This is a genomic window from Janthinobacterium lividum, assembly GCF_034424625.1.
GTDB lineage: Bacteria > Pseudomonadota > Gammaproteobacteria > Burkholderiales > Burkholderiaceae_D > Janthinobacterium > Janthinobacterium lividum.
This window is the reverse complement of record NZ_CP139976.1, coordinates 2,226,057-2,283,727: the sequence shown is the minus strand read 5'-3', so window position 1 is coordinate 2,283,727 and position 57,671 is coordinate 2,226,057. Positions and strand designations below refer to the sequence as shown.

Genomic DNA, 57,671 nt, shown 5'->3' with positions numbered 1-57,671 from the left:
ACATAGTGATCCGTATCCATCAGCAACTGGCACGCCTTGTTGATGCGCAGGCGGCTGATGAAATCCGTGAAGCTGTTACCCGTCGCCTTGCGGAAGAAGCGCGAGAACTTACTCAGCGACATGCCCACCTGATCGGCCAGCATTTCCGCCGAAATCGGCTCGCGGTAATTGTCCGTGATGTAGTTGAGGACGGAGTTGACCTTGGCCAGGGTGGCGTCATCGTCGTACGAGCGCAGGGAGGCGGTCGACAGCAAACGGTAATTGGCCGTGCGCGCCAGCTTGCTCATCATCTGGACGAATTCGGCGAAGCGTTCGGCGCCATGCGTGGCGCGGATACGCGCCAGGTGCTGCTCGGCCTCGTGGCCCATGTCGAAAAACTCCACGCCATAGCTGGAGCGCTCGAGCAGCGGCAACAGTTCGCGCAGTTCGGGAATGACACGCGCGGCACCGGCCAGCGGCGCATGGGCAAATTGCACGATCATGTCGCGCAAGGCCACGCCGCCTTCGGGCATCACGTTGGAAATCCAGTTGTGCGGCAATCGCGGGCCCGTCAGCACCAGGTGGCCAGGCGAGAATTCGCCGATATAGTCGCCCACGAACAATCGTCCGCTGGTGGCGACGATCAGGTGCAGCTCATATTCCTCGTGACAGTGCCAGCGCACGCGCGAGCTGGGATAGCCGTGTTCAAGGTAATTGATGATGCCATCGTAGCTTTCCCGTTCCAGCTCGGGCGCCTTGCGCTCGCTGTCCTTCTGCCATAAGTGTTCCATGCTTGTCTCTCCCAGGCTGTCCCCGCCTGTGCCATCCAATGTACCTCAAAAAGCCTCAGGCGCCAAAACGGCCCAGCGCCTGCTGGCGAAACTCCTTCGGCGTCATGCCCTTCAATTCCAGGAAGCGCCGGTTGAAATTGGCCACGTTATTGAATCCCGCCTCGTAGCAGATGTTGCTGACATAGCGCTCCGTCTCCATCAACAGCTGGCACGCCTTGTTGATGCGCAGGCGGTTGACGAAGTCCGTGAAGCTGTTGCCCGTGGCGCTGCGAAAAAAACGCGAAAACGTCCGCTCGGGCATGTCCACCTGCTCGGCCAGCTGTTTCAGCGAAAACTGGCTGCTGTAATTGTGCACGATGAAGTTGATGGCCGAACTGATGCGCGCCAGCGCCACGTCGTCGTCGCTCGACTGCATCGGCACCGTCGACAGCAGCTGGTAATCGCTGGTCTGCGCCAGTTCGCCCAGCAAGGTCAGGAACTCGATGAAGCGCGGCAGGCCATTGCTGTCGCGGATGCGCTGGAAACGCCGCAGCGACTGTTCGCTGACGCCAAAAAATTCCACGCCGTGCAAGGCACGCTGCAGCAGCGGAAAAATATCCTTCAATTCGGGAATGGCGGTGGCCATCGACGCCAGCGGCGCATGCGAAAACTGGACCACCATGTCGCGCAAGGCCACACCTTCCGGCGGCGTGTCGAGCGAGACCCAGTTGTGCGGCACGCGCGGTCCCGTCAGCACCAGGTGGCCGGGCGTGAACTGGCCGATGTAGTCGCCGACAAAGACCTTGCCGCTGCTTTCGACGATCAGGTGCAGTTCATACTCGTCGTGGTAATGCCAGCGCACCAGCGAATTCGGAAAGCCGTGCTCCAGGTAGCGGATGAAGCCAAAACTGCCTTTCGGCTCGAAGCCTGGCGTGGCGTCGCGCTGCTGTTCCAGCTCCATCTGCGGCAGCGAGGCATCGGCTTTGCGTGGCATGGCGCGCCCTCCCCCGTCAGGCGACGATCTGTTCCAGCGCCGCGCGCGCGCCCAGCCCATACAGGCTGGCCAGCGACTGCCCCACCGCCTGCGTAAAGGCTGGCGTGTCGCTCAACTCGCCGAACAACTCGCGCAGCGACAGCAAGGCCTTCGCGTCCGCCCCGCCCTGCAGCGCCAGTGCGCGCAGGCGCGCCGCATACGGGTCGTTCAAGGGCATCTCGCGCCCCTGCTCGTCGTGGCCTTCCAGGTAGCGGAACCAGCACGCCACGGTAAACGCCAGCAGCTTGATGGCGCCGTCACGGGCCAGTGCTTCGCGCACGGATGGCAGCACGAATTTCGGGATGCGCGCCGAACCTTCCGTGCCGATGCGCGCCAGCTGGTCGCGCACGGCCGGATTCGAAAAGCGCTCGATCAGGGTGGCCTTGTACCGCTCTAGGTCAATGCCTTCCACTACATCCAGCAAGGGCGTCACTTCCTCATCCATCATCTGGCGCACGAGCACGCGGATGCCAGGATCGTTCATCGCTTCGTGCGCAAACGTGTAACCGAACTGCATACCGATGTAGCACAGGGCCTGGTGGCTGGCATTCAAGAGGCGCAGCTTCATCTTTTCATATGGCAGCACGTCGTGCGTCATCTGCGCGCCCACCAGCTCCCAGGCCGGCCGCCCCTGCGGGAAGTCGTCTTCGATGACCCACTGGCGGAACGGCTCGCACACGACGGGCCAGGCGTCGATGATGCCAAAGCTGTCGCGCACCAGCGCCCGGTGCTCATCGGTGGTGGCCGGGGTGATGCGGTCGACCATGCTGTTGGGGAAGCTGCCATGCGTGGCCAGCCAGCGCGCCAGCTCCCCGTCGCGCAGGGAGACAAAGGCCAGCAACATCTTGCGCGTCACGTCGCCATTGTTTTGCAGGTTATCGCAGGACATGATGGTAAACGGCGCCAGGCCCCGCTGGTGGCGCACGGCCAGCGCCGCCGCCAGATAGCCGAACGAGCAGCGCGGCGCCTGCGGGTGCGCCAGTTCATACACGATGTCGGCATGACCGGCGTCGAATTCGCCCGTGCCCTGGTTCACATAGTACCCCCCCTCGGTGATGGTCAGCGCGACGATGCGCGTGCCAGGGTCGGCCAGCTTTTCCAGTACGGCTTGCGGCTCGTCGGGCGCATACAGGTATTCGCCGATGCAGCCGATGATGCGCGCGCTGTCGCCGGCGGCGCTGCGCTCGACCACCGTGTACAAGCCATCCTGCGCCCGCATGGCGTCGCGCATGGCCGCGTCATGCGCCAGCAAGCCCACGCCGCAATAGCCCCACTGCGCGTGCTGCTGGCCTTGGCCCTGCAGTCCGAGTAAATCATCGAGGTACACGGCCTGGTGGGCGCGGAAAAAGCCGCCCACGCCGATATGCACGATGCTGGGCACGAGCGCGCCGCGCGCATACGCGGGCACGGCTGCGTCCGCCGGCAGCTTGGCCAGGTTCGCCTGGTTCAATGCGATCGCGTCCATTACAGCGCTCCTTTCGCCGCCGCGTAGGTCTTGCCGGCGCGGTCAAAATAATGGACGAAGCCCGGCTCGAACGTCAAATGCGTCTGCTGGCCCGGCTGCAGGCTGCTGCGCTCCGCCCCGCGCGACACCACCTGCACATTGTTCGGCAAGCGCACATAGGTCAGGGTTTCCACGCCCAAGGACTCCACCAGATCGACCGTGACGGGCACGCTGCCCAGCTGCGCCGCGCCCAGGTGCACGTGTTCGGGGCGGATGCCGACGAAGCCGTCCGCCTGCGCCGCGCTGCCCGCCTGCGCCAGCAACTGCGGCGCCGCATCGGCTGGCACCACGTTCATGCTGGGCGTGCCGATGAATTGCGCGACAAAGCGGTTGGCGGGACGGTCATACAGTTCCAATGGCGAGCCATGCTGCTCGATCTGGCCGTCGCGCAGCACCACCACGCGGTCCGCCAGGGTCATCGCCTCCACCTGGTCATGGGTCACGTAAATCGTGGTGGCGCCCAGTTCGCGGTGCAGCTTGGCGATCTCGATGCGCGTCTGCACGCGCAGCGCCGCATCGAGGTTCGACAGCGGTTCGTCGAACAGGAACACTTTCGGGTCGCGCACGATGGCGCGGCCGATGGCCACCCTCTGGCGCTGCCCGCCAGACAATTCTTTGGGCGTGCGTTCCAGGTAACGCCCAAGGTCGAGGATGGCGGCCGCCTTGTCGACTTTTTCGCGGATGATGGCCGGATCGACGCCGGCCAGTTTCAGCGCGAACGACATGTTCTGGAACACCGTCATGTGCGGATACAGCGCATACGACTGGAACACCATCGCCAGGTCGCGCTTGGACGATGGCAGCGCCGTGATGTCGCGCCCGTCGAGCGACAGCTTGCCGCCGTCGATCGGTTCCAGGCCCGCGATCAGGCGTAGCAAGGTGGATTTTCCGCAACCCGACGGACCCACGAAGACGACGAATTCGCCCTGCCGGATCTCCAGGTCGATGCCCTTGATGGCGCGGTGCTCGCCAAAGAATTTTTCGATATTGCTCAGTTGAAGATAAGCCATGATGTGTGTCTCTATTCTGTAGTTTATTTGACTGCGCCAAAGGTCATACCCTGCACGAGTTGTTTTTGGCAGAACCAGCCCAGCGCCATGATGGGCGCGATGGCCATCAGCGAAGCGGCCGACAATTTCGCCCAGAACAAGCCTTCCGGGCTGGAATACGAGGCGATGAGCCAGGCCAGCGTGCCCGCGTTGGAGGCGCCCAGGTTCAGCGACCAGAACGACTCATTCCACGACCACACCATGCACACGAGCGCCGTGGAAGCGATGCCGCCCACGGACAGGGGCAGCACGACGTGGCGGAATTCGTCCCACACGGTGGCGCCATCCATGCGCGACGCCTCCAGAATTTCGCGCGGCAGCTCCTTCATGCTCGTGTACAGCAGCCAGATCATGATGGGCAGGTTCATCAGCATGAACATGATGGTCAGGCCGATGCGCGTGTCGAGCAGGCCGAAGTACTGATAGCAGATATAGATCGGCATCAGGGCGCCCACGCCGGGCATGTAGCGCGAGCTGAGCATGAATTTCAGCAAGCCGATGGTGCCGCCCGTGGGAAAGAAGGCCATCGAATAGGCGGCCGGGATGGCGATCAACAGGCCGATGGCCGTCGAGAGCACGCTGGTAAACAGCGAGTTCCACGCGTAGCCGAAGTAATTGTCGCGTGCCAGCACTTCGCGGAAGCTGTCGAGCGTGGGCGTGAAAAACAGCAGCGGCGGCGTGGAAATGGCTTGTCCTTCCGTCTTGAAGGCCATCAGGCCCAGCCAGAAGATGGGGAAGAACAGCAGCAGCGCGAACAGCCAGGCGGCGGCCGTGCGGCCATACAGATTGAGTTTGCTATGCATCAAGGTCTCCTTATTTCGACAGATTCTTGCCGATGACGCGCATCAGGAAGAAGGCGGCGATGTTGGCGATGAGCACGGCGAACAGGGCACCGGCCGAGGCCGCTCCCACGTCATAGGACAGCAGTGCCTGCTGGTAAATCATGAAGGTGATGGTGGTCGTATCGAAGCCGGGACCGCCGCCCGTGGTGGTAAAGATTTCCGCAAAGATCGAAAGCAAAAAAATCATCTCGATCATCAGCACCACCGAGACGGCGCGGCCCAGGTGGGGAATGTAGAGGTAGCGCAGCTGCTGCAGATAGGTGGCGCCATCCATGCGCGCCGCTTCCAGCTGTTCGCGGTCCATCGACTGCAGGGCCGTCATGAAGATCAGGCAGGCGAACGGCAGCCATTGCCACGAGACCATCATGATGATGGAAAACAGGGGATGGGCCGACAGCCAGTCGACGGGCGTGGCGCCAAAGAAAATGCTGATTTGCGCGAACAGGCCGTAGATCGGATTGAGCAGCATGTTCTTCCACATCAGGGCATTCACGGCCGGCATGATGAGAAAAGGCGAAATCAGGAGCACGCGCACGATGGCGCGTCCCGGGAACGCTTCATTGATCAGCAAGCCCAGCGCCGTGCCCAGCACCACCGTGACCAGCATGACGGAAAACAGCAGGGTAAACGTGTTCTGCAATGCCGGCAGGAACGAGGCATCCGTAAAGAAAAAGTGGAAATTGGCCAGGCCATGGAAAGGATGGCCGCTCGGATCGAGCATGGAATAGCGCACGAACGAGTAATACAGGGTGATCAATAACGGGATCACGGAAATGACGGAGACGGCGACCACGGCCGGCGTCAGCAAAGTCCGGGGGATAATGCGTTTCATAGGATACTCTTGGGACGTGAGGGAGTGACGGCCCGCTGAACAGCAAGGCCGATCACATCACCTGTTGACAAAGCAAATGGCACAGCAAGACCGGAGACGTCTTATTTGTAGTACCCGCCTTTACGCATTTCTCTTTCCGCCGTCTGCTGCGACAACTCCAGCGCCTGGTCCACCGTCACCTTGCCCAGCAGCGCTGCCGCCATCTGCTGGCCGGCTGCCACGCCGATCACCTGGAATTCGGGAATCGAGGCAAATTGCACGCCCACGTAAGGCGACGGCGGCAAGGTGCTTTGCACGGCGCGCGTGGTGGCCAGGGCCTTGCCTTCGGCGGCGGCAAATTTCGCCACTTTCTGGAACTCGGGGCTGGCATAGGTCGACTTGCGCGTGCCGGTCGGCACGTTGGCCCAGCTCGTTTCCTTGGCTACCAGTTTCACGTAGTCGGGCGACGTGGCCCAGTTGATGAAGCGCTGTGCTTCATTCGGGTGCTTGGAACTCGCGGGGATGGCGAGCGACCAGATCCACAGCCAGTTCGCGCCCCGCTCCGTCACGCCGATAGGCGACTGGGCAAACGCCACCTTGTCGGCCACCTTGCTTTGCTTGGGGTCCGTGATGAAGGAGGCGGCAATCGTCGCATCGATCCAGATGCCGCATTTGCCCTGGTTAAACAGCGCCAGGTTTTCATTGAAGCTGTTGGCGGCCGCGCCCGGCGGGCCGTATTTCTTCATCAGGTCGACATACATGGTGACCGCGTCCTTCCATGGCTTGCTGGTAAATTGCGGCTTCCATTTCATGTCGAACAGCTGGCCGCCATAGGAATTGGCCATGGTGGTGATGAGTGCCATGTTGTCGCCCCAGCCCGGCTTGCCGCGCAGGCAGATGCCGTACACGCCGTTGGCCGGATCGTGCAACTTGGCCGCCACGTCGCGCAACTGGTTCCAGGACGGACGGTCCTCGATCGTCACGCCCGCCTTTTTGACCAGGTCGCTGCGGTACATGATCATCGAGCTTTCGCCATAGAACGGCGACGCATACAGCTTGCCGTCGCCGGAGAGCCCTTCGCGGATGGCCGGCAGCAAGTCGTCGATATCGTATTTGGCGTCCGGCTTGATGGGGATCAGCCAGTTTTTCTTGCCCCAGATGGGCGTTTCATACAGGCCGATGGTCATCACGTCGAACTGGCCGCCCTTGGTGGCGATATCGGTGGTCATGCGCTGGCGCAAGACGCCCTCTTCCAGGGTCACCCATTTGAGCTTGATGTCAGGATTGGCTTGCTCGAAGAACTTGCTGAGCTTTTGCATTTCGATCATGTGGCCGTTGTTGACAGTCGCGATGACCAGGTCGGTGGCGGCAAAAGCGGACGAGCTGAGGCAGCCGGCGAACAGCGCGGCGATGGCGTAACGTTTCATTGTATGTCTCCAGTGTTTTTGTCGTTGGCAATGCTCAGGTACTTGGCACCACGACCACAATGTAGCACCGGACTTTGATACTTTCTGATACTCCAAAACCGCAATTCGATACTCTTTTGCAAGCCCGCTATGCGCAAGAGTATCGATATGTAGCAAAAACAACACTCTGAAAGAAAGTATCAGCACTTGCACGTTTTGTATCAGGGTGGTTAAAAAAGCGCTGCTAGACTTGGTTTTCGGCATTAGACCGCGTGCGGTGGTCGCCTTCAGGGGCGCCACCGCTACCACTTACATTCTTCTGGAGACCGCATGAACCGTACTGCATTGAAAACTTTACCTGCCCTGATCCTGTCCATCGCCAGCGCTTCCGCCATGGCCGACCCCATGTACCCAAGCGACGCCGAAGGCTTCCACGGCTACCTGCGCGCTGGCGCCGGCAGCAATACGTCGGGCGACGGCGGTTCGCAAGGCTGCTTCGGCCTGGGTGGCAATACCATGAAATATCGTCTGGGCAATGAGTGCGACGCCTACACGGAATTCGGCTACACCAAGTCTGTTGCCAAGTCCGGCGGCGTGAACTACCTGGCCACCATCTGGGTCAACGCCTACGCGCCAAACTCGGATTTCGGCGACAACAAGCTGGGCATCGTCAAGGCCTATGTCGAAGCGCAGGGACTCGATTTCCTGAACGGCGGCACGGCCTGGATCGGTAAACGCTTCTACTACCGTCCTGACATCCACATGCTGGATCTGCAATACATCAACATGAACGGCACGGGTGCCGGTCTGGACCGTATTCCTGCGGGCCCGGGCAAGTTCTCGTATGCCTTCTTCAAGGACAACGACATCAACACCGTGTCGCCGACCGGTGTCGTCAGCACCAAGTCTGCCGTGCGCCAGAACTTCATCTACGGCGAAATTCCCGTCAATGAAAACGGCACGCTGGACCTGGCCGCGACCTACATCATCGGTGAAGGCAAGGACAACGATGCGAATGGCCAGAAGCACAATGGCTGGCAGCTGTCGGCATTCCACCGTCAAGGCAAAGTCTTCGGCGGCGGCAATACCTTCGGCGTGCAGTACGGCGTCGGTCCCGGCACGGGCAAGGGCGCGCAGTTCGGCGCTTCGGGCGACACCGGTTTCGGTTCGGACGTGAAACGCACGCGCGTGTTCAATGACATGGCGATCCAGCCGTTGCCGAACTTTGGCATGGAATTCGTCGCCCTGTGGCAAAAAGACGAGTCGAAAGCCACCGGTTCCTCGACCTGGACCTCGGTTGGCGTGCGCCCTGTGTACGCATTCACCGACAACTTCAAGCTGGTGGGCGAACTGGGCACGGACCGCGTGACGCAGTCGGGCGGCCAGCCAGCCAAGCGCTTGACCAAGCTGACCATCGCGCCGACGATCTCGGCCGGTCCTGGCCTGTGGTCGCGTCCTGAACTGCGCGCTTTCGTGACGTACGGCAAATGGAACGATGCGGCCACCGCCTCGGTCAATGCGTCGAACAACGGCGGCCCGATCTACAACAACAATACCAGCGGGACTTCTTACGGTTTCCAGGTAGAAACCTGGTTTTAAGCCAGCTTAGCTAACGCCAGAAACTAAAAAGGGCGGAACCACGGTTCCGCCCTTCGCTGTTTACACTACCGGATTCAACTTATGGCAAGGCTACCGGCAATTCCGGATACTCCTGCGTCAGCGCATACTTGGTGCCGCCCACGGTGACGGTGTAGTTGGCCGGTCCCGAGATCGGCAAACGGTAATTCAAGGTCAGCGCCACGGAGCCGCCCGGCGCCAGCGATTGCCAGGCGGGAATCGCGAAGCGGGCCCGGTTGTAGTTCTTCGTGAAGCCGCCGATATTGTTCGGCCCCGTGTAGCCGGCATTGATCACCGTCAAACCAAAGCCTGACTGGTCGCTCATGTCCGATGGTGCCGAGACGGGATAGTCGAACTCCACCACAGTGCCGCCTGGCAGGGTCGACGCCGTATTATTCTTCACCGTCATCACCGGGTTGATGGGAAAGTTGTTGTCGCCCAGCTTCCAGCCGCCCAAAGTGATGCTGACGTTGGCCGCCGTGCCCGGCATGGCGATTTCGGCGCGCTTGTTGCCATACACGCCAGCCGTGCGGAAGGCCTGGTACAGCACGTCCGTCAGGGTGGTGCCCATGAAATACTCGCCCTTGCCGCCGTTGCGCGTGGCATCCCAGGCATAGTCGCCCGCCATTTCCCAGATCATCACGCCGCCGATATTGTTGTTGACGATGTACTGGGCCTTGGCCGCGATCGACTGCGTGGTTTCCGTGGAAATGAACACTTTCTTGGTCGCATTCCACAGCCACGGCGCCACCATGGTGCTGCTGTAATGCGGCACATAGGTGCCCACCAGGGCCTTGTCCGTGACTTTATAGGCGTCCAGGTAGCTCGGCACGATACCGTTCTGCAAGTTCAACGCATGCCAGATCGGGTTGCCGCCGCCTGGCGTGGGTTTACCCTGCGAGTCCAGGTCGTACCAGACGTTGTCGATGCCGGTGGCGCCCGTGCCGCACGTCTTGGTGCCGGCGCAGGTGACCGTGGAACTGATCAGTGGCGTCGTGCCCCACAAGCCATTCGTGCCACCCGTCACATCCTTCCAGCCCCGCGTGTAGAACGGCACGCCGATATTGATGCGCCCCGCCTGCATGGCACCGCGGTAGTAGCGGTAGGCCCAGTCCGTGTTCAGGTAGCCGATGTTCTGGAACTGGTAGGCGTTACCGGCACGCAATTCACCATCGTTGCCATCGTCAAACAGCGCCGCGTTCGGCCCCACATACTGGTTCCACGCGCCGTGCAAGTCGTAGCTCATCAGGCTGGCGTAATCGAGATATTTCAATCCCGACATGTTTTCCTCCCCGCGCAAGACCCAGCCCGAGGCGGAGCCGGCGATGGTGAGCAGATAGTATTTATTGTCCTGCACGGCCGCCTCGTCGAGCTTCTGGCGCAGCACTTTCAGCAGCATGTTGTAGCTCGTCATCAGGCCCGCCAGGCGCGGCTTCGAGACGGCGAAGTCGTTCGGATTGCCCGCTTCATTATTGGTGGTCGGATGTTCGTAATCGACATCGACGCCATCGAAGAAGTTGTACTGGCGCACGAAGGCCACCATGGAATCGGCCAGGGTGTTGATGCCGGCCGTGTTGATGCTGCCGTCCGCATTCGTCGTGGCCGTGTAGAAGCCGCCGCTGCCGGCCCAGCCGCCCACGGAAATCATCAGTTTCACGCCCGGATACTTCTTCTTGTATTGCGACAGCAAGTTGAAGTGCCCCTTGTACGGCAAGGATGGGTCCATGGCGGCGGCTGGCACGTTCGGCCATGTGAGGCCCGTGTCCGGATTGGCCGCGCCGCTGCCGATGGCGATTTTCGAGGTTGCCGGATCGACGGAAGCGAACGCATAGTTCAGGTGGGTGATCTTGTCCCACGGCAGATTGTTTACCAGGTAGGTGGGGCTGCCATCGACACCGGTGCGCCAGCTGGCGAAGTAGCCGACGATGCGCCGGTTCAAGCCATTGCTCAGCACTTCGCGGCCATTCGCGTCATACACCTTGCAATACGGCACATTCGGCACGGCCGAGATCAAGCCGTCCGGGCGGCAAGCCGTGGGCGTGGGCGTCGGGGTTGGCGTTGGGGTCGGGGTCGGGGTCGGGGTCGGTGTCGGTGTCGGTGTCGGTGTCGGTGTCGGTGTCGGCGTTGGCGTTGGTGTCGGGGTTGGCGTAGGGGTCGGTGTCGGTGTCGGCGTATCCGTCACGGCCCATGGGCCCCACTGGTCGGCGGCGCTGGGGACATTGCCCTGCGTCCACCACTTGGCCTTGTAAGTGACGCCCTGGTAGAGCACGCACTGGCCGCCCGTGTAGACGGTGGCGGCGTCCCAGACGGCGCACGCTTCGACGGCGGCGAGCAAGGTGTTCGGGGTGGCGGTCGTACCGTCTTGGCCACCGCCGCCGCAAGCGACGAGTACGCCGCTGAGCAGGGCCATCAATAATGCATTCGATTTCATGTTGTATTGGTCTCCGTTATGGTTGTACAGGTTGTACGTTGTGAGCTGTTGCAGGCCCCTGAAGGGGCTCTTGTCAACTGTTATCCCTGGCCGGCTATTCCTGCATTTACTGCTACTGCAACTTCACATTCCAGTTGGCTTCCACGCATTTCACGTAGTTCCCGGCCTGCAAGGCGCTGTACGGGGTTTGATAGCTGACCAGCTGGCATTGGTTGTCGCCACCGGCGCTCCAGTTCTTTTCCCAATAGATGTTGTAGGAAGCGGAACTGGCCGGGGTGAAGCGTTGCATGTTGGCGCAAGACAATTGTTCGCCGGAATAATCCCAGCCCATGTCGGCGGCAAATTGCTTGTAGTAATCGATGCGGTTTTGCGCGGCCTGCTTTTCCGTGCCCTGCCCGCATTCGGCGTTGATGATCATGATGGTGGTGGCGAAATTATTGCCCGCGCCAGCCGTCGTATCGGCCGCGTTCGGCACCCAAGTGCCGTCGAGCACATGCAGCATCGACGGCTTCGGCGGTTGCGGATAGACAAAGAAAAACGTGGCCGAGGCCAGGTTCAGCCAGGTCGAGGCCACCAGGTCCGGGTTCTTCAGCAGCACGGACTGGTCGCCGTCATGCATGGCTTGCGAAAATGGGCCGTAATTGTAGTTGTACGACAGCTGCTTGGCGCCGCGGCCGAAATACTTCTTGAAGCTGCCATCGGCATTCTTGCCGCAGGTCCAGACCTTGTTGAAGACGGGATCGGCGCACTCGACGTTGTAGCCGCAGCCGGCGCCCGTCTCGTCGCAGCCCAGCTCGCGCAAATACTTCAAGCCCTGGCGCCATTGCGGCAGCGGACTGCTGGCGTTATGGTCGCCCGTTTCCTGCACAAAATGGGCGAACATGGTGGCCAGGCTGTGGCGGCAGATGGCGTCCGCATTGCGCCCGTCGCTGTAGTCGTCGCACACGGCGGGGAACTTGGCTACGGCTTGCAGGAAACGCTGATAGGTATAACTGGTGTCGCGCGCGGCAAAATAGTAATCCCACTTTGCCGCCGGCAGCAGGCGCTCGACTCGCTTGACGTTGAGCGGATTGCTGGCCAGGCCGGGCTGCACGGCCTCGACGGCTGTATTGCCCAGGGTGCGGATCGACGCCTTGACCTTGCGGAAGAAATCGTTGTTCGTCAGCGCCGCCTCGTTGGCCTCGGCCTGGGCCTTGGTGGGGATGCCGGGCGTTGGCGTTGGCGTTGGCGTCGGGGTGGGTGTCGGGGTGGGGGTGGGTGTCGGCGTCGGGGTGGGCGTGGCCGTATCGAGACTCCACGGTCCCCACTGGTCGTTGTTCGGCGCCGTGCCCTGCACCCACCATTTGGCGCGGTAGACCTTGCCGTCATACACAGCGCACTGGCCCGCCGTGTAGACGGCAGCGGCGCTCCAGGCCGCGCACTGATCGCTGGCGGCCGTGGCGGCCAGCAGGGTCGATGGGGGTTCGGTGGTGGAATTGCCGCCGCAAGCGAGCAGCGCGCTGCCCAGCAGGCCAGCCATCAAAGGCGAGGCCAGCCGGCTAATTTGCCGTGTCTTCACAATGTCTCCTGAACGTTATACGAAAACTATCGAAGTAGCTTTTTATGTTGTACGTAAAGAAAGCACAGCGAAGCGTCGGCTTTCTGCAGAGAGAATGCGACGCTCTAAATTGGTAGTCAAGTGGTTTTATATAACGGTGTTTTTTACAATACCAGTGCTGGCGATCGCTGCGTTGGCAAGCGATGCGGTGGCGAATGGGACAAGTAAAAAAAGGCCCGCTGCATGATGGCAGCGGGCAATACCGCGCTGGATGGGTGGCGGCAAGTGGTATTAAGGGTTGCGGCGCGTCCGGGACGAACTTATCTGTTCAGCACATACTTCGCCAGGCTCGCCGCATCCGCTTCGCTCAGCTGGCTGAATGGCGGCATGGGCACGGGGCCCCATTTGCCCGCGCCGCCACTGCGGATGTTGGCCGCCACGGCAGCGACACCGTCCTTGCCCTTGTATCTGGCTGCCACCTCGGTAAAACCGGGGCCGACCACCTTCTGGTCGAGCGCGTGGCAAGCCATGCAGCCATTCGCCGCCAGCAAGGTTTTGACATCCTTGCCGCTGGCGGCCGGGACAGCGGTTGCCACGGGTTTGGCGACGGTCGCGCCCGTTGCTGCCGCGCCCCGCTCCACGCCATAGGTTTTCACCAGGTAATCGACCATGGCCGGCATGTCCGCGTCGTCGAACTGCGCGCCAAACGGCTTCTTCATCTTCTTGACTGTGGCTTCCCAATAGGCGCGCGGAGAGGCCGGCGGCTGGCTCGACGCATACTGGGCCGCGTGGCACGTCATGCAGTTGCGCTGCACCAGCTGGTAGCCGGGCAATTCGCTGGGTTTGTACGTCGCCGTTTCCGGCGGCAAGTGGATCTCCAGCGCGCACGCACCACCCGCCGCCAGTGCCAGCGCGGCAATCAATATTTTCATTCGCATGTGAATCTCCTCAGACTGCCTGGATGCGCGTGGTTTCCACCACGTTGCGCATATAACCCATGGGATTCCACAGGGCTTTCATGGGCTGGCTCTGGCCGATGCGGTTGACGGCGCGCACCATCAGCACGTGCCTGCCCTTGCGCGGCGCCTTCATGACCATCGTCCACTCGCGGAACGAAAAGCGTCCCAGGTCCTTGCCCAGCTTCGCTTCCTGCCACGTCTGGCCGCCGTCAAGCGACACGGTCACCTCGCTGATGCCCTGGCCGCCATCAAAAGCGATGCCGCGCAGGGCCAGGTCGCGCCCCGCCTTCACTTGCGCGCCATCCTGCACGCTGGTGATGAAAGAGCGCACGTTGAGGCGGCTGATCGGCGTCGTCTTGCCCACGGGTGCGCCCGGCTCGATGAAGCCGGAGCCGTTGTCGGGGATACGGTAGCCCGTGCTCATCCAGAAGCCGTCGAATGGCTTGTCCAGCACCGTGATGTCGCTCAAGTGCTTGACCCAGTAGGTGCCGTAATAGCCTGGCACGATCAGGCGCAGCGGGTAGCCGTTGAGGAAAGGAATGTCTTCGCCATTCATGGCCCAGGCCAGCATGACGTCGCCGGCCATGATGTGCTCGACGGACAAGGCCTTTTGAAAGTCCGGGCCGTCGCCCACGGGCGGCGCTTCCAGGCCATTGAAGGCTACTTGCACGGCATTCGCCGCGATACCGGCCTTTTCCAGCACGGTCTTCAGGGGGATGCCCGTCCAGCGGGCATTGCCCATGGCGCCATTGCCCAGCTGCCCGCCATTCGCGCGCGGAGCGAAGAAGCCCCGGCTGTTGCCCGAGCATTGCGTCACGGCCACCACGTCGACCGGCTCGGCCAGCTGCTTCAGTTCCGCCAGCGACAATTCCAGCGGCGTTTTGACGAGGCCGGCTATGCGCAGCCGGTAGCTGTCGCCATCGATGCTGGTAGGCAAGCCACTCCAGTGGTAGCGCACGAAAAACGCATCGTTGGGCGTGATCGCGCCTTCATTGAACACGCTGAACGGCGTTTCCAGCTGGGGCGGACGGCTGGTCAGCAGGATCAGCGGGCGCTTTTGCGGAAAGGCCACCAGTTCGCGCTCGCCATTTTCAAATGGCAGGGTAACGGAGGCGGCCAAGGCCGGCCCCGCCACTGCGGCGGCGCCGAGGGTGGCCGTCGTACGCAGGAAGCGGCGCCGGCCTGCGGGCAACAAGGTCGTGTCAGACATGTTTGAGCTCCACTTTGGCTTCGTTGTCGCCGTTGCGGTCGTCGTTGACGAGCTTCTTGATGTAGTACATGACGCTCATGATGACCACGCTCAACAGACCGAACCAGAACGACACGCGCTGCTCCGTATCGGACGACACGCTCATGGCACCGAGGATCACCAGCATGGCGATGATGGTGAAATACGTCAGGTAAGGGAACAGCCACATGCGCACCTTGATGCGTTCCGGGCATTCGCGCTCCAGGCGGCGGCGCAAACGCAATTGAGATATCGCAATGAGCAGGTACACGAACAGGATCAGGATGCCGTAGGAATTGACGATGAAGGGGAACACCAGGTCGGCCGATACATACGATACGGCAATAGCGAAATAGGCGAACAGGGTGCTGAACAAAATGGCGCGGATGGGCACGCCGTTCTTGCTCAGCTTGACCAGGCCCGTGGGCGCATCGCCGCGGCGCGTCAGCGCAAAGATCATGCGCGACGAAGCGTACAGGCTGGAATTCAAGGCCGACAGCACGGCCGTCAAAATGATGGCGTTCATGATATGGGCCGCGTACGGGATGTTCATGACGGTCAGGGCGCTGACGAATGGCGTGGCGATGGCCGGCGAATCCCAGGGCACGATGCAGACGACGACAAACATGGACCCCACATAGAACATCAGCACGCGCGTGATGACGGAATTGGTGGCGCGGGCGATGGCCTTGGCCGGGTCAGACGTTTCGGCGGCGGCGATGGTGACGATTTCGGCGCCCGAATAGAAGGCCGTGGCGGCGACGGCGCCACTGAGCACGGGCCCCCAGCCGTGCGGCATGAAGCCGCCATTGCTGGTCAAGAAACCCAGGGTCGGGATGCTGTTGGGCAAGCTACCCGTGATGAACAGGGCGCCGACAAACAGGAAGACGATGATGGCGACGACCTTGATCGAGGCGAACCAGAATTCGAATTCGCCGAAGGCCTTGACCGAGAACAGGTTCAGGATGGTCATCGACACGAGCAGCACCAGGCTGATAGCCCACGACGGTACGTCCGGCAGCCAGAAGTTGACCAGCTTGGCGCCGGCGATGGCTTCCAGGGCCACGACGACGACCCAGAAATACCAGTACATCCAGCCGCTCATGAAGCCGAGGAATTTCGAAACCTTCGGCTTGTCGTCGAAGGCCAGGCGCGCATATTCGTAAAAGGAGCCGACCACGGGCAGGGATGAAGCTAGCTCGCCCAGCATGCGCATGATCAGGACGACGAGGCCGCCCGTGAGCAGGAAGGAAAGGATGGCGGCCGGGCCGGCGGCCTTGGCAATGACGCCGCTGCCGACAAAGAGGCCGGCGCCGATCACGCCGCCGATGGCGATCATGCTCATGTGGCGTTGCTTGAGCGAGTGCTGCAAGCCGGTACTGTTATGCGATTCGCTAATCATGTTTTGTCTCCTGAAAATCTCTGAAGCTCGGTGCGCCCTGCCTGCTGCGGCTTGTTCATGCCGCGCGGCTTTGTTTTATTTAGGCAACACCGTCAAGCAGCATCGATACATCGTGTGAATCAGTCTGGTTGGCCGCATTCCATAAGTCAATCTGGAAATGCAGCGGCCCGGCGCGGCGTCCAAGGGGCAAGCGCGCTGGAGAGTAAGTACGGGGTATTGCTGAGTTATTGCTGCTGAAAAAATGGGAGCGGCGGCAACACTTGTGGCGTGCACGCCACTCCCAGGAACGTCTTACACCTTGCCCTTCCATGGCACGAGGGTACGTTCGAGGTAACGCATCATCAAATCAAACAGGAAAGCGAAGAAGCCGATCACGATAATGCCCATGATCACCACATCGCTGGCCAGGAACTCGGAGGCGCTCAGCACCATGTAACCGAGACCGCGCGTGGCCGCCACCATCTCGCCAGCCACCAGGGTGGTCCAGCCCACGCCGATGCCGATACGCATGCCGGTGAGGATTTCCGGAATCGCGGCCCGCAGGATCACGTGCACGATGACCTGGAAACGCGTGGCGCCCATCGAGTACGCCGCGTGGATCTGTTCCAGCGACACGGAGCTGACGCCGGCGCGTGCCGCGATCGCCATCGGCGCGAAGATGGCCAGGAAGATCAGGTAGACCTTCGAAAACTCGCCGATGCCGAACCAGATGATGACCAGTGGCAAGTAGGCGAGCGGCGGCAGCGGACGGTAGAACTCGATCAAGGGATCGAAGATGCCGCGCGCCACGCGGTTCACGCCCATCATCACGCCGATGGGAATGGCGAACAGGCAAGCCAGGCCAAAGGCGCCGAACACACGCACCAGACTGGCGACGGTGTGTTCCCACAGGGTGGCGCCGCCGAAACCGGTGGTGGCCGCCATGATGAATTTTTCATACACGGCTTGCGGCGACGGCAGGAACAGCGGCTTGACCATGCCGCTGGCCGTCACGCCAAACCACAGCAGCAGCACGGCGATGACGGTGACGGTGGCGATGCGGCTGGAATTGCCCTGCCCCGGCGCGCCGAACGCTTCGCCGGGCATGGCGCAACGGGGAGCGAACAGGCGCGAGAAAAAGCCGGCGCGCTTGGCGGTGGTGGGAGGAAATCCCACGACGGATGGGCTATGCATGGGACACCTCCAGCTCTTTATTGACGGCGCGTTCGTCGCCATAAATGATGTTGAGCACTGTTTCGCGCATCTTGATGAAGTCCGGGCTCGATTTCACGGCGCGCGCATCGCGGCACTCGAGGAAGCGCTTGTTGAAATCGAGTTCATACGTGTGCGTGATGCGGCCCGGACGGGGCGACATGACGATCAGCCGGTTCGCCAGGAACAGCGCCTCGTCGACGCTGTGGGTAATGAAGAAGAACATGGTGCTGGACTTGGCCCAGATATCGAGCAGCAATTCCTGGATGGTTTCGCGCGTCAGCGCGTCGAGCGCCGCCATCGGTTCATCCATCAGCAGCATGGCGGGGTTGCTGGTCAGGGCGCGGGCGATGCCCACCCTTTGCTGCATGCCGCCCGACAATTGGTAAATCATATTGTCGTGAAAATCCTTCAAGCCCACCAGCGCCAGGTTCTTGGCCGCCTGTTCGCGCCGCACGGCCTTGGCCACGCCTTGCAGCTTGAGGCCGAATTCCACGTTTTCCATCACGTTCAGCCATGGCAGCAAGGCATGTTTCTGGAACACGACGCCACGGTCGGCACCCGGCCCTTCCACTTTATTGTCGCCGAGCATGATCTCGCCCTTGGATGGGGCGATAAAGCCCGCCATCAGGCTCAGCAAGGTTGTCTTGCCGCAGCCCGAGGCGCCCAGCGCGACGACAAAGTCGCCGCTATTGATGGTCAGGTTGATATTATTTAAGGCATGTACGCGTTCACCGGCCGTCTTGCCCGGATAAATCACGCTGACATCCTTGACGTAGAGATTTTCCATCGTGTGCCCCGCATAGGTGTAGTCACTTCAGTTCAACGCATTCTGTTCAGTCAGCGCGCCCGCAGGCGCGCCATCGCACAACGTTTACTTCAGCAGGCCCGCGGCCTGTGCATACCTGGGTGTCACATATTTGGCGTAATCGGTAGCCAGGGTATCGATCTTGCCTTCGCCCTTCAGGAATTGCGCCGTGGCCAGCAAGGCTTGCGCCACGCCGCCCTTCGCGCCGCCACCGAGCCAGGCGGGCGACGCCTGCTCCTGCAGCGAGGGATAGGCGTACAGGGCCACGGAAGCGGCCACGTCCTTGGCGGCCGCGCCCGAATGCTTGACGTTGGCTTTCACTTGCGGCGAATCGATGGTCCACGCCTTGGGATTGGCGCGGTAGTCGGCGTCGGCGGCGGCCATCACCTTGACGAACTTGGCCATGAAGTCCGCGTTCGCTTCGCCCCAGGCGCGCTCGACGGCCATGCCGTCAAACGTGGCCTTGCCCTTCTTGCTCAGTTCGCCGGACGTGACGAGGACCTTGCCGTTTTGCTTGAGTTTGCTCAAGGCCGGATCCCACACGAAGGCGGCGTCGATGTCGCCCCGCTCCCAGGCGGCAGCGATCTGGTTCGGCTGCATGTTCAGCAATTTCACTTCCGTCGGCTTGATGCCCCACGTTTCCAGCGCGAACATGGTGTGGAAGTGCGTGGTGGACACGAAAGGCACGGCGATCTTCTTGCCGCGCAAATCCGTCGGCTTGGTGATGCCGGCGCCATTGCGGGCCACCATCGCTTCGGCTTCATTGATGTCGTCGATGATCCAGAACAGCTGCAGATCGACGCCGCGGCTGACGGCCGCCGTCAGTGGGCTGGAACCGATGACGCCGATCTGCACGTCGCCGGATGCCATGCCGGTGGCCACCTTGGCGCCCGAATCGAACTTGCGCCAGTTGATTTTATAGCCGGTGGTTTTTTCCACTTCGCCGCTGGCGATGGCCACCAGGAAGGGACCGTTGATTTCCTGGTAGGCAATCGTCACTTCCTTGCTTTGCGCGAAGGCGGTAGCGCTGGAGGCAAGGGTAACGCCCAGTACCAGGGTGCCGAGGACGGCGCGGCGCATCGTTGAAAAAATCGTGTTTTTGCTCGTATTTGTGTTCATGTCTCACTCCAAGATATTGTTATGTGTGAACGTGCGGGCAATCTCATCCCTCGCGGGAGGCGCCGCTGGTCGATCTATGTCAACGCATGCGGCGGCTTAGTACGGCTACTGCTATTTAAAACACTTCATCCTTCAAGTGATACCAGCGGTACAGGAAGCGCTGGCCCAGGCGGCGGAACGGGGCGAACGCTTGCGACTCGACCAGTTCCATCATGTTGGGATACGGCAGTTTCGAATTGAAGATCGGCAAGCCCGTGTCGCTGGCCTTGCCGGCGATACGCTCGGCCATGCGCCGTCCCGCCTGCGCCGAGTACATGACGCCGTTGCCGCCGTAGCCGAGCGAATAGAAGATCGATTGCTTCGGGTCCGGTTGCACGATGCGCGGCATCATGTCGTGGCTGACGTCGACCCAGCCCCACCACGAATAATCGATGCCGATGCCGGTCAGCGCGGGGAACTTGCGGTGCAGATCGTTGATCAAAAACTGTTTGTATTTGTCGTCCGGCGCGTCGGCACCCGTGATGGCGCTGCGGCTGCCGATCTGCACGCGGTTGTCCGGCATCAGGCGGTAGTAGTGGCGCAGGATGCGCGTATCCGTGATCACCTGGTGGGTGCGGAAGTTGCACGCCTCGATTTCCGCCGGGGTCAACGGGCGTGTGACGAGCGAGTTCGACAGAATCGGCAGCAAGCGGTTCTTCACTTGCGGATGCAGATGGGGCGAGGTGTAGCCGCCCGTGGCCACGGCCACGGATCGGGCACGCACGACGCCGCCCGGCGTTTGCAGGTAATGCACGCCATTGCGCGTTTCCCAGCCCATTACGGGGCTGGACGGATGCACCTTGGCGCCCAGCGCGCGCGCCTTGCGCAGGTAGCCGAACGCCAGCTTGCCCGCATGGATGCCGATGCCTTCCGGCTCGTGCAGCGCGCCGGCCGCTTCCTTGTCGTCGACGAATTCGCGCTTGACGGTGTCGGCGTCGAGGATGCGGGCGTCGTACTTGAAGATCTCGCGCATGACCTTGGCTTCTTTTTCCAGCGCGGGCATGGCTTTCGCCTTGTGGGCGATGTACAGGTGGCCGCCCGGCTGCGGGTCGCAATCGATGTCGGCCGTGATCTTCTTGAACGTTTCCATCGCATCGCACACTTCCGCGTGCAGTTTCAGGGCCGTGTCCAGCCCATAGCGGTCTATCCACTGCGAGCGTTTCAGGCGGCCCGTCGTGCATTGCGCCTGGCCGCCGTTGCGCGTGCTGCAGCCCCAGCTGACCCGGTTCGCTTCCAGCACGGTGGCCTTGATGCCGTGTTCCTGGGCCAAAAAGATGGCGCAGGACAAGCCCGTGAAGCCGGAACCGATGATGGCCACGTCAACGTCGATGTCATGCGTGATGGGGCCGTCGTCGGCGGGCGGCTCGCCGGCCGTGCCGATCCAGTAGGTGGGCGCGTAGGCATTGCCGTGGCCAGGGCGCTGGGCCACCAGCGGATCGAAGGCGGGATCGTAGGGCGTGCGGGCGGCGGTACTGTTGTTGCCCATTACGCCAGGCGGGGTGTCGACAGGTTTGTTCATGGTCATTCCTGGTGAACGTGCTGGCTCAGACTGTGACGACGGGTGGGCGATCCTTGCGGAAAGCATTCTTGACGGCGATCTTGCCATCGCGGAAGGTGAAGATATCGACCATGCGCGCTTCGATGCGCGTGCCGTCCGCCTTGGTGCCCGCAAAGGTCGACTCCGTCACGCCGCGCTCGCCGCTGACGAAATGCACGGGGTTGAGCCAGGCGGCGTCGGGGAAGGTTTGCCAGGCCAGCTCGAAGCCGGCGCGCACGGCGTCGCGGCCGATGAAGCTCTTGCCCAGAAGCTCAGGACCGGCGACGGCGTGGAATTCGCAGTCGTCGGCCATGGCGGCCATCAGGGCCTCGATATCGTGGCGGTTCCAGGCATCGCCGAATGCTTGCAGGAAGTCCGTGGTGACGGCGTCAGTGTGCGGTACAGGGTGGTTCATGGTTGTCTCCGTAAATCGTTTTTGATACGCTACGTTCCGTTTTTTGTCTTTTATTGAATTTAAGCCTTAAGCATGGCCTTGTCAAATCAAATAATTCAAAAAACGGGACGCCTTGTATTCTTTAATGAAATTATGATGCTTTCGTGACAATCTGTGAGAATTTGGTCACAGCGCTGTGTCGGATTACGCCGGGCTTTCGCCCGGCTAATCCGACCTACGCCAGCACCACGCGTCAATTGCGTAGGTTGCGTAGGTTGGATTAGCCCGCCAGGGCGTAATCCAACAACACCAGCAAATCAGACGTAGTCTTTATATTTATCCAGGTGACGCACAGGTTTGCTCAGCGCATCGCGGCGGAACGGGTCGCCCAGCTCGCGCGTGCACATGATTTCGATGATGGTCGTCTTGCCTTCATTCATCTGCATGTCGATCGCCTTCTTCAAGGCCGGGCCCACGTCTTCCAGCTTGTCGACCGTGATGCCTTCGGCGCCCATGGCGCGCGCGATTTCCGCGAAGTTCTGGTTGTCGAGCTCACCTGCCACGAAGCGGCGGTTGTAGAAATCGACCTGGTTTTTCTTTTCCGCGCCCCACTGGCGGTTGTGGAAGACCACAGCCGTGACGGGAATGTTGTGGCGCACGCAGGTCATCGTTTCCATCAGGCTCATGCCCCAGGCGCCGTCGCCCGCATACGACACGGCTGGACGGTGCGGTGCGGCAACCTTGGCGCCGATGATGGTCGGGAAGGCATAGCCGCAGTTGCCAAAGCTCATCGCCGCAAAGAAGCTGCGCGGCTTTTCAAAGCGCAAGTAACTATTGGCTACCGAGTTGATGTTGCCGATGTCGGTCGACACCATCACGTCTTCCGGCATGGCTTTTTCCAGCTCGCGCAAGACCTGGCGCGGGTGCAGATAGTTGCCCGGCTCTTTCTTCTGCTCTTCGATCATGTCCAGGCTGTACGCATCCTTCTCGTGCGTCCAGTTCGTCAATTCCTCTTCCCACGCGGCCTTCTCGGCTTGCACGGTGGCATAGCGCTCGTCGCGCGTCGCGTCGCAATCGAGCGTCTTGCCGTCCAGGCGGGCAATAATCGCTTTGGCGGCCGCCTTGGCGTCGCCGCAGATGCCCACCGAAATTTTCTTGACCAAACCGAGCATCTTGTTGTCCGCATCGATCTGGATGATCTTGGCATTCTTCGGCCAGTAATCCATGCCGTGCTGCGGCAAGGTGCCGAACGGTCCCAGGCGCGAACCGAGGGCCACGACGACGTCGGCCTTGGCGATCAGTTTCATCGCCGCCTTGGAACCCTGGTAGCCGAGCGGACCGCACCATAGCGGATGGCTGGCGGGAAACGAGTCGTTATGCAGATAGCTGTTGACGACGGGTGCGCCGAGGCGTTCGGCCAGGGCCTTGCACTCTTCGATGGCTTCGCCCATGACGACGCCGCCGCCCGAGATGATCACGGGGAACTTGGCCTTGGCCAGGAGCTCCGCCGCATCGTTCAGGCTTTGTTCGCCGCCGGCGCCACGGTCCAGGCGGTTCGGTTTCGGGATTTCCGCCTTGATTTCACCATAAAAATAGTCGCGCGGGATGTTCAGCTGGGTCGGGCCCATTTCCGACATGGCGCGGTCAAAGCAGCGGCCCGTGAATTCGGCCATGCGGGCCGGATTGGTGACGTGGCCCTGGTATTTGGTGAATTCCTCGAACATCGGCAGCTGGTTCGCTTCCTGGAAGCCGCCTAGGCCCATGCTCATCGTGCCCGTCTCAGGGGTAATGATCACGACCGGCGTGTGCGCCCAGTAGGCGGCGGCAATGGCGGTCACGCAATTGCTGATGCCGGGGCCGTTCTGGCCGATGACCACGCCATGGCGGCCCGAGACGCGGGCATAGCCGTCGGCCATGTGGCCGGCGCCCTGCTCGTGCACGACGGGGATCAGGCGGATGCCGGCCGGGGCAAAGATATCCATCGGGTCCATGAAGGCCGAGCCCATGATGCCGAACATGTCGGTCACGCCATTGGCGGCCAGGGTTTCCACGAACGCTTCGGAAGGCGTCATCTTTTGCGGTCCGGTGGGGATGGCCGCTGCGGCGGCGGCTTTTTGCTCGGTCATGTCATTCATGGGTGTCTCCTGGTCTGTGGTGATTGAAGCTGTTGAAATTATCAACTCATTTATTAAAAATCGGTATATTTTGTTCCGAAATTTGATATACAATTCAATTTAAGCGTTCAGCAATCAAAAGTCAAACAGATTTTCAAGGAAACGGTACAATTTGAGTTCGAAAATGAAATAAGCTGAAGTAACACTCATAGCTACCCAACCGAGGCCACCATGGACATGATTTCATCCCCAAAACTTGAGCCGGAAAAACTGGAAGGCGACACGCCCACGATGCGTTTGTTTGCCTTGCTGGAAGTGATTGCCGAAAAAGACCAGTTGCTGTCGCTGCAAGCGCTGGTGGAAGAAACGGGCTTGCCCAAGCCGACCCTGCACCGCATGCTGCAACAGCTGGAAAGCGTGGGCGTGTTGCAGCGCGAAAGCGATGGCCGCCACTACAGCACGGGCGTGCGCCTGCGCCGCCTCGCATCGAACCTGCTGATTAACAACACTTTCCATGGCGCCCGCCGCATGGTCTTGCGCCAGCTGGTCGAGGAAGTGGGAGAAAGCTGCAACCTGACGGCCTTCAGCGGCAGCGAAGTGGTGTACCTGGACCGCGTGGAAACGGCGGCCCCGCTGCGCTTCTACCTGCATCCCGGTTCGCGCGTGCCGGCCCACTGCTCGTCCAGCGGCAAGCTGTTTCTGGCGCAAATGACGCCCGTGCAGCGGCGCCGCCTGCTGGGCCACATGGAATTGACGCGCTTTACGGACAAGACGGAAACGGACCCCGTCAAGCTGGAGCGCGAACTGGAATTGGTGCGCCGCAACGGCTATGCGCTGGACGACGAAGAATTCCTGCCCGGCCTGCTGTGCGTGGCCGTGCTGGTGCCGAACCCGAACGGCCGCTCGAACCTGGCCGTGGCCATCCAGGCGCCCATCATCCGTTTAACGCACGACAAGGCTTTACATTTCTTGCCAGCATTGCAACGCGCCGCGCAAGCCCTGGCCGCCATCGAATCGGAAACCATGCCGACGACGGGCGGTGACGACGACGCATTGCAAGCCGGTCACTCATAACCGCCGTAGCGCCCATGCTGCGGTTTCACAGGAGAACAAGGTGCCAGATTCACGCCAACATCCCCCCGCCGCAGCGGCGCAAACCTTGCAGTCCGTGCGCAGCCTGTTCAATATCGACAGCGACCTGCGCGTGCCCGTCTTCACGGAACGCGATCCGCACGTGCCCGACATCGACCCCGCCTACCGCTTCAACCAGGACGTGACCCTGGCGATTCTGGCCGGCTTCACCCACAACCGCCGCGTGATGGTGCAGGGCTTGCACGGCACGGGCAAGTCCACGCATATCGAGCAGGTGGCGGCGCGCCTGAACTGGCCTTGCGTGCGCGTCAACCTGGACGGCCACATCAGCCGCCTGGACCTGGTCGGCAAGGACGCCATCGTGCTGCGCGAACAGCAGCAAGTGACCGAATTCCAGGAAGGTATCGTGCCCTGGTCGCTGCAGCGTCCCGTGGCCCTGATCTTCGACGAGTACGACGCGGGCCGCCCAGACGTGATGTTCGTCATCCAGCGCATCCTCGAGCGCGACGGCAAGTTCACCCTGCTCGACCAGAACCGGGTCATCACGCCGCATCCCCACTTCCGCCTGTTCGCCACGTCGAACACGGTAGGACTCGGCAACCTGAACGGCATGTACCACGGCACGCAAGTGCTCAATCATGCGCAGATCGACCGCTGGAACATCGTTGCCACCCTGAACTATCTGCCGCAGGTGGAGGAAACGGAAATCGTACTGGCCCGTGTTCCCGCCATGAACGACGAGGCGGGCCGCCAGCTGGCAGCCGCCATGGTGGCCGTCGCCAGCCTCACGCGCCACGGTTATGCGGCGGGCGACCTGGCCTGCCTGATGTCGCCGCGCACGGTGATCACCTGGGCCGAGAATTGCCAGATCTTCCGCGACCCGGCCCTGGCCTTCCGCCTGTCCTTCCTCAACAAATGCGACGAGGCCGAGCGGCCCATGGTGGCCGAGTATTACCAGCGCTGTTTCAATGAGGAATTGCTGGCGAGCCAGGCATGAGTACGGAAGCGACCGTGCCTGCCGCCTACACGCGCGAACAGCAGGAAACGGACGAGTTGTGCGCGGGCGCAATCCGCGCGCTGAGCGGCGTTGCCTCCATCCGCTACCGTGGCCGGCGCCTGCACGACGGCCACCGCCCCCTGCCCATCCACGCAGCCCATCTGCAGCCCGATGCCGCGCTGCAGGATTTGCCCTCGCTGCGCGGTGCGGCAGACAGCGTGGCCCTGCGCCTGCTGCACACGGGCGCCGCCCTGCACAAGTCCCTCTGCCCTGCCGAGCCCGTGGCGCGCCTCGTGTTCGAATTGCTGGAACAGTTAAGGGTGGAAACGCTTGCGCCCGAGCACCACGCTGGCGTCATCGGCAACCTGCGCCACCGTTTTACTGCATGGTCGCACGCGTTCTACGATTCCGGCCTGGCCGAAGGCGCCTCGGGCTTGCTGTTGTACACGGTATTCCAGATGTGCTGGTCGCGCCTGACGGCGCGGCCCGTGCTGGAAAAGACGGAAGATTTCATCGAAGCGACGCGCTGGTCCATCTCTTCACAATTGAGCGGCGACCTGGCGGGCTTGCGCCGCCACCGCATGGACCAGGCGGCCTTTGCGCGCCACTCTCTGGCCATCGCCCACGCCGTCGATGCCATGCTGCAAGACGCGCAAACGGCGCGCGACGGCAGCCAGGACGAGGCCGGCGACGCCAAGGCGCAGGCGGCCTTCAAGCTGCTGCTCGATTTTGACAGCGAGAATGACAACGTTCCCGATAGCGCACCGCTGGGCGAGAGCCGCGCCTTCAGCGACGGCGATGGCGCCTACCGGATTTACAGCACGGCGTACGACCGCGAAGAAAAAGCGGGCGAGCTGGTGCGCCGCGCCCTGCTGCTCGAATACCGCGAACGCATGGATGCGCGCATCGCCAGCCTGGGCATCAACACGGCCCGCCTGGCGCGGCGTTTCACGCAACTGCTGGCCATACCCGAGCGCGACGGCTGGTCGTTCGGCGAGGAAGAGGGCACTATCGATGGCCGGCGCCTGGCGCAGCTGATCAGCTCGCCGTCCGAACGCAGGCTGTTCCGCAATGAACAGTTCCTGCCCCAGGCCGATTGCCTCGTCACCTTTCTCGTCGACTGTTCCGGCTCCATGAAAACGCATGCGGAATCCGTGGCCGTGCTGCTCGACATTCTGCTGCGCGCGCTGGACCAGACCGGGATCAGCACGGAGTTGCTGGGCTTTACGACGGGCGCGTGGAACGGGGGACGAGTCAGGCGCGACTGGATGCGCGCCCGTTCGCCCGCCAACCCGGGCCGTCTGAATGAACTCGTGCATATGGTCTTCAAGGATGGCGATACGAGCTGGCGCCGCGCGCGCCCCGACATCGCGGCCCTGCTGAAAGCGGACCTGTACCGCGAAGGCGTCGATGGCGAAGCCGTGGACTGGGCGTGCAGCCGCATGCTGGCGCGCCCGGAACGGCGGCGCATCCTGCTCGTCGTGTCCGACGGTTGCCCGATGGATACGGCCACGAATCTGGCCAACGACGAGTTTTACCTGGCGCAACATCTGAAACAGGTGGTGGCGCGCCGCGAAGCGCAGGGCGCCATTGAGATTTGCGGGCTGGGCCTGGGCCTGGACCTGGGCGCCTACTACAGCCGCAGCCTGGCCACCACCCTGCCCGCCTCGCTGAACAATGAACTGTTCAGCGAAATCGCCCAGCTGCTCGCCGGACGCGGGAAACGCTGATCACACCATGGACTTGCGGCGGCGCGTCATCACGCCGGCCAGCGCCAGGCCTGTCAGCAGCATCACATACGTTTCCGGTTCCGGCACGGCGCTGATGTATTCATACGTCACTGCCACGCGGCCGGAAGCGGCCGTCTGGAATTGGGTCAGCAAATTACCGGAACCGCTGCCCGTCGAGGAACCGACGGCGTTCAGTCCCAGCTGGATCAAGCCACCGCCGGCCGAGGAAAACAGGGCGAAGTCGCTGGCACTGCCGCTCGTGTAGGAGTTGGCGCCCGTGCTGGACCGGGGTCCTGTATTGGCACCCGAGGTGCCGGCAAAGTCGATGCTGCCATCGAAGGCGCTCAGGGCGAACGTCTGCGTGAACAGTGGGTTGGCCACCAGCAAGGTGGAATTGTCGGGACGGTACAAGGTCAGCAGCGACGCCAGGCTCAGGGTCACGTCGGAGGCGCTGGCATCGAGACTTTCCGCCTTGCCACTACCCTGTACGGCGCCTTCCAGGTGGAACTTGATCGAGGTCAAGGTACCCAGGTTGCTGTCAAACTTGCCCAATCCCAGGGTGTCGGCCCAGTTGGTGGCGCCCAGCGCGCGGTCGGCGCTGAAGGTGATGGTCTGGGTGGCCGCCTGGGCGGAAGACATGGCGCCAAAGCCAACCATGGCGGCTGCGGCCAGTGCGATGAGAGATTTGTGCATCGATGACTCCTGTTCATTCAATGAGGGGGACGTGGATCATGCAGTGATTCACACGGGAAACGCGAGGGTAGCCCCTCGCGCCGCAGCCCGGCAATGCGGCTATCCAGGCAATTCATTGTAATAAATGAAAAAGTCGCAATATGCTCACTTTGTTGCAATTTTAAAAATAAATGTTGTTATTTTGATTTCCCCGGAAACGATCAAACAGCCGGCCAAATGAAGCGCCGCACCTTTGCTGGCGCCTCAATCGACGCAGTAACGCACAGCATGCGCTTCCATCGGCAAGGGGATTTCCCAGTTCCACAGCATCGACTGCAGCTTCTTGTTACTGAGCGATGTGTCGCGCTGGCCATTGCGCCGCAATAACTCCTTGCGTGGCTGCTCCAGGTACACGAGTTCCACCTGCGCGTGGTATTTATACAGCAGGTTGAGCGTCTTTTCGCGCATCAGTTTTGACAGATGCGTGGCATTCCACACGAACGGTTCGCCCTTGCGCAGCAGTTCGCGCGCCCGCTCTTCCGCATAGTCGCCGACCTGCCCTTCGTTCTTGCCGTGCTTCAAGCCCAAGGCCATCCGCGCATCGTCGAAGGACACGACGGGCAGGCGCGGATGGTGCTTCTCCACCCACGTATTCTTGCCCGAAGCAGGCAAGCCCGACATCACGATCACGTGCGAACCCGGCTCCTGGAACAGGGAATAATCGGGGTGCGCCTCGGCGCCGCGAAAATATTTGACGCGCGTGTGATCATCGACAAAGGCCTTGCGCTGACCGTAGCAGCCCTCCTCGCGCGCCAGTTCGCGGAACAGCTCGATGGCGTCGAGTATGCGCTGCGGATCGGGACAGATCCGTCCACGGATATCGGCTTCGGCCAGCATGGCCAGCAAGCGGATATCGACCTGCCACGACAGTTCGCGCACGGTAAATTCCGGCGTGACGCCGCGCCGCGACGTTTCCAGTGCAAAGAAGGGCACTTGATGGACGTTAATCAGGCGGCAGATTTCCTCGCGCGCGGCAAACGGCACGTCGCAATCCCACAAGGCGATGCGCGCATCGAGGGCGCCTTTGCGCGAGTGGCCGGGCTGGCCGATGGCGCCCGTCACCGGGTCGATCACCGTGGTGCTGCACTTGGCCACGTCGTGCAGCAAGGCGGCGAGGAACACGATTTCCTGTTCCGCCCGCGTCGCTTGCTGGTAATCGGGCATGGCCAGCAGGGATTCCACCACCATCATCGTATGCGTCCACACATCGCCTTCCGCGTGATACACGGGGTTTTGCGGCGTCGTTTTCGCCAGTTCCAGCTGCGGGAAGGCGGCCAGGCAGGCATTGAAATCGGGCGACTGGCCCGCTTGCGGCACCAGTTGTTGTAACTGCTTCCAGTTCATCTTGTACTCCTTGAGAAGGTTGCCAGTTCATCCAGCGAATGGCAGGTGTGCAAGCCCAGGCTTTCCCACGTCACCAACGGCTGCGGCGCGTACAGGTCCACGCCTTCGGCCAGCTGGTTCGGGATCAAGGGCCGCGTGCTGTGGTGCGAACCGCTGTCGAGGATGGTTTGCGTAAAGTCATGGCGTACCAGCTTGTAGCGGGCCAGCACTTGCTCGTCGTCTTCCACTTTCAGGTACAGGCCTTCCGCGTGGTCAGACTTGTCCGTCTGCTTCCAGCACAGGTCCAGCGGCAGGCGTTCGCGCGCCACCGCGGTTTCAAAAGCGTCGCGCCACAGCTGGGACTTGGCCAGCGAATGGCGCAGCAACTGCCACAACTGTTTGGGCGACGAGGGCATCTTGCCCGCATACAGCACGGGGACGGAGAGCACGGGCGAGCCGGCCAGCATGGCGTGGCGGCGCGCCGTCGACAAAAACATCTGGCTGCGGCGGCAATACACGTCGAACTCGTTGAAGTAATGGGGCAAGCGGTCGTAAAACACGGAATGCTTGCTGTACGACCATTCGCCAAACAGCACAAATTGGTCTTCCAGCAGATGCAGCAAGGCGTGTTCATGCGCGTGCGCCCACGGTTTCAACAGGTTGAACTGGCGTTCGCTGCCGCCGCCCGCCAGGTAATGGCCGCGCGACTGCAGCAGCACCTCGCCCGCATCGCTGAACGACACGGCAGAGTTGGCGCCATCGATTTTTTCCTCGATGACGACGTACTGGCCGGCCAGCTTTTTCAAGGGCATCTGGTCGGAACCGTCGTCGCCGTCCTGCAGGCGCGAGCCTTCCAGGTGCGGCGTGCGCGGGTATTTGAATAAGGGTAAAGATTGTAAAAACATAGCGTCCCACGCCGCGTTCACCGGGGCGTGTCCATACAGGGTCAGGGGTGCTGACGACGTGTTCGGGCGTGGACGATCGAGACCAGCGTCTCGGATACGTGTGCGGAGGGAGCAAAAACAGTGCCGCAGCAATCGGGGGCGTCAACGCGCCGAACGATGCTGCAGAGAGCATTTCGTCAGCGTTAGCAGGTGATGGCGAAGAAGCGAGGCACTTTTGGCTCCAATAAGGAAGAGGTTCGAGAAAGAACCGCGAATATAAAGGCTGTTTGATTATTTTGCAAGTGGCTCCGCGTATCGTGCGCACGCTTGTGCCCACCCTCGCTTTGCAAGCGGCACAAAGTTTGCTAAGCTGGCGGCACTTCCTGTCGCTGCTGCGTGGAAAACAAACATGGCCCTTGCAAAAGGGCCGTGCATTCGTTATTTCCGGAGCAGAATCGTGTTTCCCCCATCCAGATTACAAAAAGCCCTGCGCCGCCAGGGCATCGCTGTCGCCTATGCCGACGGCATTTATATACTCAGCAATCCGCACGCGCAGGCGTCCGTGCTGCTGCCCCACAACTTTCCGCTCGAGGAAAAAGCCGTGCGCCAGCTGATGGAGTTTGCCGCCGTCAGCGTGCCAGGCCAGGATGGCCATGTGTGCAAGGCATGCGCCACGCCCGACTTCCACCCGGGCAGCATCGCCCCCGTGGGCAGCATCGTTGCCACCAGCCCCGACATGGTGATCCCCGCCATTCCCGGCACGGACATCGCCTGCGGCATGCGCCTGATCACGACGGGCCTGAGCCTGGCGCAGTTCGAGGCGCGCAAGCCGCAGCTGCTCGGCAAGCTCAAGCATGTGCTGCTGGAAGACGGCCGCAACGTGCCGCTGCGCTCGAAAGCGTTTGCCGCCCTGTTCGACGTGGGGCCGGAAGCGTTCATCGACAGCCTGCACAATGAGGGCTTGTGGCCCCGCGTCGACAAGCAACGCCTGCTGCGCGAGCTCGACGATTGCATCGCCCTGCGCGAACTGGGCGGCGGCTTGCGCCATGCGCCCGAAGCGCTGGTCGGCACGCGCGAAGTGATACGCGACCCCAGCCTGGGCACCACGGGATCGGGCAACCATTTCGTGGAAATCCAGCTGGTCGATGCCGTCATGGACCGCCATGCCGCGTACCGGCACGGGCTGGTGCCGGGCGAAGTGGTCGTCATGATCCACAGCGGCAGCCGCGACGTGGGCTTTTTCGTCGGCAGCCGCTGGATGGACCGCGCCAAAGAGGCCTGGCCGAAAGGCGTGCGCCACCCGCAGTCCGGCCTGTACGGCTTGACGGGCGAACTGGCCGGCGACTACATGGACGCCATGGGCGTGGCATCGCGCTATGCCTGGGTCAATCGCATGGTCCTGGCCGAGCTGGTGCGGGACAGCCTGTCGCAGGTGTATGCGCACGATACCTCTCGCCTGGTGGTGGACGTGCCCCACAACGTCATCCTGCGCGAGCACGGCATGAACATCCACCGCAAGGGTGCCACGCCGGCGCGCGAGGGCGACCTGGCGCTGATCCCCGGCTCCATGGGCGATTACTCCTATGTGGCAACGGGCATGGGCAATCCGGACTGGCTGTGGTCGTGCTCGCACGGCGCGGGGCGCAGCATCCGCAGGCAAGCCATGCGCGCCATCCGACCCACGGTGGGCGGCGACGAGATGGCGTTCCAGTGCGTGACCCTGCGCGAGGAACGCCGCGTCGAGGAAGCGCCGATGGCGTACAAGAAGATCGGTCCCGTCATCGCCGCGCAGGAGGAAGCGGGCTTGCTGCAATCGGTGGCGCGCTTGAAGCCCCTGCTGACGTTCAAGGCCTGAGCAATTGCGGCACGGCAGCCGCCATCAATGAGATACCGATGGCGGTCAGCACGGCAAACGCGATGCGGCGCATGCCGCGCTGGGCGATCGGTGGCGGATAGCGCTTGCCGGCCATCGTGGCCAGCACGCCCACGGGCAAGGCCAGCGCGCACAGCAGCAAGACTTTCGCGTCGAGCTGGCCCTGGCTGCCCGCCATCAGCGAGCGTCCGCCCGCGCTGATGGCGAACAAAAAGATCAGGCTGTAGCGGATGGTTTTCAGGCTCATTTCCTGGCGATAAAACTGGTACACGAGCGGCGGTCCCGCCAGCGAAAACAGGCCCGAGAACAGGCCGCCGCACACGCCGCTAATAAAAAAGCTGCGCTTGTCCGCCGCGCCCGGTCCCGGCGGCGCCTGCAGCAGGATGCTGACGCCGCCATACACGATGGCCGCGCCCAGCAACAGTTTCAGCAGGGGCGCATACGCCTGGTCCAGGTATCCCAACAACAAGACGCCGGCCGCCATGGCCGGCAGCAAGCCGATGCCGGCCGCGCGGATGGCGCGCCAGTCCAGGTGGTGCAAGGCGCCCGGCAAGGCCACCAGGCAATTCGCCAAAGACAACAAACTGACGAGGGCCGCCAGCGCGGGCACGGGCGCCAGGCCCAGCCCGCTGGCCACGCCCATGACGATCATGCCCAGGCCAAAACCCGTGACGGTCTGGAAATACGTGCCTGCCGCCACCACGCCCAGCAGCGCCAGCACCGGCAGGCTGAACAACTCAGCGCCCACCCTGGGCCTGCACGGACGTGACGGCAATCACGTTATACACGTCGTCGGCGCTGCAACCGCGCGACAGGTCGTTGGCGGGCTTCTTCAAACCTTGCAGCAGAGGGCCGATGGCGACGGCGCCGCCCATGCGCTCGGCCAGCTTGTAGCCGATATTGCCCGCGTCGAGGTTCGGGAACACCAGCACGTTCGCGCGGCCATTCACGACGGAATCCTTGACTTTTCTCTGCGAAATCTCGGCCACGATGGCCGCGTCGAGCTGCACGTCGCCATCGATGGCCAGCAGCGGACGCTGGGCCTTGACCCGGTCTGTTGCCGCATGCACCTTGTCGACGGCCGCGTGGTGGGCGCTGCCGCTGGTGGAAAACGACAGCATGGCCACGCGCGGTTCTTCCATCAACAAGGCTTGCGCGCTGTCGGCGGCGGCCATGGCGATGTCGGCCAGTTCCTCGGCTTTCGGGTCGACAACGAGGGCGCAATCGGAAAAGATGAAACCACCCTTGAGGCTATGGAAAGGTTCGCACAGCATCATCAGGAAAAAGCTCGACACCAGCTTGAAGGCCGGATCGACGCCGATGATCTGGATCGCGCTGCGCACTACGTCGGCCGTCGTGTGCACGGCTCCCGCCACGCAGCCGTCCGCGTCGCCCAGGCGCACCATCAGGTTGGCGTAACACAGGGGATCCTGCACGGCGATCCTCGCCTGCTCCACCGTCATGCCCTTGGCCTGGCGCAGCACAAACAATTGCTGGGCATAGTGTTCCGACTCGCTGGACTCGGCCGGGTCGACCAGGCGCACGCTATCCAGGTCCAGCGCATGTTCGCGCGCCAGGGCCAGGATGGCGGCCGGCTTGCCGACGATGGTGATGTGCGCCAGGCCTTCGCTTGCCGCCCGCGCGGCCGCCTGCAGCACGCGCGCGTCGCCGCCCTCGCACAAGACGATGTTCTTCGGCACGGTGCGGGCTTGCTCGATGATGCGGTGCAGGGCTTTCATGGCGACTCCAATTCGGTAAAAAAAAGTGCCGGAACCACGCAAGCATGAAGATGGTTCCGGCACATAAAACCCGGCGAGCCGGGGTCATACAAGGATCGGTCAGGGTGGTGTCGGATTACGCCGGGCCGAGGCCCGGCTAATCCGACCTACACAGTCGCGTAGGTTGGGTAGGTTGGATTAGCCCAGAGGGCGTAATCCAACAACACCAGCAAATCAGACGTAGTCTTTATATTTGTCCAGGTGACGAATTGGTTTGCTCAGCGCATCGCGGCGGAACGGGTCGCCCAACTCGCGCGTGCACATGATTTCGATGATGGTCGTCTTGCCTTCATTCATCTGCATGTCGATCGCCTTCTTCAAGGCCGGGCCCACGTCTTCCAGCTTGTCGACCGTGATGCCTTCGGCGCCCATGGCGCGCGCAATCTCGGCAAAGCTCTGGTTGTCGAGCTCACCGGCGACGAAGCGGCGGTTGTAGAAATCGACCTGGTTTTTCTTTTCCGCGCCCCACTGGCGGTTGTGGAACACCACGGCGGTCACGGGAATGTTGTGGCGCACGCAGGTCATCGTTTCCATCAGGCTCATGCCCCAGGCGCCGTCGCCTGCATACGACACGGCCGGACGGTGCGGTGCGGCCACTTTCGCGCCGATGATGGTCGGGAAGGCATAGCCGCAGTTGCCAAAGCTCATCGCCGCAAAGAAGCTGCGCGGCTTTTCAAAGCGCAAGTAACTATTGGCTACCGAGTTGATGTTGCCGATGTCGGTCGACACCATCACGTCTTCCGGCATGGCTTTTTCCAGCTCGCGCAAGACCTGGCGCGGGTGCAGATAGTTGCCCGGCTCTTTCTTCTGCTCTTCGATCATATCCAGGCTGTACGCATCCTTCTCGTGCGTCCAGTTCGTCAGCTCCTCTTCCCACGCGGCCTTCTCGGCTTGCACGGTGGCGTAGCGCTCGTCGCGCGTCGCATCGCAATCGAGCGTCTTGCCATCCAGGCGGGACAGGATGGCTTTGGCGGCCGCCTTGGCGTCGCCGCAGATGCCGACCGAAATCTTTTTCACCAAACCGAGCATCTTGTTGTCCGCGTCGATCTGGATGATCTTGGCGTTCTTCGGCCAGTAATCCATGCCGTGCTGCGGCAGGGTGCCGAACGGGCCCAGGCGCGAGCCGAGGGCCACGACGACGTCAGCCTGGGCGATCAGTTTCATGGCCGCCTTGGAACCTTGATAGCCGAGCGGACCGCACCACAGCGGGTGGCTGGCGGGGAACGAGTCGTTATGCAGGTAGCTATTCACGACCGGCGCGCCCAGGCGCTCGGCCAGGGCCTTGCATTCTTCGATCGCTTCGCCCATGACGACGCCGCCGCCCGAGATGATCACGGGGAACTTGGCCTTGGCCAGGAGCTCCGCCGCATCGTTGAGGCTTTGTTCGCCGCCGGCGCCGCGATCCAGGCGGTTCGGTTTCGGGATTTCCGCCTTGATTTCGCCATAAAAATAGTCGCGCGGGATGTTCAATTGCGTCGGGCCCATTTCCGACATGGCGCGGTCAAAGCAGCGGCCCGTGAATTCGGCCATGCGGGCCGGATTGGTGACGTGGCCCTGGTATTTGGTGAATTCCTCGAACATCGGCAACTGGTTCGCTTCCTGGAAACCGCCCAGGCCCATGCTCATCGTGCCCGTCTCAGGGGTAATGATCACGACCGGGGTATGCGCCCAGTAGGCGGCGGCGATGGCGGTCACGCAATTACTGATGCCGGGGCCGTTCTGGCCGATGACCACGCCATGGCGGCCCGAGACGCGGGCATAGCCGTCGGCCATGTGGCCGGCGCCCTGCTCGTGCACGACGGGAATCAAACGGATGCCGGCCGGGGCAAAGATATCCATCGGGTCCATGAAGGCCGAGCCCATGATACCGAACATGTCGGTTACGCCATTGGCGGCCAGGGTTTCCACGAACGCTTCGGAAGGCGTCATCTTTTGCGGGCCCACAGGTATCGCTGCGGCGGCGGCTTTTTGGTCGGACAAATCGGTCATGGCTCAGTCTCCTTACGGTTTTATGAAAAATCGGTATATTTTGTTCCGATATTTGAAATACGTGTTCAATTTAACGGTTGCGAAATGCGCTGTCAATGAAAATTCATGAAAAATCGGACTGTTTCATTCCTGAATCCGGAATCCGTGACTTAGGTCCACTCCTGAAACAACAATGGCGGCTTATCCGCAACAGACAAGCCGCCATCGTTCTCCTTCTGCGCCGCGCTTAGAACTTCAGGCGCATGCCGACCGTGAAGGCGCTCGAGTTATGCCCAGGCAAGGGCACGCTGCCGCCACTGGAGGCATCGCCAACGAAATTGGTGCCCGCGCCATCGTTGTTGATGCGGCCGTACGAGGTGTACAGATTCGTGCGTTTGGACAAGGCATAGGTATAGCCGATGGCCAGCTGGCGCCCGCCGCGGCGCGCATTCGTGCGGTCATCCTTCTTGATGTAGGACGCCATCACGCTGCCCGCCGCGCCCACGGGGGCCGACGCACCCAGCATGACGTTGCGGAAATCCGTGCCCGCATCATCCTTGTCCGTCTCATACGCGGCGTGCAGCTTGGCGGGACCGAAGTCATAGGTGCCGCCCAGCAAGGTCACTTTCGCCGTGTTCAGCGGCGTATCCTTGCGGTTGTCATGCGCCAGCGTCAGCACCAGCGGGCCATTGGCGTAGTCGATGGAAAAGTCGATGGTGCGGCCCAGGGTGTTGCTGTCCGGCTTTTCGCCCAAGCCATACATGATGGCAGCCGACAAGCCGTTCACTTTCGGCGTTTCATACATGATGGAATTCTTCGTGCGCAGGCTGGCCACGCTCATCAGGTTGATCGAGGCGCCCGTCATGCCCGTCTCGAAGGGGTCGATATTGTCCAGCGCGGTAAACAGCGGGTTGTGCTGCAAGCCCAGGTTTACGGCACCAAAGCCACCCGACAGGCCCACGTAAGCCTTGCGGCCGAACAAGGCGCCCTGGCGGTTGGCGCCCGTATCCACGTCGAGGCCGTTTTCCAGCAAGAAATTGGCTTTCAGATTGTTGCCCAGGTCTTCCGTGCCCTTGAAGCCGATGCGGCTGCCCGACTGCACGCCGGTGGCCAGCTTGGTGACGGAACCGTCCGCGCCGCCATGTTCGGATGTCAGGCCCGCGTCGAGCAAGCCGTACACGGTGACGGACGATTGGGCGCTGGCGCTGCCAGCGAAGAAGGAGGCCAGGATGGCTGCCGCTACGAGTGTGTGTTTCATGTCATCTCCAGGTATTGTGGTTTTTATAAACGCTTGAAACGATAATCAACTACGGTGCTGCAAACTTGGCTCAGGCGATCAGCCCGGCCATTGGCGACGACGGCGAGGCGCGCATGGCGCCAGGCTGCGTCATACTTTTCGGCATGCGTCCGGCCAGGTAAGCCTCGCGTCCGCCCTGCACTGCCAGTTTCATGGCGCGCGCCATGCGTATCGGTTCGCGCGCCGCCGCGATGGCGGTATTCATCAAAATGCCGTCGCAGCCGAGTTCCATGGCGATGGCCGCGTCCGACGCCGTGCCCACGCCTGCATCGACCAGCACGGGTACGCGGGCTTGCTCGATGATCAGCGACAGATTCCACGGATTCAGAATGCCCATGCCCGAGCCGATCAGGGACGCCAGCGGCATGACGGCGATGCAGCCGAGGTCTTCCAGCATGCGCGCCTGGATCGGGTCGTCGCTGCAGTACACCATCACCTGGAAGCCGTCGCGCACCAGCTCCCCGGCCGCCTTCAAGGTTTCCGGCATGTTCGGGAACAAGGTCTTTTCATCACCGAGCACTTCCAGCTTGCACAGCGGGTGGCCGCCCAGCAGCTCGCGCGCCAGCTGCAAGGTATAGACGGCGTCGCGCGCGTTGTAGCAGCCGCCCGTGTTGGGCAGGATCGTGTATTTCGATGGCGGGATGAAGTCGAGCAGGTTCGGCTCGCCCTTTTCCTGGCCGATGTTCACGCGGCGTATCGTCACCGTGACGATCTCGGCGCCGCTCTCTTCGATGGCCAGACGCGTTTCCTCGAAATCCTTGTATTTGCCCGTGCCCACCAGCAGGCGCGACTGGTAGGTGGTGCCGGCCAGGGTCAGGCCGCCCGGTGCTTGGCTGGGGGTGGCGTCGTCTCTCATCGTGGTGCTCTCCTAAGTTGAACCAAAGCGGTCTCTGGCCGGGGTGGCTCCCCGCAAAACGCAAAATCGACTTCCGGCCGGCGTCCCGACACAAGTTCCGCGATCGCCCTGCCCGCGCCGCAGCCCATGGTCCAGCCCAGGGTGCCGTGGCCCGTGTTGAGGAACAGCTGGCGGTAGCGCGTGGCGCCGATATACGGCACGTTCGAGGGTGTCAGGGGGCGCAGGCCGGCCCAGTAGACGGGGTCGCCGTAATCGCAGGCGTGCGGGAACAGCGCCTGCACGCGGCGCGTGATGGCGGCGCAGCGCACGGGGTTGAGTTCGCGCGTATAGCCGTTCAGCTCGCACGTGCCCGCCACGCGCAGGCGTTCGCCCAGGCGCGAAAACACGAGCTTGTGGCCATCGTCCGTCAGCGAGACGGTCGGTGCGGCGGATGGCTCAAGAATCGGATAGGTGGCGGAATAACCTTTGCCCGGATACAGCATCAAGCGCATGCCCAGCGGCTGCAGCAAGGGCGCGGAAAAACTGCCCATGGCCACCACCACGGCGTCCGCATGCTCGATGCGGTGGCGCCCTTGCGCATCGATGCATTCCACACCTGTGATGCGTTCGCCATCGGCCAGCAAACGCGTCACGGTGCTGCCGTACTGAAAATCCACGCCGGCAGCGGCGGCGCGGGCCGCCAAGGCCGTGGTAAACAGATGCACGTCGCCCGACTCGTCGCTGGCCGTAAAGTCGCCGCCGACGATGTGCGGGCGCGCATGGGCCAGGGCCGGTTCCAGCCGTATCACTTCATCGGCGCTGACGGTATTGCGCGGGCAGCCCAGCTCGCGCAAGAGGGCGGCGCCCGACTGCGATTTATCGAACTCCTGCTGGTCCGTATAGAAATGCAGAATGCCGCGCTCCAGGTGGTCATATTCGATACCCGTTTCGCGGCGCAGGGCTTGCAAGCTCTGCCGGCTGTACTCGGCCAGGGCGACGATCTGGCGCATATTGCGCGACACGCGCGACGGCAGGCATTCGCGCAGATAGTGCAAGGCCCACTGCCATTGCAGCGCATCGAGGCGGGGACGGAACAGCAGCGGCGCATCGTCCTTGCCCAGCCATCGCACGACCTTGCGCAGGGTGGCAGGGTTGGCCCACGGTTCCGCATGCGAGACGGATATCTGCCCGCCATTGCCGAAGCTGGTTTCCTGCGCGGCGCCCGGCTGGCGCTCGAACACGCGCACATCGTGGCCAGCCTGGCGCAAGTACCAGGCCGATGCCGTGCCGACCACGCCGGCGCCCAGGACTAGGATCTTCATGGCAGGCCCGGTTCGCTTAGCGCGTCAGCAGCACGGCGATGGCGACAAAGGCGGCGATCCACACGGTTTCCATCACCAGCATGATCACGGGACGCCAGCCCAGCGAGGCCAGCGACTGGAACGACGTTTTCACGCCCAGCGCGGCAATGGCGATGACGAGGCAGGCGCGCGAAGCATTGTTGATCCAGCCATTCACTTCCTGCGGAATCAGGCCCAGGCTATTCGTGATGACGAGCCACACAAAGCCGATCAGGAAGAATGGCACGAGCGGCGGCGCATCGACTTCGCTCTTGCCGTCCTTGCGCTTGAACATGATCGACAGGCCCAGCACGACAGGCACGAGGCAAGCGACGCGCGTCAGCTTGACGAAGGTGGCCACGTCGCCCGTGTGATTACTGACCAGGTAGCCGGCGCCCACCACTTGCGCCACGTCATGAATCGTGCCGCCGATGAACACGCCCGCTTCCGTCGGGTCAAAGCCCAGCAGCTTGACCAGCAGCGGGTAGACGATCATAGCCAGGGTCGACAGGGTCGTCACGCCCACCACCGTCAGCAGCGTGAATTTTTCGTTTTCCTTGGTTTGCGGCAGCACGGCCGAGATGGCCAGCGCGGCCGAGGCGCCACAGATGGCCACGGAACCACCCGACAGGATGCCTTCCGTGATGGGGCGTTTCAGCCACCTGGCCAGCAGGTAGCCGAAGCCCAAAGTTGCCACCAGGCCGCCGACGACGATCAATAACGGCGTCACGCCCACGGAAGCGATCTGGTTGAAGGTGATGCGCGCGCCCAGCAGGGCCACGCCCGTGCGCAGCAGCACCTTGCTGCAAAACTCGATGCCGGGCTTGCAGGTGGGGTCGGAGGCGAGGAAGTGGAAAGCCAGGCCGAAGAACAGCGCATACAGCAGCTGAGGACCGCCGTAATTGCTGGAAATAAAGGTGGCCGACAGGGCGATCACCAGTGCGATGGCCACGCCGGGCCAGCTGCGCAGCACGGCGCGGGGACGCCAGATGGCAACGGCGGAAGACAGATAGGGAATGTTCTTGTCGACAACGCGTGTTATCGCTGAGGAGTTGGTTTTCATGCGGGTCCACTCATAATGTTTTAAAAATTGGGACATTTCATCTCGTTTTTTAATAATACACGATGAGCTAGCGAAGTCCATGCTTTTCCACGAAAATCGAAACCGGATGTTCCGGAAACTGACGTTTTAAGGTTAATGCTGGCGTAAACGACAAGCGGCGCGGCCCTGTGCAGGGACGCGCCGCCGTGGCTGGCCGTTGAACGATTACTTTTTGTTCAGGCGGGTAATCAGACTGGATGTATCAAAGCGGTTGCCGCCCGCCTGTTGCACTTCGCCATAGAACTGGTCCGTCAAGGTCGTCACGGGCAAGTCGCTGCCGTTGCGCTTGGCTTCGGCGAGGCAGATGCCGAGGTCCTTGCGCATCAGGTCGACGGCGAAACCGAAATCGAACTTGCGCTCTATCATGGTCTTGCCCCGGTTTTCCAGCTGCCACGACTGCGCCGCGCCCTTGGAAATCACGTCGACGACCAGGGCCGCGTCGAGGCCCGCGTTTTCCGCAAAGGCGATGCCTTCGCTCAAGGCTTGCACCAGGCCCGCGATGCAGATCTGGTTGACCATCTTCGTCAGCTGGCCGGAACCGGAAGCGCCCATGTAGGTGACGGCGCGCGAGAACAGGGCGATGACAGGCTCGGCCCGTGCATACGCCTCGGCGTCGCCGCCCGCCATCACCGTCAGCTTGCCGTTTTCCGCGCCCGCCTGGCCGCCTGACACAGGCGCGTCGAGGAAGAACACGCCCTGCTCTTTCGCCGCCGCGTGGATGGTGCGCGCCGCTTCGGCCGAGGCCGTCGTGTGGTCGATCAGGATGCTGCCCGGCACCATGGCGGACAACAAGCCGCCCTCTTCCAGGATGACCTGGTACAGGTCGTTATCGTTGCCGATGCAGGTGAAGACGAACTCGGCGCCCGCCGCCGCGGCAGCCGGCGTGGCGGCGCTGCTGCCCTTGTGCTGTTCCAGCCAGGCGGCCGCGCGGGCCGGGTTGCGGTTGTACACGGTGACGTCGTGCCCGCCCGCCGCCAGGTGACCTGCCATGGGGAAACCCATGACGCCCAAACCGATGAATGCCACTTTTGCCATATTGTCCGTCCTGTCGATGAATGAATCCGATTATTGTTGCACAAATGGCCCGTGGCGGCAGCATGGCGCGGCCCTACGCGACGTTTGGCGTACACGGAGTGGTGATTGGGAAACATCCGCTTTTCAGCTATACAAGACGAAAATTATCATAAAGAACTTTATATTGCATTTTTTTCTAGTTAATATTATATTGAATTGGCATTATAAATAAGTAAACTTTTGCCGCATCCTTTTCCCAACCCTTGTGAAGGAGTCGATCTTGCAAACTGCATTCTCCCGCCTGAAAATCATGAGCGCCGCCGCCCTGCTGCTCGCCGCCAGCGCCGCACACGCAGACATCACGGTGTTTACCAGCCAGTCCGCCTATCTGGCAGCGGTCGGCAATACCGGCGTCGACACCTTTGATGATTTGCCCATCGATGCGCTCGACGGCCCGCTGAACCGCAACGCGGGCAGCTATGCCTACACGGTCAGCAGCGTTGGCGCCTCGCCCATCCTGTATGGCGCAGGCACGGGCAGCGACAACTGGCTGAGTACGAACGACCGCAACGACAGCGTGGTGTTCTCCAACTTTTCCAGTGCCGTACGCGGTGTGGGGGGATTCTTCTTCGGATCGAACTTTGCCGGCGAATATGCCAATGGCCAGAGCATCACGCTGACAGCGCGCAATGCGCTGGGCGAGCTGCTCAGCTATGATCTGGCCCTGCCGACGCAAGCTTCGTTTATCGGCTTCGTGTCGTCGGACGCGTTCTCCGACCTGTCCGTCAGCACAGCCGGACAGATCGGTATCTGGCCAACCATCAACAACCTGTCCGTGTCGGCCGTACCGGAGCCAGCCACTTACGGCATGCTGCTGGGCGGCCTGGGCTTGCTCGGCTTCATGGCGCGCCGCCGCCGGGCCAGCCAGCAGTAAGCAAACTGGCGCCTGGTACGGCTGCCGGCAGCCGTACCAGGCCTGCCATCACGACAATATCTCGCGCAACGCCGCCATCAAGGCTGCGCACTCGCCCACATTACCAATGCTGATGCGCAAATACTGGCTGATGCGCGGCGCATTGAAGTGGCGCACGATCACGGAGCGGGCACGCAAGCCGGCGGCCAGTTGCGCCGCGTCATGCTGCGGATGACACGCAAAGACAAAGTTGGCCACCGAGGGCAGTACCTCGAAGCCCAGCGCCGCCAAGTCCGCCGCCAGCTGTTCGCGGGTGGCAATAACGGCCTGGCGCGTCTGCTGGAAATACGCTTCGTCGTGCAGCGATGCGACGGCCCCGGCCAGCGCCAGCCGGTCCAGCGGATACGAGTTGAAACTGTTCTTCACTCTTTCCAGCGCCTCGATCAAGTCCGGATGCCCGAATGCACAGCCCACGCGCAAGCCGGCCAGCGAGCGCGATTTCGAGAATGTCTGCACCACCAGCAAGTTCGGATACCGCGCCACCAGGGCCACGGCGCTCTCGCCGCCGAAATCCACATACGCTTCATCGACCACCACCACGGCATCGGGATGGGCGCGCAGCAAGGCTTCCACGCCGGCCAGCGGCAAGTCCACGCCCGTGGGGGCGTTAGGATTGGGGAAGATGATGGCGCCGCACGGCCCCTGGTAGTCTTCCGGACGGATGCGCATGGCATCGTCGAGCGCCACCGTGCGGTAATCGATGCCGTACAGCTTGCAATACACGGGATAGAAGCTGTAGCTGATGTCCGGGAACAGCAGCGGCGCATCGTGCTTGAGCAAGGCCATGAAAGCCAGCGCCAGCACTTCGTCGGAGCCATTGCCGACGAACACTTGATTGCTGTTCAAGCCGTGGTAGTCGGCCAGGGTTTGCTTCAGTTCGCTGGCGGACGGATCAGGGTAGAGGCGCAGGCTGTCGTTGGCTGCTTCGCGCAATACGGCGAGCACCTGCGGCGACGGACCGTAGGGATTTTCGTTGGTGTTGAGTTTGACCAGGTTGGGCAGTTTGGGTTGCTCGCCCGGGATGTAGGGGGTCAGCTCGCTGACGATATTGCTCCAGAATCGGCTCATTGCTTGGGTATGGGGACAGGATGGAGATACGGTAGATTACCATAGGCTGAGGGGGGTCAAGGCGGACACTATCGGCGAGGAGTAGCGTGGGCGGCATCGGCCCCAACGTGAAGAGGACGCAGCACGAACAGCATGCACAAGCTGAGTGATACGCAAATGCGGCATGGCGCGCTGACGCAACAGTCACGCCAGCGCAAGATCGATGCGTGGCTACAGGTCGCAGCCAGTCTCAGCGAGCAGATCACCGTCGAATTGCAGACTGCCACGGAGCAGCTACAGGGCGAAGGAATGGCCGACTTGCAGCGCGTGACGGCGCTGGCGCAACGCCTGGCAAGCAATAGCAAAGCCATGCGCGATACCCTCGGGACACTGTTTGACAGCGGTGAAAAAAGCGAGGAGCATGCAGTGACAAGCACGGAGGATTGCGCCATGGACGAGCAAGTCAACACGCCGGGAAAGGACATGGCCAGTGTGAAACTGGACGTAAAGGATGTAAAGGCCGATGTGACTGACATCAAAGTCGATGTTGCGGACTTGAAAACCGATGTTGCGGACATCAAGGTGGATGTTGCCGGCCTGAAAACGGATGTTACTGGCCTCAAGGTGGATGTTGCTGGTCTGAAAACGGATGTCGCTGCTCTCAAGACCGATGTCGGCGTTCTCAAGACGGATGTCAGTGGCTTGAAACTGGACCTCGCTGTGGTGCGCTCCAATTATGCGACCAAGTCCGATGTGGCTGAGGCGAAGTCGGCTGTCATCCTGTCGTGTGTGGGGACGATCATTGCCATGTCGGGCGTCGCGTTTGCGGTGGCGAGGCTAGTGCATTAGATTGCGTTTGTGGGAGCGCTGGCTTTCAAAGCCTGAATGGAGGAAAAAACGCCTTGCGCTGCGCGCTTTGGGCGGTTTTTTCTACCTGCCTTATTGCGCTGGCGGCTTGCACATGTGGCGGGTATAAAAAAAGCTCCCTTGCGGGAGCTTCTCTTATGTATTCTGGCGGAGAGGGTGGGATTCGAACCCACGGTACGATTTAACGTACGCTTGATTTCGAGTCAAGTACATTCGACCACTCTGCCACCTCTCCGTTTACTGCGGTCTATTCGTTCAAACTGACGTGCCTGTTTGAACGAGGCGCTATTTTAGCATGGGGATTGTTGGGTTGGGTAGGGTTTTATTGGCGATTTGCAACTGAGGGCTGGTAGCCAAACCAAAAAACCAATTGGTCGATTCGGGGAGCCTCGTACAAGGCGCGGCTCGCCTTTGTAGACGCTGCCTTGGCGCACGCGTGAAAACCAATTGGTCGATTCGGGGAGCCTCGCGCGAATACGCGCTCGTCTTCGAATCCCACGCGCAAGGCGCGCAGGCGCCTTGCTCCTTTCCGCCGCCACAAATAAAAAAAGCTCCCTTGCGGGAGCTTTCTCTATTTGTTCTGGCGGAGAGGGTGGGATTCGAACCCACGGTACGATTTAACGTACGCTTGATTTCGAGTCAAGTACATTCGACCACTCTGCCACCTCTCCATTTGCTGCGGTCTTTCCCGCATTGCTGCGAGAAGGCAAGATTATAGCAGCCCGCGGCGAAAAGAAAAGGACTATTTTAGGCCTTCAGATGCGTCAGGCCACCCATGTATGGGCGCAGCACGGCCGGGATCTCGACGCTGCCGTCCGCTTGCTGATAATTTTCCAGCACGGCCACCAGAGTGCGGCCCACCGCCAGGCCGGAGCCGTTCAGGGTGTGGGCCAGTTCCGGCTTGCCGGCGGCGTTGCGGAAACGCGCCTGCATGCGGCGGGCCTGGAAGGCTTCGCAGTTCGACAGGGACGAAATCTCGCGGTAGGTGTTTTGCGCCGGCAGCCATACTTCCAGGTCGAAGGTCTTGGTGGCGCCGAACCCCATGTCGCCCGTGCACAGCGACATCACGCGGTATGGCAGGCCCAGGCGTTGCAAGATCGTTTCCGCATGGCCGACCATTTCATCGAGCACCTGGTACGACGTGTCCGGATGCACCACTTGGACCATTTCCACCTTGTCGAACTGGTGCTGGCGGATCATGCCGCGCGTGTCGCGACCGTAGCTGCCCGCTTCCGAGCGGAAGCATGGCGTATGGGCCGTCATTTTCAGGGGCAGTTGATCCAGCGCGAGGATTTCATCGCGCGCGATATTGGTCAGCGACACTTCCGACGTCGGGATCAGGTAGAAGGTCTCGCCCTCGCCTTCCGCGCCGCCTTTTTTCACCGAGAACAGGTCGGCTTCGAATTTCGGCAGCTGGCCCGTGCCGCGCAGCGAGTCGGCATTGACCATGTACGGGGTATAGCATTCCGTGTAGCCATGTTCGTCCACGTGCGTGTTGAGCATGAATTGCGCCAGCGCGCGGTGCAGGCGGGCGATGCCGCCCTTCATGACGGAGAAGCGCGAACCGGTCAGCTTGGTGGCCACTTCGAAATCGAGGCCCAGCGGGCCGCCCACATCGACGTGATCCTTGACTTCAAAGTCAAAAGTGCGTGGCGTGCCGACCTTGCGCACTTCCACGTTGCCCGACTCGTCCGTACCCAGAGGCGACGATTCGTGCGGCAAATTCGGCACGGCCATGATGAAGTCGCTCAGCTTGGCTTGCACTACGCTCAGGGCCGCTTCATCGGCTTTCAATTCATCGCCCAGGCCGGCCACTTGCGCCATCACGGCCGAGGTGTCTTCCCCCTTGCCTTTCAACATGCCGATTTGCTTGGACAGCGCATTGCGCTTGCCTTGCAGCTCTTCGGTGCGCGTCTGGATCGCCTTGCGTTCGGCTTCGAGGGCATTAAAACCTGCCACGTCGAGCTGGAATTTGCGCGTCGCCAGGCGTTCTGCGACGGTGGCGATGTCTTTACGGAGAAGTTGGATATCTATCATGGGTGGATGGCGGTGCCGATGTATCGAAAGCACTCATTGTACCAAGACCCGTTCAGTTCTTTATGAGTTTTGCACATGGCCAACCATCGTCATGGCGGCATGGCTGGGCACTCGCACCCGCTTTACATTTTCTGCTTAGCTTATTGCTTAAATGAACGCGGCTTTTTCGGCAGCGGTCAGGCGGCGGGCGCTGACGGTAACGACAGGCATCGTGCTGTCGGCAGCCTGGGCGATCACGGTGCTGCTGGCGCTCACTTCCAGCGTATTCGCGCCGGCGGTGGCGAAGCTGGCGCCGATGGCGATGATGGCGGCGGCGACAAAGGTGATTTCCATGTTTTTCAGTGCGTTCATGATGTTACTCCTGGTTAGTTTGTTTCGTTGACTGCTGCTGGTATGGTGGTACTTTAGCCAACGGCCGCGAACAACGCCACCGGCTTGCGACCAGCGGCGAAAAACAGGGAGCGAACGGTGAAAAACAGGGACTGAAGCGCAGAGAATAGTTACAAGGCATCCTTGACCAGACGCCCCAGGCGGCCAATGGCCTGCTCGATGCGCGGCGTCCACGCATTGCCGCAATTGAGACGCAGATAATTGCCGAACTTGCCCGAGGCCGAGAACAGCTGGCCCGGCATATACGCCACGCCTTCCGCGATGGCCTGGCCGTGCAGGGCCAGCGCATCGATATGCGGCGGCATCTGCACCCACAACACGAAACCGCCCTGCGGCTCGGACAGCATGCAGTCTGCCGGGAAGCTGGCCGCCACGGCGTCGGACATGCGGGCGATGCGCTGCACCAGGGTGCGCCGCATCTTGCGCAGCTGCTGGTCGTAGCTGCTGCCTTCCAAAAAATCGGCCAGCACGGCCTGGAAGAAATGGCTGGTGGCACCGCTCGACACGGTTTTGAGCAAAGCCACTTCCTGCGCGAAACGCCCGGCCAGCACGTAGCCGACGCGCGACGCGGGCGTGATGGCCTTGGAAAACGAGGAGCACAGCAGCACATTCCCGCTCGTATCGTAGGCTTTCACGGGCCACGGCCGCTGCGGTGCAAAGCACAGGTCGCCATACACATCGTCCTCCACCAACGGAATATTGAATTCCGACAGCAGGCCCGCCAGCCGTTTCTTGTTTGCTTCCGGCATGACGCAGCCCAGGGGATTATTTGCGTTCGGCACGAACAGACACGCTTGCACGAGGCCGGCACGCAGGGCCAGCTCGAGCGCGTCGAGCGACGGCCCCGTCTTCGGGTCGGTGGGAATTTCCAGCGCCTTCATGCCCAGGCTTTCGATCATCTGCAGCAGCACGAAATACGTGGCCGACTCGATGGCGATGGTGTCGCCCGGCTTGGCGACAGCGCGCAGGCACAGGCTGATCGCTTCCGTGCAGGAATTTGTCACGACGATCTCTTGCGGGTCCAGCTTGCCCCAGTCCAGCGCCCGGCGCGCAACCTGGCGCAGGAAATTGCCTTCGCTGACGTCGTAGCAGCTGACCTTGCTCAATAAAGCGGGTTCGCGCCGCGCCACGGCGCTGATGGTGCGCTGCATGCGCTTGATGGGCAGTATCTCGTCGGGCGGCCAGGCCGTGCCCAGCTGCACGATATTCGCCGTCTCGTTGTCCTTCAGCACGCGCATCAACAGATTGTTGATGCCGACGAAGGCCGGCTCCTTCAGGTGCTGGGCGTCGGCACTGCAGGGCCGGCGCGGCGCCCGGTGGCGCACGAAATAGCCGGACTGGGGCCGCGCATCGACCTGCCCCCGGTCTTCCATCAGGCGCAAGGCTTGCATCACGGTACTGATGGAGATGCGCTTTTGCTGCGCCAGGTGGCGGATCGACGGCAGGCGGTCGCCGGGCGCGAACACGCGCGAGTCGATCAAGGCGCCCAGCTCGTTGGCCAGGTGCTCGTACAGATTCAAATGCGCGCTCATGTTCATCCTTTCAGTATGCGGCTGCCGCGCGTCGCCGGCACAGATACAGTTGCCGAGTTTTTTGATAAGCACAGTCTACGACAAGGGACACTGTATTCATGACAATTTCGTTTTCCTGCATCTGTCATGGTTCACCGCAAGGGCCTAAGCTGTTCCTGTCAGCACAACAGGAGCGATGCCATGCATACCGACCACAAATTACGCAGCGAACGGCCTTTACGCCTGGAAAAAGCGCATGCCAAGGTCATCGAATGCCTGTCCGGCACGGCGTGGATCACGGCCTACGCCCAGTTCGAGGATTGCGTGCTGCGCAGCGGCGAACGCTATACGATACCGAATGACGGCCTGGTGCTGGTCGAAGCCGTGGGCAGCGGACACATCCGCGTGCATGGGACTGCCGCACCCCGCCCCGCCCTGCTGCGCTGGCTGAACCTGGCACTGCCTCACACCTTGAATATTAGGAATACATGACTCAAGCACCACCACTGCGCGTCCTCGTCACGGGCGCCGCCGGCGTTATCGGCAGCGTTTTCTGGAAGAGCCGGCACGGGGAATTCTCCCTGCGCCTGGCCGACCTGCACACAGGCAAGCTGGCCGAAGCGCCCTGCCCATCCATTCAACTCGACGTGGCCGACTATGCCGCCTGCCTGGCCGCCTGCACCGATATCGACGTGGTGCTGCACCTGGCCGGCGTGCCGCACGCCAGCGCCGATTTCGATGCGCAACTGCTGCAGCCGAATATCCTCGGCACGCACAACATCTTCCGCGCGGCACAGGCAAAGAAAGTGAAAAGAGTCGTGTTTGCCAGCAGCGCGCAAGCCATCGAAGGCTATCCGCTCGACGCACAGGTGCATGAGCACATGCCGGCGCGCCCGGCGAACATGTATGGCGCCAGCAAGGCCTTCGGCGAAGGCGTGGCCTCCGCGTTCGCGCACCAGCATGGCATGACGGCGATCGCCGTGCGCATCGCCAATGTGGCCAACTTTGCGCCAGGCCAGCAGCACAGCGCGCGCGACGTGGCCGCCTTCATCAGCGAACGGGACGTGGTGCAATTGCTGGCCCGCTGCGTGGCGGAGGACGTGCCGCCCGGCTACCACGTCGTGCATGGCGTGTCGGACAACCGCTACAAGCGGCTGTCCATCGCGGCGACGCGCCAGCTGGTGGGCTACGCGCCGCAGGATGACGGTTTTACCTTGCTGGGCCTGTAGCGTCAGCCCTTGCCGGCTGGTTTTCCCGCTTTGCGGTCCAGCTCGCGCAGCCAGGCCAATTTATCGGCGATCTTGCTTTCCAGGCCGCGCGGCACGGGCTGGTACCAGCCCGGTTCCGCCATGCCATCCGGAAAATAGGTTTCGCCGGCCGCGTAGGCGTCCGGCTCGTCGTGCGCATAGCGGTAGGCGTGGCCGTAGCCCAGTTCCTTCATCAGCTTCGTCGGCGCATTGCGCAAGTGCACGGGCACTTCCTTGGATTTATCTTTCTTGACGAAAGCCATGGCCGTATTGAACGCGTTATAGCCGGCATTGCTTTTCGCGGCAATCGCCAGGTAAATCACGGCCTGGCCCAGCGCCAGCTCGCCTTCCGGCGAACCGAGGCGTTCATACGTTTCCGCCGCGTCATTGACCATGGTCAAGGCACGGGGATCGGCCAGGCCGACGTCTTCCCAGGCCATGCGCACGATGCGCCGCGACAGGTAGCGCGGGTCGGCGCCGCCGTCGATCATGCGGCAAAACCAGTACAGGGCCGCGTCCGGGTTCGAGCCGCGCACGGACTTGTGCAGGGCGGAAATCTGATCATAGAAATTGTCGCCACCCTTGTCGAAGCGGCGTGAATTGAGGGTCAGCGCATTATCGACAAAGGCTGCGTCGATCTTCGTCGTGCCCGTCGAGCTGGCGGCTGTCTCGGCCTGTTCCAGCAAATTCAGGAAGCGGCGCGCATCGCCGTCCGCGTAGCCGATCAGGGTGTCGGCGGCCGCCTCGTCGAAGGTCAGGTGCGTCAGGGCCGTGCTTTGCGCCTTGGCCAGCAACTGCTTCATCTCGTCTTCGTTGAGAGATTTCAACACATACACTTGCGCGCGAGACAGCAGCGCCGAGTTCACTTCAAAGCTGGGGTTTTCCGTCGTGGCGCCAATGAACGTCACCAGGCCCGATTCGACGAAAGGCAGCAAGGCGTCCTGCTGCGACTTGTTGAATCTGTGGATTTCGTCGACGAACAGCAAGGTGTGCTTGCCGAACTGGTCCAGGCTGTGGCGGGCCTGGTCCATGGCTGCACGGATATCTTTTACGCCAGCAAACACGGCCGACAGGGCGATGAATTCGCTGTCGAACGCGTTCGCCATCAGGCGCGCCAGGGTCGTCTTGCCCACGCCGGGCGGTCCCCACAAGATCATCGAGTGGGCCTTGCCCGCCTCGAACGCCAGGCGCAGCGGCTTGCCCACGCCCAGCAGGTGCGTCTGGCCGATGACTTCGTTCAGGGTGGCCGGCCGCAAGGCTTCAGCCAGCGGCTGGCGCGGTGCGGTGGAAAAGAGATCCGCCATAATGAGTTACCTAATAAGAATGCAAAAGCCCCGCATTGCTGCGAGGCCGGCTCATACGCAAGGCGCGACAGTCTTAATTATTAATGACGTCGGCGCCCTTGGGCATGACAAATTTAAAGTGATTGGCCGAAAGCGCCGGATTTTTCTGGAAGTTCTTGAATGCCAGCACCGACGTCTGACCGAACGAATCGCGCAATTCCATCGCTTCCGGCACGCCGTTGCGCAAGCCGATGGTGATTTCATCAAACGTCGTGTCCTTGGCTTTCGGCGTGGCCTTCAGCCATTCCAGGCCATCGCGCGTGCCCGCTTCGGCCAGGGTGAAATTCTTTTCCAGGTCGTTGCTGCCAAACAGGATGGCGGCTGGCGAGGAGCCGAGCGCGTCGCCCAGTTTCTTGACCGTCACCTGGCTCAAGTCCTTGTCATAGATATACAGCTTGTCGCCGTCCGCTTGCAGCAGCTGCTCGTACGGCTTCAGATACGTCCAGATGAACTTGCCCGGACGGGCAAACTCGAACGTGCCGCTGGCCGGCGTCGACACTTTCGCCTTGCCGCTGGCATCCGCCTTCTTGACTTGCCGCTGCACGAACTCGCCCTTGGCCGACTTGGTGCCGGCCGCAAAGCTCTTGAATTGCTCGAGGGCGCTGGCCGAGGCGCTGGCCGCGAACAGCAGGCTGCAGGCAACGCTGGCTGCGCCAATCATCATTTTTGCTGCGAAAGTCGTGTTCTTCATTCTGTTTACCCTTGTTCACTACTGGCCGCCGGCACCAGGATTTCCCGGTTGCCATTGGATTGCATGGTTGAGACCACCCCGCTCTGCTCCATCTGCTCAAGCAGACGGGCGGCGCGGTTGTAGCCGATGCGCAAATGACGCTGCACCAGCGAAATCGAAGCGCGGCGGTTTTTCAGCACCACCGCCACCGCCTGGTCGTACAGGGCATCGGCCTCGCCGCCGCCCTCGCCCGGCGCGCCGCCTTCGGCGCCGTCGCCTTCCAGGGTGCCGCCTTCGAGGATGCCCTCGATATAATTCGGTTCGCCCTGCAGCTTGAGATGACTGACAACGCGGTGGACTTCCTCATCGGAAACAAACGCACCGTGCACGCGCATCGGCAAGCCGGTGCCGGGCGGCATGTACAACATGTCACCCATGCCCAGCAGGGTTTCCGCGCCCATCTGGTCGAGAATGGTGCGCGAGTCGATCTTCGACGATACCTGGAAGGCGATACGCGTCGGGATATTTGCCTTGATCAGGCCCGTGATCACGTCTACAGATGGGCGCTGCGTGGCCAGAATCAAGTGCAAGCCGGCGGCGCGCGCCTTTTGCGCGATACGCGCGATCAATTCCTCGACTTTTTTACCCACCACCATCATCAGATCAGCCAGCTCGTCGATGATGATGACGATGGTCGGCAGTTTTTCCAGAGGCTCCGGCGAATCCGGCGTCAGGCTGAACGGATTCGGGATATGTTCTTCGCGCTTTTTCGCGTCGGCAATCTTGGCGTTATAGCCGGCCAGGTTACGCACGCCCATCTTGCTCATCAGCTTGTAGCGGCGTTCCATCTCGTTCACGGCCCAGTTCAGCGCATGGCCAGCCTGGCGCATGTCCGTCACGACGGGCGCCAGCAAGTGCGGAATGCCTTCATACACGGACATTTCCAGCATCTTCGGATCGATCAGGATCAGGCGCACGTCGAGCGGGTCGGATTTGTACAGCAGCGACAAAATCGTCGCATTGATGCCGACCGACTTACCGGAACCGGTGGTGCCGGCCACCAGCAAGTGGGGCATCTTGGCCAGATCCGCCACGACGGGCTTGCCGGCGATATCCTTGCCCAGCGCAATCGTCAGGCTGGACACGCCATCGTTGTAGACCTTGGAGCCGAGGATTTCCGTCAGGCGCACGATCTGGCGTTTACTATTCGGCAGTTCCAGCGCCATGTAGTTCTTGCCGGGAATGGTTTCCACCACCCTGATTGACGTCAAGGACAGCGAACGGGCCAGGTCGCGCGCCAGGCCGACGATCTGACTGCCCTTGACGCCCGTTGCCGGCTCGATTTCATAGCGCGTCACCACCGGGCCGGGGTAAGCGGCCACTACCTTGGCATCCACGCCAAAGTCGGACAATTTCTTTTCGATCAGGCGGCTAGTAAACTCCAGGGTTTCCACGGAGACTGTTTCCACCACGGGCGGCGCTTCATCGAGCAAGGACAGCGGCGGCAGCTTGCCATCGCCGGGGGTTTCAAACAGATGCGCCTGGCGTTCCTTTTCCACGCGCTCCGATTTCACCACCGTCACAACCTGCGGCTCGATCTTCACGGGTGGCGCGGCCACATGTTTCTCCACATGCTTGGCCCGCTCGATCACCACCACCTCGTCGCGGCGCACTGCGGCCACTTCGCCCTGGCGGCGGTCTTCGCGGTCCTGGTAGCGCAGCACGAACCAGTTGAAGGCGTCTTCGATGGCGCCGCCGATGCGCTCGGCCACTTGCAGCCAGGACACATGGAAGAACAGACTGAAACCCAGGCCGAACAGCAGCAACAGCAGCAAGGTCGCGCCCGTGAAACCGAAGGCCACGTGGGCCGAGTGCCCCACCAGCTGGCCCAGCACGCCGCCCGGATCGCGCGGCAGCTGCACGTGCAGGCTCTTTGCCATGCGCAGGTATTCCAGGCCCATGCTGCCGATCAGCATGATGGAGAAGCCGACGATGCGGATCAGCATCTCGACATGGTGTTCACGCTCCACCTCTTCCTCTTCCAGCAGGAAGCGCTTACTCAACCGGCGATAGCCATGCCACACCGTGCGCAGCAGCCACACGCACCACCACCAGGCGGAAAAGCCGAAGATATACAGCAACAGATCGGAGAAGGTCGCACCGAGCTTGCCGCCCAGGTTGGCCACCTTGTCGACGTTGGTGGCGTGCGACCAGCCGGGGTCGAGCTTGTTGAAGCTGGCCAGTATCAGCACGAAATACAGGGCAAACGCGGCCAGCGCGAACCAGCGCGCCTCGGACAGCAGCCGCACCAGCCGGTTGGGCAAGGGCCGGCGTTCGACCGGTTTTCGGGTGTAGCTATTTTGATTGGCCTGGGCTGGTTTAGTCATTCTGGGAAGCGCTGCAAGGTGATAAATGTTTCTGAAAGGGAATTTCCCATAATAAGGAAGTATTCTAAGCCATATATGCCCCGGACGGCCCCACGATTCGTCGCTACAGGCGGCTTGGTCTATAATCGTGGATTGCTTGCACAAGCGCAATACGCCCTTGTTCTTCGCGCGTATGCCCCCAATTCGGATAGACCCCACTCATAGAGAAGCCTCATTATGACCACTACCAAACACGCCCGCGTTTTGATCCTCGGCTCCGGCCCAGCCGGCTACAGCGCCGCCGTCTACGCCGCCCGCGCCAACCTGAACCCGATGCTGGTCACCGGCGTGGAACAAGGCGGTCAATTGATGACCACCACCGACGTGGAAAACTGGCCTGGCGATCCGATGGGCGTGCAAGGTCCGGACCTGATGCAGCGCCTGTTGCAGCACGCCGAGCGTTTCAATACGGAAATCGTGTTTGACCACATCCACACCACCTTCCTGAATGAAAAACCGATCCGTCTGAAGGGCGACAGCCACGAATACACGTGCGACACGCTGATCATCGCCACAGGCGCGTCCGCGCAATACCTGGGTCTGCCATCGGAAGCGGAATTCATGGGCAAGGGCGTGTCCGCCTGCGCCACCTGCGATGGTTTCTTCTACCGCAATCAGGAAGTGGCTGTCGTCGGCGGCGGCAACACGGCCGTCGAGGAAGCGCTGTACCTGTCGAACATCGCCAATAAAGTCACGCTGATCCACCGCCGCGACAAGTTCCGCGCCGAAGCGATTTTGATCGACCGCCTCAACGCCAAGGTTGCCGAAGGCAAGATTGTGTTGAAATATAACCACACCCTGGACGAAGTGACGGGCAACGAAGGCGGCGTGACGGGCCTGAACATCAAGTCGACCATCGACGGCAAGGTCGAAGCGTTGAGCGTGCACGGCGTGTTCATCGCCATCGGCCACAAGCCGAACACGGGCATCTTCGAAGGCCAACTGGAAATGCACAACGGCTACATCAAGACCAAGACGGGCCTGGAAGGCATGGCCACCGCCACCAGCGCGCCGGGCGTGTTTGCCGCTGGCGACGTGCAAGACCACATCTACCGCCAGGCCATCACCAGCGCCGGCACGGGTTGCATGGCAGCACTGGACGCCCAGCGCTACCTGGAAGGCCAGGAGTAAGCGGCGCATGGCGTCGATGAAAGACTTTGCCGACCTGAAAGCGGTCAGCAAGCAGCTCAAGGAGCAGGCCGATGCGCGCGCGCAAGTTGCGGCTGAGCGCGCGCAGCAGGTGAAGGTGCAGGCCGTGGAGAGCAATCTGTTCAAGGCCAGCATCGGCGGCGTCAAGCGCCTGCCCGAGTCGGACCGCTACGTGCCCAGCCTGCCCAAGGCAGGCGCCATGGCGGCCCAGCAGCCGGCGCGCAAGCTGTCGCCGGAAGAAGACGATGCGGCCGTGCTGCGCGAGTCGCTGTCGGACTTGTTCGAGGTCGACCACTACCTGGAAAACGATCCGGCCCTGAACTACGCCCGCCCCGGCGTGGGCCCGGACGTGGTGAAAAAGATGCGCAAGGGCCACTGGCCCGTGCAGGATGAGCTGGACTTGCACGGCTTGCGCCGCGACGAGGCGCGCGACGGCATCGGCGCCTTCCTGAACCAGGCTACAAGGCGCAAGCTGCGCTGCGTGCGCGTGATCCACGGCAAGGGTTTTGGCTCGAAAGGCCAGGAACCGGTCTTGAAATCGATGGTGCACAGCTGGCTCGTGCAAAAGGATGAAGTCATCGCCTTTTGCCAGGCGCGCCGCTCCGAAGGGGGCGATGGCGCACTGGTCGTATTGCTTTCTTCCGCACTGCAGCCCATCCGCTAGCATTGACAGCAAGATCTCAATTCAATAACAAGTTCCGCACTGCACACGGCCCCGTTTGTCACCATTCGGGGCCGTGTCATGTTAACCTGTGACAATTATTTCCTGCTCAAGCGCTCCACCCATGATGCCACCCCAATTGCCGCCTGGCTCGCTGATCAAGATCATTGAGGTCATCGCCATCCTGGTGGGCGCGTTTTCCGGCTTCATCGAAGCGCGGCGCAAGCGCATGGACCTGGTCGGCGTGTTCGTCGTGGCCTTCATCACGGCGTTTGGCGGGGGGACTTTGCGCGACATCCTGCTCGACAAGCGCCCCCTGTTCTGGGTGTCGCACCAGGAATACGCGATTCTCATCTTCGTGCTGGCCCTGACGGCCGCGCCCCTGATCCAGCACTTGCGCCAGATCGTCTCGGAACGCCTGATCGTCATCGCCGACGCCATCGGCCTGGGCATGTTCGCCATCGCGGGCGTGGCCGAAGCCATGCGCGCCGGCATGCCGATTTTTATTGCCTCGATGATGGGGGTGATTACGGGGATTTTTGGCGGCGTGATGCGCGACATCGTCTGCAACGAAGTGCCGATGGTGTTTCGCGACGGCAAACCGTACGCCATCTGCGCGTTTTTCGGCTGCTGGGCCTACCTGCTGCAGATGCACTTCGGCGCCGAGCACGACTTTGCGCTGTGGACCAGCGCCAGCGGCATCACGATTCTGCGCCTGATATGCTGGAAATTCGACATGCGGCTGGGGCGCTGAACCGCGCCGGGGCGTAATCCAGCAATATTATTCGCAACTCATGTCGGATTACGCGCACGCGCTAATCCGACCTACGGCCTGCAATGATGCGCGATGAATCGCGTAGGTCGGATCAGGCTCAAAGAGCCGTCATCCGACAACATTGTAGGTGTTACCCCAGCAAAAAAACTTAAACGGCGTCGGGACCTGTCTCGCCCGTACGGATACGGATCACCTGCTCCACGTCGCGCACGAAGATCTTGCCATCGCCAATCTTGCCCGTGCGGGCCGCCTTGATGATGGCGTCGACCACCAGTTCCGACACGCTGTCGTCCACCACCACTTCGACTTTGACTTTCGGCAAGAAGTCGACCACATACTCAGCGCCACGGTACAGCTCGGTATGCCCCTTCTGGCGGCCAAAGCCCTTCACTTCCGTCACGGTCAAGCCCGTCACGTTCACATCGGCCAGGGCCTCGCGCACTTCGTCGAGCTTGAATGGTTTGATGATGGCGGTAATCTGTTTCATGGCTACTCCTTAAAATTGTTGGATTGTGGACAGATGGCTGCTTATTCGTAAAACTTCGACGTGATGGGGTAACGCCAGTCGCGGCCGAAGCCACGGTGCGTGACGCGGATGCCCACCGGCGACTGGCGCCGCTTGTATTCATTGATCTTGATCAGGCGCGTGACCCGGGCCACATCGGCCGGCGGGTAGCCAGCCTCGATAATCTCGGCGATCGGCCGGTTTTCTTCCATGTACAACTGCATGATGCCGTCGAGCACGTCATATGGCGGCAAGGAATCCTGGTCCAGCTGGTCGGCGCGCAGCTCGGCCGACGGTCCGCGCGTCAGGATGCGCTCGGGAATCACGTCCGACAC

50 protein-coding genes and 2 tRNA genes (2 of these 52 cut by a window edge) are annotated in these 57,671 nt (G+C 61.8%); 12 read left to right on the top strand and 40 right to left on the bottom strand.

Translation table 11 applies throughout. From position 1 onward, the window contains the following. The 7 genes from U0004_RS10405 to U0004_RS10375 form a co-directional block, all read right to left on the bottom strand. Positions 1-770, bottom strand: the 5' portion of a protein-coding gene (locus U0004_RS10405) for a helix-turn-helix domain-containing protein (protein WP_070253873.1). Its footprint begins 157 nt before the window's first position; only the first 770 of its 927 coding nucleotides appear in the window; it begins with the start codon at positions 768-770; the stop codon falls past the left edge of the window. A gap of 55 nt (positions 771-825) precedes the next feature. After that, positions 826-1,743, bottom strand: coding sequence for a helix-turn-helix domain-containing protein (locus U0004_RS10400; protein ID WP_070253872.1), 918 nt, complete (start codon positions 1,741-1,743; stop codon positions 826-828). Positions 1,744-1,759: 16 nt separating this feature from the next. Continuing rightward, a complete protein-coding gene (locus tag U0004_RS10395; RefSeq protein ID WP_070253871.1) occupies positions 1,760-3,247 on the bottom strand; it encodes a mannitol dehydrogenase family protein in 1,488 nt (495 codons plus the stop codon). Next, positions 3,247-4,296: an ABC transporter ATP-binding protein gene (locus U0004_RS10390; protein ID WP_070253870.1), complete on the bottom strand. Its 1,050-nt coding sequence runs from the start codon at positions 4,294-4,296 to the stop codon at positions 3,247-3,249. Before U0004_RS10390 ends, U0004_RS10395 begins: the two co-directional genes overlap by 1 nt. 23 nt (positions 4,297-4,319) lie before the next feature. Further along, positions 4,320-5,138, bottom strand: coding sequence for a carbohydrate ABC transporter permease (locus U0004_RS10385; RefSeq protein ID WP_034777945.1), 819 nt, complete (start codon positions 5,136-5,138; stop codon positions 4,320-4,322). A gap of 10 nt (positions 5,139-5,148) precedes the next feature. Continuing rightward, entirely contained in the window at positions 5,149-6,009 is an 861-nt protein-coding gene (locus U0004_RS10380) for a carbohydrate ABC transporter permease (protein ID WP_034777943.1), read from the bottom strand. Between the two features lie 101 nt (positions 6,010-6,110). After that, positions 6,111-7,415 (bottom strand): ABC transporter substrate-binding protein, encoded by a 1,305-nt coding sequence (locus U0004_RS10375; protein WP_034777941.1) that lies wholly within the window; start codon positions 7,413-7,415, stop codon positions 6,111-6,113. A gap of 309 nt (positions 7,416-7,724) precedes the next feature. Here U0004_RS10375 and U0004_RS10370 point away from each other — a divergent pair, with 309 nt between their 5' ends. Further along, positions 7,725-8,993: a maltoporin gene (locus U0004_RS10370; RefSeq protein WP_070253869.1), complete on the top strand. Its 1,269-nt coding sequence runs from the start codon at positions 7,725-7,727 to the stop codon at positions 8,991-8,993. A gap of 79 nt (positions 8,994-9,072) precedes the next feature. Here the strand turns inward: U0004_RS10370 and U0004_RS10365 are convergent, their stop codons facing one another. From U0004_RS10365 to xsc (U0004_RS10315), 11 genes are all read right to left on the bottom strand, one after another. Then, complete coding sequence (locus U0004_RS10365) at positions 9,073-11,442, bottom strand: chitinase C-terminal domain-containing protein (protein WP_115057446.1); 2,370 nt, start codon at positions 11,440-11,442, stop codon at positions 9,073-9,075. A 112-nt stretch (positions 11,443-11,554) separates the two neighbouring features. Continuing rightward, a complete protein-coding gene (locus U0004_RS10360) occupies positions 11,555-13,000 on the bottom strand; it encodes a glycoside hydrolase family 19 protein (protein ID WP_231958581.1) in 1,446 nt (481 codons plus the stop codon). Positions 13,001-13,299: 299 nt separating this feature from the next. Next, complete coding sequence (gene sorB / locus U0004_RS10355; RefSeq protein WP_070254560.1) at positions 13,300-13,917, bottom strand: SorB family sulfite dehydrogenase c-type cytochrome subunit; 618 nt, start codon at positions 13,915-13,917, stop codon at positions 13,300-13,302. 10 nt (positions 13,918-13,927) lie between these two features. After that, positions 13,928-15,148 carry a SorA family sulfite dehydrogenase catalytic subunit gene (gene sorA / locus U0004_RS10350; RefSeq protein ID WP_070254561.1) on the bottom strand — a complete coding sequence of 407 codons (1,221 nt, stop codon included), beginning with the start codon at positions 15,146-15,148 and terminating at the stop codon, positions 13,928-13,930. Further along, positions 15,141-16,568, bottom strand: coding sequence for an amino acid permease (locus tag U0004_RS10345; RefSeq protein ID WP_070254562.1), 1,428 nt, complete (start codon positions 16,566-16,568; stop codon positions 15,141-15,143). Before U0004_RS10345 ends, sorA begins: the two co-directional genes overlap by 8 nt. 291 nt (positions 16,569-16,859) lie before the next feature. Further along, on the bottom strand, positions 16,860-17,654 hold the full coding sequence (locus U0004_RS10340; RefSeq protein ID WP_051959683.1) for an ABC transporter permease subunit: 795 nt from the start codon (positions 17,652-17,654) through the stop codon (positions 16,860-16,862). Between the two features lie 79 nt (positions 17,655-17,733). Further along, positions 17,734-18,549, bottom strand: a complete 816-nt coding sequence (locus U0004_RS10335; RefSeq protein ID WP_034788398.1) for a taurine ABC transporter ATP-binding protein — start codon at positions 18,547-18,549, stop codon at positions 17,734-17,736. Positions 18,550-18,633: 84 nt separating this feature from the next. Continuing rightward, a complete protein-coding gene (tauA, locus tag U0004_RS10330) occupies positions 18,634-19,686 on the bottom strand; it encodes a taurine ABC transporter substrate-binding protein (protein ID WP_217495226.1) in 1,053 nt (350 codons plus the stop codon). Between the two features lie 115 nt (positions 19,687-19,801). Then, positions 19,802-21,211, bottom strand: a complete 1,410-nt coding sequence (locus tag U0004_RS10325; protein WP_217495227.1) for an NAD(P)/FAD-dependent oxidoreductase — start codon at positions 21,209-21,211, stop codon at positions 19,802-19,804. A gap of 58 nt (positions 21,212-21,269) precedes the next feature. Continuing rightward, complete coding sequence (locus U0004_RS10320; protein WP_034788413.1) at positions 21,270-21,677, bottom strand: nuclear transport factor 2 family protein; 408 nt, start codon at positions 21,675-21,677, stop codon at positions 21,270-21,272. A gap of 296 nt (positions 21,678-21,973) precedes the next feature. Beyond that, positions 21,974-23,782, bottom strand: coding sequence for a sulfoacetaldehyde acetyltransferase (xsc, locus tag U0004_RS10315; protein WP_115057610.1), 1,809 nt, complete (start codon positions 23,780-23,782; stop codon positions 21,974-21,976). Between the two features lie 225 nt (positions 23,783-24,007). Between xsc (U0004_RS10315) and U0004_RS10310 the strand changes: the two genes are divergently transcribed. The 3 genes from U0004_RS10310 to U0004_RS10300 are packed head-to-tail and all read left to right on the top strand — an operon-like array spanning position 24,008 to position 27,589. Beyond that, a complete protein-coding gene (locus U0004_RS10310) occupies positions 24,008-24,844 on the top strand; it encodes an IclR family transcriptional regulator (RefSeq protein WP_370452797.1) in 837 nt (278 codons plus the stop codon). Positions 24,845-24,884: 40 nt separating this feature from the next. Next, on the top strand, positions 24,885-25,859 hold the full coding sequence (locus U0004_RS10305) for an AAA family ATPase (protein ID WP_081345426.1): 975 nt from the start codon (positions 24,885-24,887) through the stop codon (positions 25,857-25,859). Then, positions 25,856-27,589 (top strand): cobaltochelatase CobT-related protein, encoded by a 1,734-nt coding sequence (locus tag U0004_RS10300; protein ID WP_070253786.1) that lies wholly within the window; start codon positions 25,856-25,858, stop codon positions 27,587-27,589. The genes U0004_RS10305 and U0004_RS10300 overlap by 4 nt, the downstream gene beginning before the upstream one ends. Here U0004_RS10300 and U0004_RS10295 read toward each other — a convergent pair whose 3' ends face one another. The 3 genes from U0004_RS10295 to U0004_RS10285 form a co-directional block, all read right to left on the bottom strand. Next, on the bottom strand, positions 27,590-28,282 hold the full coding sequence (locus tag U0004_RS10295; protein ID WP_070253787.1) for a choice-of-anchor E domain-containing protein: 693 nt from the start codon (positions 28,280-28,282) through the stop codon (positions 27,590-27,592). A 243-nt stretch (positions 28,283-28,525) separates the two neighbouring features. Beyond that, complete coding sequence (locus tag U0004_RS10290) at positions 28,526-29,665, bottom strand: AAA family ATPase (RefSeq protein ID WP_070253788.1); 1,140 nt, start codon at positions 29,663-29,665, stop codon at positions 28,526-28,528. Continuing rightward, a complete protein-coding gene (locus tag U0004_RS10285) occupies positions 29,662-30,549 on the bottom strand; it encodes an RNA ligase family protein (RefSeq protein ID WP_070253789.1) in 888 nt (295 codons plus the stop codon). The genes U0004_RS10290 and U0004_RS10285 overlap by 4 nt, the downstream gene beginning before the upstream one ends. 436 nt (positions 30,550-30,985) lie before the next feature. Here U0004_RS10285 and U0004_RS10280 point away from each other — a divergent pair, with 436 nt between their 5' ends. Continuing rightward, complete coding sequence (locus U0004_RS10280) at positions 30,986-32,383, top strand: RtcB family protein (protein WP_115057445.1); 1,398 nt, start codon at positions 30,986-30,988, stop codon at positions 32,381-32,383. Here the strand turns inward: U0004_RS10280 and U0004_RS10275 are convergent. From U0004_RS10275 to U0004_RS10240, 8 genes are all read right to left on the bottom strand, one after another. Then, entirely contained in the window at positions 32,373-33,137 is a 765-nt protein-coding gene (locus U0004_RS10275; RefSeq protein WP_254675984.1) for a sulfite exporter TauE/SafE family protein, read from the bottom strand. The two genes, U0004_RS10280 and U0004_RS10275, sit on opposite strands and share 11 nt — an antisense overlap. Before the next feature lies 1 nt (position 33,138). Continuing rightward, entirely contained in the window at positions 33,139-34,140 is a 1,002-nt protein-coding gene (gene pta, locus U0004_RS10270; protein ID WP_070253792.1) for a phosphate acetyltransferase, read from the bottom strand. A gap of 213 nt (positions 34,141-34,353) precedes the next feature. Further along, positions 34,354-36,168 carry a sulfoacetaldehyde acetyltransferase gene (gene xsc / locus U0004_RS10265; protein ID WP_115057444.1) on the bottom strand — a complete coding sequence of 605 codons (1,815 nt, stop codon included), beginning with the start codon at positions 36,166-36,168 and terminating at the stop codon, positions 34,354-34,356. 226 nt (positions 36,169-36,394) lie between these two features. After that, a complete protein-coding gene (locus tag U0004_RS10260) occupies positions 36,395-37,405 on the bottom strand; it encodes a porin (RefSeq protein WP_070253764.1) in 1,011 nt (336 codons plus the stop codon). Between the two features lie 70 nt (positions 37,406-37,475). Beyond that, positions 37,476-38,300 (bottom strand): thiazole synthase, encoded by an 825-nt coding sequence (locus U0004_RS10255; protein ID WP_034786137.1) that lies wholly within the window; start codon positions 38,298-38,300, stop codon positions 37,476-37,478. Continuing rightward, positions 38,297-39,601 (bottom strand): D-amino acid dehydrogenase, encoded by a 1,305-nt coding sequence (locus U0004_RS10250; protein ID WP_070253765.1) that lies wholly within the window; start codon positions 39,599-39,601, stop codon positions 38,297-38,299. The genes U0004_RS10255 and U0004_RS10250 overlap by 4 nt, the downstream gene beginning before the upstream one ends. A gap of 16 nt (positions 39,602-39,617) precedes the next feature. Further along, positions 39,618-40,682 (bottom strand): YeiH family protein, encoded by a 1,065-nt coding sequence (locus U0004_RS10245; protein ID WP_080753631.1) that lies wholly within the window; start codon positions 40,680-40,682, stop codon positions 39,618-39,620. A 204-nt stretch (positions 40,683-40,886) separates the two neighbouring features. Next, complete coding sequence (locus U0004_RS10240; RefSeq protein WP_070253766.1) at positions 40,887-41,756, bottom strand: NAD(P)-dependent oxidoreductase; 870 nt, start codon at positions 41,754-41,756, stop codon at positions 40,887-40,889. Between the two features lie 259 nt (positions 41,757-42,015). Between U0004_RS10240 and U0004_RS10235 the strand changes: the two genes are divergently transcribed. After that, positions 42,016-42,669 (top strand): PEP-CTERM sorting domain-containing protein, encoded by a 654-nt coding sequence (locus U0004_RS10235; protein WP_231958580.1) that lies wholly within the window; start codon positions 42,016-42,018, stop codon positions 42,667-42,669. 48 nt (positions 42,670-42,717) lie between these two features. Here U0004_RS10235 and hisC read toward each other — a convergent pair whose 3' ends face one another. After that, complete coding sequence (gene hisC, locus U0004_RS10230; protein WP_070254930.1) at positions 42,718-43,776, bottom strand: histidinol-phosphate transaminase; 1,059 nt, start codon at positions 43,774-43,776, stop codon at positions 42,718-42,720. 132 nt (positions 43,777-43,908) lie between these two features. Here hisC and U0004_RS10225 point away from each other — a divergent pair, with 132 nt between their 5' ends. Next, on the top strand, positions 43,909-44,604 hold the full coding sequence (locus U0004_RS10225; protein ID WP_139144119.1) for a hypothetical protein: 696 nt from the start codon (positions 43,909-43,911) through the stop codon (positions 44,602-44,604). Positions 44,605-44,767: 163 nt separating this feature from the next. On the opposite strand, the gene U0004_RS10220 is transcribed toward U0004_RS10225, so the two are convergent. The 5 genes from U0004_RS10220 to U0004_RS10200 form a co-directional block, all read right to left on the bottom strand. Continuing rightward, positions 44,768-44,857, bottom strand: a tRNA-Ser gene (locus tag U0004_RS10220). A gap of 346 nt (positions 44,858-45,203) precedes the next feature. Next, positions 45,204-45,293 (bottom strand) — tRNA-Ser (locus U0004_RS10215). 76 nt (positions 45,294-45,369) lie between these two features. Continuing rightward, positions 45,370-46,659: a serine--tRNA ligase gene (gene serS, locus U0004_RS10210; protein WP_070254932.1), complete on the bottom strand. Its 1,290-nt coding sequence runs from the start codon at positions 46,657-46,659 to the stop codon at positions 45,370-45,372. 147 nt (positions 46,660-46,806) lie between these two features. Next, the gene (locus U0004_RS10205) at positions 46,807-47,010 is read right to left on the bottom strand and encodes a hypothetical protein (RefSeq protein WP_070254934.1); all 204 of its coding nucleotides are present in this window, start codon (positions 47,008-47,010) and stop codon (positions 46,807-46,809) included. Positions 47,011-47,159: 149 nt separating this feature from the next. Then, the gene (locus tag U0004_RS10200; RefSeq protein WP_070255271.1) at positions 47,160-48,581 is read right to left on the bottom strand and encodes an aminotransferase-like domain-containing protein; all 1,422 of its coding nucleotides are present in this window, start codon (positions 48,579-48,581) and stop codon (positions 47,160-47,162) included. 180 nt (positions 48,582-48,761) lie between these two features. Between U0004_RS10200 and U0004_RS10195 the strand changes: the two genes are divergently transcribed. Continuing rightward, entirely contained in the window at positions 48,762-49,052 is a 291-nt protein-coding gene (locus U0004_RS10195) for a DUF2917 domain-containing protein (RefSeq protein ID WP_070254936.1), read from the top strand. Beyond that, the gene (locus tag U0004_RS10190) at positions 49,049-49,789 is read left to right on the top strand and encodes an NAD-dependent epimerase/dehydratase family protein (protein WP_070254938.1); all 741 of its coding nucleotides are present in this window, start codon (positions 49,049-49,051) and stop codon (positions 49,787-49,789) included. Before U0004_RS10195 ends, U0004_RS10190 begins: the two co-directional genes overlap by 4 nt. A 2-nt stretch (positions 49,790-49,791) precedes the next feature. Here the strand turns inward: U0004_RS10190 and U0004_RS10185 are convergent, their stop codons facing one another. From U0004_RS10185 to U0004_RS10175, 3 genes are all read right to left on the bottom strand, one after another. Continuing rightward, a complete protein-coding gene (locus tag U0004_RS10185; RefSeq protein WP_070254941.1) occupies positions 49,792-51,111 on the bottom strand; it encodes a replication-associated recombination protein A in 1,320 nt (439 codons plus the stop codon). Positions 51,112-51,184: 73 nt separating this feature from the next. Then, positions 51,185-51,841, bottom strand: coding sequence for an outer membrane lipoprotein chaperone LolA (gene lolA, locus U0004_RS10180; protein ID WP_034786149.1), 657 nt, complete (start codon positions 51,839-51,841; stop codon positions 51,185-51,187). Between the two features lie 5 nt (positions 51,842-51,846). Then, a complete protein-coding gene (locus U0004_RS10175) occupies positions 51,847-54,207 on the bottom strand; it encodes a DNA translocase FtsK (protein WP_034786152.1) in 2,361 nt (786 codons plus the stop codon). Positions 54,208-54,423: 216 nt separating this feature from the next. Here U0004_RS10175 and trxB point away from each other — a divergent pair, with 216 nt between their 5' ends. The 3 genes from trxB to U0004_RS10160 all read left to right on the top strand — a co-directional run bounded on the left by trxB (position 54,424) and on the right by U0004_RS10160 (position 56,810). Beyond that, entirely contained in the window at positions 54,424-55,377 is a 954-nt protein-coding gene (gene trxB, locus U0004_RS10170) for a thioredoxin-disulfide reductase (RefSeq protein ID WP_034786153.1), read from the top strand. 7 nt (positions 55,378-55,384) lie between these two features. Beyond that, complete coding sequence (locus U0004_RS10165; RefSeq protein ID WP_070254943.1) at positions 55,385-56,059, top strand: Smr/MutS family protein; 675 nt, start codon at positions 55,385-55,387, stop codon at positions 56,057-56,059. 121 nt (positions 56,060-56,180) lie between these two features. Beyond that, positions 56,181-56,810 (top strand): trimeric intracellular cation channel family protein, encoded by a 630-nt coding sequence (locus U0004_RS10160; protein ID WP_034786156.1) that lies wholly within the window; start codon positions 56,181-56,183, stop codon positions 56,808-56,810. Between the two features lie 169 nt (positions 56,811-56,979). Here the strand turns inward: U0004_RS10160 and U0004_RS10155 are convergent, their stop codons facing one another. After that, positions 56,980-57,318 (bottom strand): P-II family nitrogen regulator, encoded by a 339-nt coding sequence (locus tag U0004_RS10155; RefSeq protein WP_034758685.1) that lies wholly within the window; start codon positions 57,316-57,318, stop codon positions 56,980-56,982. Positions 57,319-57,359: 41 nt separating this feature from the next. After that, positions 57,360-57,671, bottom strand: the 3' portion of a protein-coding gene (locus U0004_RS10150) for an NAD+ synthase (protein WP_070254945.1). The gene runs 1,305 nt beyond the window's last position; the window shows 312 of its 1,617 coding nt (coding positions 1,306-1,617); its start codon lies beyond the right edge, outside the window; the stop codon is at positions 57,360-57,362.

What these genes read in the sequence shown, in the direction of transcription:
- U0004_RS10400 (WP_070253872.1), bottom strand. Translation starts at nt 1,743, where the DNA reads ATGCCACGCAAAGCCGATGCCTCGCTGCCGCAGATGGAGCTGGAACAG.
- U0004_RS10395 (WP_070253871.1), bottom strand. Translation starts at nt 3,247, where the DNA reads ATGGACGCGATCGCATTGAACCAGGCGAACCTGGCCAAGCTGCCGGCG.
- U0004_RS10390 (WP_070253870.1), bottom strand. Translation starts at nt 4,296, where the DNA reads ATGGCTTATCTTCAACTGAGCAATATCGAAAAATTCTTTGGCGAGCAC.
- U0004_RS10385 (WP_034777945.1), bottom strand. Translation starts at nt 5,138, where the DNA reads ATGCATAGCAAACTCAATCTGTATGGCCGCACGGCCGCCGCCTGGCTG.
- U0004_RS10380 (WP_034777943.1), bottom strand. Translation starts at nt 6,009, where the DNA reads ATGAAACGCATTATCCCCCGGACTTTGCTGACGCCGGCCGTGGTCGCC.
- U0004_RS10375 (WP_034777941.1), bottom strand. Translation starts at nt 7,415, where the DNA reads ATGAAACGTTACGCCATCGCCGCGCTGTTCGCCGGCTGCCTCAGCTCG.
- U0004_RS10370 (WP_070253869.1), top strand. Translation starts at nt 7,725, where the DNA reads ATGAACCGTACTGCATTGAAAACTTTACCTGCCCTGATCCTGTCCATC.
- U0004_RS10365 (WP_115057446.1), bottom strand. Translation starts at nt 11,442, where the DNA reads ATGAAATCGAATGCATTATTGATGGCCCTGCTCAGCGGCGTACTCGTC.
- sorB (WP_070254560.1), bottom strand. Translation starts at nt 13,917, where the DNA reads ATGCGAATGAAAATATTGATTGCCGCGCTGGCACTGGCGGCGGGTGGT.
- sorA (WP_070254561.1), bottom strand. Translation starts at nt 15,148, where the DNA reads ATGTCTGACACGACCTTGTTGCCCGCAGGCCGGCGCCGCTTCCTGCGT.
- U0004_RS10345 (WP_070254562.1), bottom strand. Translation starts at nt 16,568, where the DNA reads ATGATTAGCGAATCGCATAACAGTACCGGCTTGCAGCACTCGCTCAAG.
- U0004_RS10340 (WP_051959683.1), bottom strand. Translation starts at nt 17,654, where the DNA reads ATGCCCGGCGAAGCGTTCGGCGCGCCGGGGCAGGGCAATTCCAGCCGC.
- U0004_RS10335 (WP_034788398.1), bottom strand. Translation starts at nt 18,549, where the DNA reads ATGGAAAATCTCTACGTCAAGGATGTCAGCGTGATTTATCCGGGCAAG.
- tauA (WP_217495226.1), bottom strand. Translation starts at nt 19,686, where the DNA reads ATGAACACAAATACGAGCAAAAACACGATTTTTTCAACGATGCGCCGC.
- U0004_RS10325 (WP_217495227.1), bottom strand. Translation starts at nt 21,211, where the DNA reads ATGGGCAACAACAGTACCGCCGCCCGCACGCCCTACGATCCCGCCTTC.
- U0004_RS10320 (WP_034788413.1), bottom strand. Translation starts at nt 21,677, where the DNA reads ATGAACCACCCTGTACCGCACACTGACGCCGTCACCACGGACTTCCTG.
- xsc (WP_115057610.1), bottom strand. Translation starts at nt 23,782, where the DNA reads ATGACCGAGCAAAAAGCCGCCGCCGCAGCGGCCATCCCCACCGGACCG.
- U0004_RS10310 (WP_370452797.1), top strand. Translation starts at nt 24,008, where the DNA reads ATGATTTCATCCCCAAAACTTGAGCCGGAAAAACTGGAAGGCGACACG.
- U0004_RS10300 (WP_070253786.1), top strand. Translation starts at nt 25,856, where the DNA reads ATGAGTACGGAAGCGACCGTGCCTGCCGCCTACACGCGCGAACAGCAG.
- U0004_RS10295 (WP_070253787.1), bottom strand. Translation starts at nt 28,282, where the DNA reads ATGCACAAATCTCTCATCGCACTGGCCGCAGCCGCCATGGTTGGCTTT.
- U0004_RS10290 (WP_070253788.1), bottom strand. Translation starts at nt 29,665, where the DNA reads ATGAACTGGAAGCAGTTACAACAACTGGTGCCGCAAGCGGGCCAGTCG.
- U0004_RS10285 (WP_070253789.1), bottom strand. Translation starts at nt 30,549, where the DNA reads ATGTTTTTACAATCTTTACCCTTATTCAAATACCCGCGCACGCCGCAC.
- pta (WP_070253792.1), bottom strand. Translation starts at nt 34,140, where the DNA reads ATGAAAGCCCTGCACCGCATCATCGAGCAAGCCCGCACCGTGCCGAAG.
- xsc (WP_115057444.1), bottom strand. Translation starts at nt 36,168, where the DNA reads ATGACCGATTTGTCCGACCAAAAAGCCGCCGCCGCAGCGATACCTGTG.
- U0004_RS10260 (WP_070253764.1), bottom strand. Translation starts at nt 37,405, where the DNA reads ATGAAACACACACTCGTAGCGGCAGCCATCCTGGCCTCCTTCTTCGCT.
- U0004_RS10255 (WP_034786137.1), bottom strand. Translation starts at nt 38,300, where the DNA reads ATGAGAGACGACGCCACCCCCAGCCAAGCACCGGGCGGCCTGACCCTG.
- U0004_RS10250 (WP_070253765.1), bottom strand. Translation starts at nt 39,601, where the DNA reads ATGAAGATCCTAGTCCTGGGCGCCGGCGTGGTCGGCACGGCATCGGCC.
- U0004_RS10245 (WP_080753631.1), bottom strand. Translation starts at nt 40,682, where the DNA reads ATGAAAACCAACTCCTCAGCGATAACACGCGTTGTCGACAAGAACATT.
- U0004_RS10240 (WP_070253766.1), bottom strand. Translation starts at nt 41,756, where the DNA reads ATGGCAAAAGTGGCATTCATCGGTTTGGGCGTCATGGGTTTCCCCATG.
- hisC (WP_070254930.1), bottom strand. Translation starts at nt 43,776, where the DNA reads ATGAGCCGATTCTGGAGCAATATCGTCAGCGAGCTGACCCCCTACATC.
- U0004_RS10225 (WP_139144119.1), top strand. Translation starts at nt 43,909, where the DNA reads ATGCACAAGCTGAGTGATACGCAAATGCGGCATGGCGCGCTGACGCAA.
- serS (WP_070254932.1), bottom strand. Translation starts at nt 46,659, where the DNA reads ATGATAGATATCCAACTTCTCCGTAAAGACATCGCCACCGTCGCAGAA.
- U0004_RS10205 (WP_070254934.1), bottom strand. Translation starts at nt 47,010, where the DNA reads ATGAACGCACTGAAAAACATGGAAATCACCTTTGTCGCCGCCGCCATC.
- U0004_RS10200 (WP_070255271.1), bottom strand. Translation starts at nt 48,581, where the DNA reads ATGAGCGCGCATTTGAATCTGTACGAGCACCTGGCCAACGAGCTGGGC.
- U0004_RS10195 (WP_070254936.1), top strand. Translation starts at nt 48,762, where the DNA reads ATGCATACCGACCACAAATTACGCAGCGAACGGCCTTTACGCCTGGAA.
- U0004_RS10190 (WP_070254938.1), top strand. Translation starts at nt 49,049, where the DNA reads ATGACTCAAGCACCACCACTGCGCGTCCTCGTCACGGGCGCCGCCGGC.
- U0004_RS10185 (WP_070254941.1), bottom strand. Translation starts at nt 51,111, where the DNA reads ATGGCGGATCTCTTTTCCACCGCACCGCGCCAGCCGCTGGCTGAAGCC.
- lolA (WP_034786149.1), bottom strand. Translation starts at nt 51,841, where the DNA reads ATGAAGAACACGACTTTCGCAGCAAAAATGATGATTGGCGCAGCCAGC.
- U0004_RS10175 (WP_034786152.1), bottom strand. Translation starts at nt 54,207, where the DNA reads ATGACTAAACCAGCCCAGGCCAATCAAAATAGCTACACCCGAAAACCG.
- trxB (WP_034786153.1), top strand. Translation starts at nt 54,424, where the DNA reads ATGACCACTACCAAACACGCCCGCGTTTTGATCCTCGGCTCCGGCCCA.
- U0004_RS10165 (WP_070254943.1), top strand. Translation starts at nt 55,385, where the DNA reads ATGGCGTCGATGAAAGACTTTGCCGACCTGAAAGCGGTCAGCAAGCAG.
- U0004_RS10160 (WP_034786156.1), top strand. Translation starts at nt 56,181, where the DNA reads ATGATGCCACCCCAATTGCCGCCTGGCTCGCTGATCAAGATCATTGAG.
- U0004_RS10155 (WP_034758685.1), bottom strand. Translation starts at nt 57,318, where the DNA reads ATGAAACAGATTACCGCCATCATCAAACCATTCAAGCTCGACGAAGTG.